The sequence below is a fragment of the Corynebacterium provencense genome, assembly GCA_900049755.1.
Lineage (GTDB): Bacteria > Actinomycetota > Actinomycetes > Mycobacteriales > Mycobacteriaceae > Corynebacterium > Corynebacterium neomassiliense.
In genome coordinates this window covers 479,707-537,377 of the sequence record LT160592.1, presented here as the reverse complement: position 1 = coordinate 537,377, position 57,671 = coordinate 479,707, and the positions used below count along the sequence as shown (strand labels likewise).

Sequence of the window (57,671 nt, the reverse complement as noted above, 5' to 3'; positions counted from 1 at the left end):
AGCCGGCGCGGGCAAGACCGAGACCATGGCGGCCAGGGTCGTCTGGCTCGTGGCCAACGGGCTGGTACTGCCGGAACAGGTGCTCGGCCTGACCTTCACCCGCAAGGCCGCCCGGGAACTCGGGGTCCGGATCCGCTCCAGACTGCAGTCCCTGGCGTCATCAGGACTCGCGGACGCGCTCGACGTCGACGACCCGCGGCGCCGCGCACTGCAGACCGTCACTCCGACCGTGTCCACCTACGACTCCTACGCCGGTGACATCGTCCGGGAGTACGGACTGCTGCTGCCCACCGAACCGGGAGGCAGGATCATCTCGGACACCGAACGGTGGATGATCGCCCGGGACGTCGTCATGGAACGTCCGACCGGCTTCACCACGCACCGTTCCGTCCCCACCATCATCGACGACATGCTGGAGCTCAACGACGGCATGGACAATCACCTGGTGACCCGTGAGGAGGTCATCGAGGAGTGCCGGGCGACCGCCGCGGAGATCGACGGGCTGCCCCACCGTGACGGCAAAGTGCTCAAAGGGGTCGAGTCCACCCTGCAGTCCGTCGGTGACGCCCTGGCCTACCGGCTGGAACTCCTCGACGTCGTCGCCGACTACCGGGCCCGGCTCTCGGACCGTGACCTGATGACCTTCGGGCAGCAGATGTCCGTCGCCGCCGAGGTCGTCGCCGCCCACCCCGAGGTCGGTGCCGCCCAACGGCGACGGTTCCGCGTCATCATGCTCGACGAATACCAGGACACAGGCCACGCCCAGCGGATACTGCTGCGCGGACTGTTCGGAGGCGGGGTGGACCCGGAGCTCACCGTCACGGCCGTCGGAGACCCCATGCAGTCGATCTACGGGTTCAGGGGAGCGACGGCGGCGAACCTCACACACTTCCAGACGGACTTCCCGGCCAGACCCGCGGACCCGGAGACGGGGGCAGGGCCGGTACCGGCACCGCGACTGGAACTGACCACCTCGTGGCGTAACCCCGCCCGGGTCCTGGACCTGGCCAACACCGTGTCACGGTGGTCCCTGTCGGCGGCAGGCCCGGCCGGAGCACGAACCGTCTCACCGCTGGAGTCCCGGCCCGGCGCCGGGACCGGTGACGTCGCGGCGGCATGGTTCGACACCCGCGAAGAGGAACTGGAGTGGCTCGCCGACCAACTGGCGGAGCGTTACCACCACCGGGATGCCGGGGAACCGTTCTCCGCAGCGGTACTGCTGCGCAAGAACGCCGAGGCACGACCGATCCACGACCTCCTCGTAGAACGTGGTGTGCCGGTGGACATGACCGCCGGACCGGGCCTGCTGGAGGTGCCCGAGGTCGCCGACGTGTACGCCACCCTCAGAGTGCTCGTCGACCCGTCCGACGACATCGCACTGCTCCGGCTTCTCACCGGGGTCCGGTGGAACATCGGTGCGGCCGACCTGCAGGCGCTGGCACGTCGGGTCGACCAACTGTCGCGTCGCGACCGGACGGCAGACGTGGACACCGGTTCCACCACCGGTGACGGTGACCTCACCGGGCTCAGCGCACTGGTCGCCGCCCGGCCGGACGATTCTGCGGCGGCAGCGGGTGTCCGCCGCAGACTCGCGGACATCGACCGGGACTCCGCCCGGGTCCCTGTGGGGCTTGCGGAGGCACTCGCGGACCTCCGCGGCCTCGAGAACTTCGGCATGTCCGCCGAGGGGATACGTCGACTCGGCGAGCTGGGCAGGGAACTGCGGTTCCTCCGCCTGCAGTCCCTCGGGAAACCGTTGACGGACCTGGTCGCGGACATCGAGCAGATGACCGGGGTCCGGACCGAGGTACTCACCCGTTACCACCGGGACCGGAGCAGCTCCATCGGGACCAGTCACCTCGACCGCTTCGCCGAGGTGGTCCGTTCCTTCTCTGAGCTCAGCGCGGCGTCCCCGGGTGCCCTGGTCGACTACCTCCGGTCGGCGGAGGAGAGGGAGAAAGGACTTGAGGCCGGTGAAGTGGAGAAGCGCAGCGACTGCGTACAACTCCTCACCGTCCACAAAGCGAAAGGACTTGAATGGGACATCGTGGCTGTCCCCCACGCCACCAGAGCCACCTACGCGGACGCGGTGAAGAGACCGACTGTCCACCTGTGGACCCGCAACGCCGAAATCCTGCCGTCCGGGCTGCGAGGTGACGCCACCGATGACCCGGACGACCTGACAGGGATGCCGGTCCTGGACCTGTCCGACGTGGTCGACCGCAGAGGTGTGGTAGAAGCCGAGGACAGGTTCAGGACAGCTCTCGGGACACATGCCGCAAGGGAGGACGACCGCCTCTTCTACGTGGCGGTGACCCGGGCCCAGAAGTGTCTGCTGGTCTCCGGCGCAGCCTTCAACAATGACGCGAAGAAACCGGTGGACCCGTCGGTGGCCCTCACCCTCATCCGTGACCGCCTGGCGGCCACCGCACCACAGTGCATCGTCACCTGGTCGCAGCTGGGGATGGTGTACTCGAAGACCGAGCTGAAGAGGCTTGCGAAGGCGGAGGAGGACGGCGCCCTGCGCCGTCGTGAGGACGCCGTGATGGTTCCGGCGGAACCTGCGGCCCGCAACGACCTGGTCGAGGCCTACACGCGGAGCATGCCGGAGCACCTTCCGACACCGTGGCCGCGCCCCACCCTCACCGAAAGGCTGCCCGGGGTGGCCGACGGCGCAGCCATGGTCCGCGACGCGCTGTCCCTCCTCCCGGGAAGAGGCGACAGTGACGCACGCGGAGCCGGTGCCGGAGGTGGTGACGGGGCCGGGGACCCCGCCACCGGCGTCCTCCGGGACACTGACCTGCAGGCGGCTCAGTGGGCCAGGGAGACCACAGCACTCGTCCAGGAGTACCGGGCGACCACAGTCCCTGAAGTGGTGGTGCCGCTCGGGGCGAGGCTGACCGCCACTGAGGCGGTGGCCCTGGCCCGCGACCCCGGGGAGTTCGCCCGGCGTCGTCGTCGCCCGGTCCCGCTTGAACCACGGCCGTACACCAAGCGTGGAACCGCATTCCACAACTGGGTGGAGAACTACTACGGCGGGGCCGGACTGTTCGACGAGGACGAACTGCCGGGTGCGGCGGACGCCACACTGACAGACCCGGTACTGACGACGCTGAGGGAGAAGTTCCTCGACAGCATCTGGGCGGCCCGAACCCCGGTGACCGTGGAGGGTTCCTACTCCGTCACCCTCGCCGGCCACCTCTTCGAAGGCCGTATCGACGCGGTCTTCCACGACGGTGACGACCCTCTGACAGGCTGGACAGTGGTGGACTGGAAGACCGGTCGTAAGCCGGCCGGCAGAGATCTCCGGGACGCCTCACTGCAGCTTGCCGTGTACCGGCTCGCCTGGGCGAAACTGCTCAGCGTCCGCTACGGCCGTCACGTCGACCCGGCCGATGTCAGGGCGGCGTTCCACTACGTCCTTCCGAACGAGACCTGGGAACCGGGTACACTGCCGACTGCAGAAGATCTGGCACGATGGCTGGCCGGACCGGACGGAGGGCATGAGGATGCGTGACAGCCTGCACGACCGGCTGGACCGGAACGAGGAGGTGGACTCCCTCCCTCCCCACGCCCTGCTGAAGATCATCAGCATCCCGGAGGCGGAGCAGGCGAGTCCCTGGTGGCTGATCATCCGGCGTATGACCTACGCCCTCATCCTCATCGTCGTGTCCTCCGTGGTGGTCTACCTCGACCGTGACGGGTACAAGGGGGTCGAGACCTTCCTGGACTCCGTCTACTATTCCGCGGTGTCCCTGTCGACCACCGGTTACGGGGACATCACCCCGGTCACCCAGGAGGCCCGCCTCCTCAACGTCCTGCTCATCACCCCGATGCGCGTCATCTTCCTGGTCCTCCTCGTCGGTACGACACTGTCCGTGCTCACCGAGGAGTCCCGGAAGGCACTGCAGATCCGCCGCTGGAGGAAACGAATGCGTAACCACACCGTCGTCATCGGATACGGCACCAAAGGCCGCGCGGCGACGACCGCGCTGCTGGCCGACGGCGTGCCCGCGGACCGTATCGTCGTCGTCGACTCCGACCCCGACGCCCTGGCACACGCCTCCTCCCGGGGCCTGGTCACCGTGCGTGGTTCCGCGACGAAGTCGGACGTGCTCAAGCTCGCCGGGGTGACCCGGGCCAGGGCCGTCGTCGTTGCACCGAACATGGACGACACCGCCGTCCTGATCACCTTGTCCGTCAGGGAGATCGCCCCGTCGGCGACGATCGTGGCCAGCGTCCGGGAATCGGAGAACTCCCACCTGGTCAGGCAGTCCGGTGCGGACTCCGTCGTCATCTCCTCGGAGACCGCCGGCCGGATGCTGGGCCTGGCCACCGTCAGCCCCTCGGTCACCGGGATGATGGAGGACCTCCTCAGCCCGGACGAGGGTTTCTCCATTGCCGAGCGACTGGTGGGGGAGGACGAGGTCGGCGGAAATCCGCGGAACCTGGAGGACATCGTCCTCGGCGTCGTTCGGTCCGGTGAGCTCTACCGCATCGACTCCGTCGAGGCGGAGACCGTGGAACCGGGTGACAGGATCCTCTACATCCGGCGCATCACAGACGCCGACGGGAAGTGAGTGCGTGACCACGAGCAGACTCAACCAGCTCAGGCTCGATGCGCTGGACCCGGAGCAGTTGCGTGCCGCCACCGCCCCACGGGGCCCGGTCGCTATCATCGCCGGCGCCGGCACAGGAAAGACCCGTACCATCACCCACCGCATCGCCCACCTGGTGTCCGGAGGCTTCGTCAACCCGGATCATGTCCTCGCTGTCACGTTCACGACCAGGGCGGCAGCGGAGCTGCGTGAGAGACTGACCATGATGGGGGTGGCGAGAGTACAGGCGAAGACCTTCCACGCCGCCGCCCGTGGACAACTGAGGTACTTCTGGCCCCGGATCGTCGGTGACACCCCGTGGCAGCTGCTGGACTCGAAGTTTCCCCTCGTCGCCCGCGCCTGCAGGGCCGTAGGCGTCGCCACGGACAAGACGACTCTTTCCGACCTGCTCGGAGAGATCGAGTGGGCGAAGTCCTCTCTCATCGCCCCGGAGGACTACCCGGCGCACATCGTCCCGGACCGGCGTGACTGCCCGGTTGATCCGGAGCAGTTCGTCCGGATCTTCGAGGGCTACGAGAACTCGAAGGTCACCTCCGACGGGGTGTACCTCGACTTCGACGACCTGCTGCAGTCGATGGCGGGGGCCCTGGAGGCGGAGGCGGGGGTCGCCGACGAGTTCCGTTCCCGGTACCGGACCTTCGTCGTCGACGAGTACCAGGACGTCACCCCCCTGCAGCAGAGACTGCTGGACGCCTGGCTGGGGGACAGGGACGACATCACGGTCGTCGGGGACGCCAACCAGACGATCTACTCCTTCAACGGGGCGACCCCGGATCACCTGCTGGGATTCTCGACCCGCTACCCGGAGGCGACCACTGTCCGGCTGTTCCGTGACTACCGGTCCACACCCCAGGTCGTCGACCTGGCGAACAAGGTCATCGGGCGGGCGACGGGCCGGGCCGCGGGGTCGCGTCTGCAGCTCGAAGGTCAGCGTCCGGCCGGCCCCGCACCGGAATTCACCGAGTACACCGACGAGACAGCGGAAGCCACGGGAGTGGCGGAGAAGATTGCCTCCCTGGTCGCCGGGGGGACTCCACCGTCGGAGATCGCGGTTCTCTACCGGATCAACGCCCAGTCGGCGGTGATCGAGTACGCCCTGGATGCCGCAGGCATCAGCTACCAGGTCAAGGGCGGGGAGGGGTTCTTCCAGCGACCGGAGATCCGCCAGGGTGTCAACGCCCTGGCACAGGCGGCACGGCGGTTGCGGGGACGCGCCAGGGCCGACGGCACGGGTGCCGCTGACGAATCTGACGGTGGTGCCTGGTCCGGTGGAACAGCTGCCGGACGCCCCACTCCGGAGCAGCTCGTCAACCAGGTGCGTGCCGCCCTGGTCCCGGTGGGTCTGACCCCGACAGAGCCGGCGGGAGCACAGGAACGGGCACGTTGGCAGTCACTGGGGGCGCTCGTGGACCTGGCCGAGGAGCTTTCGACGGCCACCCCCGGCCTCGACATGACCGACCTGCTCGGACTGCTGAGGGAACGGGCCCAGTCGAAGAATCCTCCGAAGGTGGAGGGCGTTACCCTGGCCAGCATCCACGCCGCGAAAGGCCTGGAGTGGGACGCCGTGTTCCTCGTCGGCCTCGTCGACGGGACAGTCCCGATACGGCACGCTCTGAAAGGGTCACATGCCGGTGACGCGGTCGAGGAAGAGCGACGCCTGCTGTACGTGGGTCTGACCCGTGCCCGTGAGGTTCTGGAACTGTCCTGGTCGCAGGCCCGGCAGCCCGGTGGCAAAGCGACGCGCCGGCGGACCAGGTTCCTGGACGGGCTGGTGCCCTGGGAGGGGTCGGAGACCGACGCCGGTGGTTCCGGTGCGGGGAAGAAGGTCCGGGGTGCGCCGAAGAACGCCTGTGCGGTGTGTGGCGCCCGGTTGACGACCCCTGAGCAGCGCATTCTCGGCCGGTGTGACGCCCACGCCGATGACGGGGACCAGGTGCTGGTCACCGAGCTGCGGTCGTGGCGGACCGCCCTGGCCAGGGAGCGTGACGTGCCGGCCTATGTGGTGATGAGCGACGCCACGTTGAAGGCGGTGGCGCTGAAGGCACCGACCTCGGCACATGAACTGCTCCGGGTTCCGGGCATCGGGCCGGCGAAGGTCGAGCAGTTCGGCGAGGACATCCTCGGGATCGTGAAGAACTACAGCTGAACGGGCTGGTCAAACATCTCGTCGACTCTCTCCATCATCCAGGGCTTTCCGAGCGCACCAGAATTGTTGAATGCTGTGGCGAGGTAGTTTCCTTCATTATCATACATCCAGTACGCCTTTTCTAGTATATGATCGCGATATGCGTCATTTTGTTTTCTGGATTCGATTGCAGAATCATCTCTGGTCCCGTAATCGAGAACGAAATCTGCATCAATTTTCCCAAAAAGCTCTGCCGATAGCTTTGTTTCCGTGCTATTTCCCTCTGATTTCTGTCTTTCTATTTCGTCTTGAGGCGATCCGGGTAGTAAGCCCAATTCTCTGAGGTCAACTGACATGGCGGTAGTCAGCTGGAAACTGCCATCATCAGTCAAGCCGCCCGTAATGTATCTTTCACCGTGAAGGGCGGAAAGGGTCTTTTTCTGTTCTTCTACAGTATGGTTGTAGTTGTCTATCAGAGAACTTGCTTTATCTGATCTGTTGAGCGCCTTAGCAACTTGTGAGAATCCGTCGGTCCACCTACTGCCGGCACTTTGGACATCGTAAACGATGGTAGGAGCAATTGTCTCGAGTTTCTTGATCGTCTCTTTGTCCTGGTAAGTTGACCAGCTCGGTGCAATGATCAGATCAGGATTTGTAGCTGCTACTTTCTCAAAATTCGAATCCTTGTCGCGACTCGAATCTACGTAGGCCTTTTCCCAGTAATTATCAATGTAGGGCTGCGAGTCTCGTGTGCCGTCCACTTTCGCATAAACGGGCTCTGTATCCAGTGCAACTAGGTTCTCAAGAGAGACCGTGCCGAGAGCGGCGATACGTGATGGTTTCGAAGTGAGAGTTGTCTCGGTGGTTGCCGTCTTCACCGTCAGTGGATAGGCTCCGTTGTCCGTGTTCGGAGAAGATGTACTGTCGTCGTTGCTACCGCAGGCTGCCATGGCAGCCACGGCAACCGTGCCCACGATAGCAGCGGTGATGCGCCTCAGAGATCGTTTCATCAGGTGATCCTTATATAATTAACTGGGGGAAACGTGACGGGCCGGAGGGCGAGCCCTGCGGTCCGATGTGTACCACGATGGAGTGTAGGTGGTGCTAACCTTATCCAGTTGTCATGAACCGAGGCGTATTTATCATTCTGATGGGTGAGTTGCACATGAGGAGCGGTGATGTTCACGCTAGAAAGCCTTGAACCGTGCTGGCACGGACGGATCACGATCCATGGCGCTGACCACATCCTATGGGTCAGTGTCGGGGTGGCTCGGATTTCCATCGGGTCTAATGTTCTGAGATTGTTGACAGATCAAGCTATACGCATTGAGTCTGGAACCACTGTGGACTACGTCGCCTCGAGTCAAGGAAGTGTCGCTACTTCTGTTCTGGTGAACTCTGATAGCCCTGTATGTGCATCTTTCTCTCCGGGCGTCGTTGTATCGGTAGATGAACCTTTGAGACGGTCCCTGCTGAGGTCGTACAGTAATTGGGTTATGCCACACATTGACACTTGCTTTCTAGGATGCGAAATCAATTCGGATGAAGATGGTTGCAATCTATATTGTGATCTCGTAATTCCTAGGAACCGTACTCTGAGGAAATGGGCTGAAGATGTACTGAATTATCCGGACTCGAAGAGGACACTGGCCGATTGGTCGTCGATATTAGGGTTGAGTAGTCGTTCGATGTCTAGGATATGTGTCGAAGAGACGGGATTGACCTGCCGGGCCTGGCAAGCAAAAGCGCGGATACGTAGGTCGATGAGTTTTCTCGCTGAAGGGTATTCTGTTCGCGAAGCGGCGAAATCGGTCGGTTACGAAGACTATGCATCATTCAGCCATGCTTTTTCCAAGGAGGTGGGGCTTGCTCCTCGTAGTTGGTTAAAAGGTCAAAACACAGGGAGCGTGGCCATTAACACTAACTCTGAAGAACTTTTGCCTCTGCTATCTTATTCTATACCTTCCAGGGTTAACGACTTTCATCTTCTACTATGGCAGTCATGCGGTGTGTCGCGTGTCGACTTGGGGGACAGAATTGTCAAACTCGAGCGCGGGCAAACTTTATGGATACCATCTGGAGTATGGCACGCAATACATGTAGAGTCGGGGGGGATCATTATACCCGTCGGGCAATTGAGTGGCCATCTATTTCTAAGACGTCACCATATGAAGGTTGGCGCTGTTTCCGATCTGGAGGCTTTGAAATTTCTTTACCTGTCGACTGTAAACTACACGATTCTCAGGCCTTATCCTTTTGTGAAAAATGATATATCACGCCTGTTGCCGGTCAGTGTCGTAAGCTCAATAAACTGTTCACCAGTGAAAAAGATGATGGATGCAGAATGTGGAGATATTCGAAGTCTTGCAGATTGGAGCTTAGAGCTTGGTATCGAGAGGGGAAAGCTTGCGAACATGTTCGAAAGAGAATCGGGATGCTCTTGGGGGTATTGGAAGAGGGAAAAAAGAATGACTGCAGCCAGGCATTTTCTCAGTGATACCGACAGAAGTGTATCTAGTATTTCGAGGCGTCTTGGGTACTCGAATGTGTCAGGATTCAGCAGATCCTTTACTGAAGTTCATGGAGTCACTCCAACTGAATTTAGAGAGAAAAATTACCTACCCCTCCTCGTTGATCTTCCTCCGGATCTTCATGATTGAAGAATTGCGAACGAAGCTTATTGCCTGAAGTCGACTGACTGTATGGTTTGATACTGTTTATTCCGGAACGGTGAACAGCGCGAAGCTTTTGTGCTGGATATGTTGGTCACTCTCGAGATAGTCTGGGTCCGGTGATGGGGTTAGTTCAGTGATGGGGATCATAATTGCTGACTACTCATCCCGTGTGACAGTTACTGCTGTAGGACCTGACGTCAGGCTCTCGGAGGCACAGCTGACGAAGAGATGCAGCGGGTGTCCACCTCAACGCGGCAGTGTTCGTGCCGGTACCACTTCTGCGTTCCGGTTCTCCGTGAAAGACCTCGTGGTGAACATGGAAGTTCTCCGGGGGCCGGCTGCTGGTCTGTTCGCCCTGCCCGGTCCACTGTTCATCTGACCGTCCGAAGAGAACTCATGGCGAAACGGCGCATGCCGCACACCCCGGATGCCGGGACAGTGCCGTCATGCCGACCTGAAGGGTGAGGGGATCGAAGTAGCTGCGACCGGTCAACGGTCCCGGCACGGTCCATTCGGTCTGCTGCGCACTGTTCTGACGGCGTGCGACGAGGACTTCGCGGACGAGTCCGGCGACCATGCCGGCGGTGAACTCGACGAGACGGTCGGCGGTGGGCGTCCTGCCGTCGATACACTGGTCACGCACGGTCCGCCACCGGCCGTCCTCTGTCAGTGCCGCGGCGTCCAGGCAGGCGAGGCACCCGGTCACCCCGGGCAGGACCAGTGGCCCCACGGACACCCGGGCGTCCACGACACCGCAGGTCAGATGGGGAACCCCGAGGTCCATGAGGCGGTAGCTGATGTCGGCCGGGGGAAAGAGCATTCCCGCCATCACCACCAGATCTGAGGGTGAGAGGCGGCCGAATGCGGGATCCGTCGGTGAAATCGGCGAAGACGGGATGTCGAGGGCGCGGAGATGCCGGAGCACCGCCCGGGCGTGGATCGCGGGTCCCAGTACATGGACGGTGGAGTGGAACCGGGCCGGCCGCCTGTGAAGGATTCCCGCGACAAGGAGTTCCTCCACGATCCCGCGGGCGTGCACGGCCGGGATACCGCAGTACCCGAGGAGACGGTGCACCGTCTCCTCGGACATTGGACGTCGCAGTTCACGCATGACCTGGTGAACCTGGTCGACACTGACCTCCTCCGGCAGTCCGAGGACGAGGGAATGTGCGGGCACGGTTCCGAACTGGAGATGACTCCGTGTCCTGAGTATCAGGTCGGTTCCCTCCCTGAGCTGAAGCAGCAGATGTGGCTGCCGCTGTTTACCCGGTCTCTGGCACCCGGTCATGTAGAGTCCCCCTCAGAACGCCCCCAGTACGTGCGCCCAGTGTAGAGGACGTGATGAGCACCCGACAGCCCCGGAACCGTCCCACGGCCGCACAGGAGGCCGTGATAGCGGAGTTCGCCCCGGACGTGGAGATACGGCTCTCCGCGCGGAGACGTCGGACCATTGCCGCGCGGATGGAGGCGGGGCATGTCGTGGTGCTGGCCCCGATGTCGATGGGCGCAGGGGAACTGCGCGCCAGCACACGGGAGCTCGTGGACAAGGTCAGGAGGAGACACACCGGGGCATCCCAGTCCGGTGACGACGAGTCCCTGATGCGGCGGGCGCGGACCCTCAACCAGAAGTTTCTCGAGGGCAGGGCGTCCTTCACCAGCGTGAAGTGGGTGACGAACATGAACCGACGGTGGGGGAGCTGTTCGGTGGATTCGGGACGGATCCGGATCTCGTCCCGGCTGAGGGACGTTCCCGAGTACGTCCTGGATTCGGTGCTCATCCACGAGCTGGTGCACACCTGGGTCCCGGACCACGGTCCGGAGTTCAGGAAGTGGGCGGCGAAAGCCCCTCTCGCGGACCGGGCCGCAGGATATCTCGAGGCCTACAGCAGGTGGGCCCCCACCGGAAAGTGACTACCGTCCGTCTCCTTTGTCACCGTCGCTGTCGTCCTTGCCGCGCTCGCGTTCCAGCTTCTCGATCTCGCTGATCGGGTCGAAGTCACGGCCCTCGTTCTCCGCCAGGATCGAGTCGATGAACTCCGCCGGAGCGTCGAGGTCGGAGTCCACCGGAAGGAAGTCCGGGTGGTTCCACACCTGGTCCCTGCGCTCCTTGCCGACGGCGAAGGTCAGGCGGGACCACAGGTCCGCGGCCTGGGTCGCCTTGGGGGCAGCAAGGTTGATTCCCACAGTCCTGGACAGCATCGCCATGCCCGGCTGCGTCGTGTCACGGAACACCGACCATGCGGCCTGGATCCCCGCCGTGGCGGGAAGCCTGGTGCCCAGGGCGTCACCGACGACAACGTCGACCCATCCTTCGACCAGGGAGAGGCTGGTCTCCAGGCGGATCCGGGCATGGTCGGTGGAGGAGACGATTTTGGGGGCGAGATCCTGGTTCTGCAGCCGCTCCATCATCTCCTGCATCTTGGCGGGGTCGCCCATCATCTCGGGGTTGAACTCGCGGGTGGCCTCCTCCAACGCGGAGTTGTCGAGGGAGAGCCCCGTGGCGAACTCCTCCACATCGAGGATCAGCCTCTCCACCAGCCACGGGACGTGCCGGAACAGACGCAGGTGGGCGGCCTCGCGGGCGGCGAGGTAGATGAGGGTCTCCCGGCGCTCTGCACCGAGTTTCTTCGACAGGTCGTCGAGGCGTCCCGTGGCGACGGCGGCGACGGTGCCTTCGGCCAGCGGGATTCCCCACTGGGTCGACATCGACACCTCCTTCGCGAGTTCACCGAGTGCGTGACCGAGCTGCATCCCGAAGTTCATGCCGTTGATCTGGCTGAGCATGCCTGCCATGGGGCCGAGCTGCGCGCGGGCCTCCTCCGGCAGGCCGGAGAGTGTGGCGTCCCCGAGCTGGGACGCCAGCGGGTCGATGATCCGCCGCCACCGTGGCATGGTCTCTTCCAGCCACTTCTCGGCGGAGAAGGCTGTGGATCCGGTCGCCCCGGCAGGCAGGACCGTGGCTTCGTCGAGCCACAGTTCGACCAGTCGGACGGACTCGGCGACGGCCTGGGAATCGTGGACGGAGGGATTGCGGGCCGCGGGCCCGGTGATCTGCTGGCGGGCGATCCTGCCGGCCAGGGCGTAGTTCACCGGTCCCTGCGCGTCCGGTGAGTTCATGTCCCTGCCGAAACCGCTGAGCATCGCCCCGAACTGGCCGAGGATGTCGCCGATTCCGGGCCCCTGCTGACCGGGGCCGCCCTGGCCGCCCTGGCCGCCGAAGAGGAATCCGAAAGGGTTGGCGCCGAAACCGAAGGGGTCGTCGTTCCCTCCGTTGTCACGGCCGTTACCGCCGTTGCCGCCACCGTTCCTGCCGTTGCTGTTGTTCCGGTCGGCCCCGTCGTCGTTGCCGTCGTTGTCGTCACTGGAGCCGTGGAAGCCGAATCCGAAATTGCTCATGTCCCGAGCCTACCTGCGCCGCGGACGGCGATGGTGCCGGCGGACGGCCAGGGGCGTGCGCTGACAGCGAACAGGTGGGGCCGGGACAGGTGACCCGCACACAGGCCTGCGCCCCACCCCGCACGCGACCCGGGTGCGGCACGGTCACGGTCGGTACGGACCGCCACGGGAGGCACCCGTGGACCACGGTAGGATGGTACGGGTGAAGTTCCGAAGTACTGCGAGCACTGCACCGGTCCCCGGCTCCCGGCGTCGAACCAGGACCATCGTCGTCGGTGCACTGCCGGTGGTGGTCCTGTTCGCTCTGACAGGGATGACGAGGATCCCCGGGACCGATGTCGACCTCACCGTCCCGTTCGCGGCGGAGGGGGAGGGGCCCACCTTCAACACGCTGGGGGAGGTCGACGGTGTGCCGGTCGTCGACATCACCGGGGTGGACGGGGACGAGCTCGACCAGACCTCGGGCAACCTCAACATGACCACCGTCGCGGTTCGGACGAAGATGACCCTGCCGCAGATGATGGGCAGGTGGCTCGCCAGCGATGACACCGTCGTCCCCCTGGAGACCGTCATTCCGGCGAACTCCTCGGCCGATGAGGTTGCGCGTCAGAATGCGGCGGCGTTCGCCTCGTCGGAGTCGAATGCCACGGTCGCGGCGATGAACCATCTCGGTCGCCCGCTTGAGACCGTGATCTACGACGTCAGTGACGGTGCCCCCGCCGACGGAACGGTGAAGACCAATGACGTGGTCACTTCGGTGGACGGCGACAGGGTGACACTTCCCTCCGACATCTCCGACGCCATCGGGGGTAAGAAGCCCGGGGACGAGGTCACGCTGGGCATCCGCAGGGACGGTCGTGACGTCACCGAGCAGGTCACCCTCGGGGAGATGCCCGAGGAACTGCAGGGGGACGCCGACGTCGAGGCCGCCAGCGGCGGCAACGGCAGGGCCTACCTGGGGGTGACGATGGTCGCACAGCCCGCCGACGGCATCCGCGTCAGCTACAACCTCCGGGACATCGGGGGGCCCTCGGCCGGCCTGATGTTCTCGCTGGCGGTGGTGGACAAGCTGTCACCCGGGGAATTGTCCGGCGGTGAGTTCGTGGCAGGGACGGGCACGATCGACGCGGACGGGACAGTGGGGCCGATCGGAGGAATCACCCACAAGATCGCCGCCGCAGAGCACGCCGGAGCCACAGTTTTCCTGGTGCCCCGGGGCAACTGTGACGAGGCCACGTCGAAGAGCTACGACGGTGACATCACCCTGCTCGCCGTCGACTCGCTCGACGGTGCGGTGAAGGCGCTGGACGCCCGTAACGCAGGTCAGGACGCCGAGACCTGCAGCTGACCCGGTGCGCTGGGGTCGGTCACGGTTCGCTCAGAGCAGGTGACCGGGACCGCCGTCGGAGTCTCCGGCGTCCTCGAAAGAGGTGCGGAGCGCGGCGATGACGCCGGGGGCGAGGTTCTCGCCGCCGAGCAGCTGCACCCGGTCCTGGGCGAAGGGGTCGGACTCGAGCTCCTCCGGGGTGGGCCGCAGCTGGACCAGTGTGCGCTCCGGGCCTCCGTCGATGATTCCGGAGAACAACCGGGCAGGGAGGGGTGAGGGGTCCGCGCCGGGAGCGGCATTGCTGAACATGATCTCCTGGGCGAGCACCGCCCCGACTACAGGGGAGGGCCAGCGCGCCGAGGCGATGTAGTCACCGAGTTCCTCGGATCCGGGGAGAAGGTGGTCGGGCAGTTCGTCCTGGACCACGAGGGTGAGGGGGTGGTGGTCGGTGTCGAGGTCCTGTCCGCCTGCGGCGAGCGTGTCCTGGACGAGATGGGCCGGGACCAGTGCAAACAGTGTCGGTGGACGGTCCCATCCCTCGGCGTGGACGAAATCGACGGCCTCTCTCAGGGCGGCGTTGAGCGGGCGGATGTCGCTGCGGTAGTCGATTCCTGAGTGACTGTTGTTCATCTGATGTCCCTGCCTCGTTCGCCGCTGTCCGGTCGGTAGGTATTCTAGGCAATGACCCCCGGACGTCCACCGTCGCCCGACCGTCGCCCTGCGTTCTGCAGCGACCGCCGGTCGACGCCAGGAGAAGAGCGCACCCTTGTCATTACCGTCAGTCCCGTCCCTCCAAGACCTCCCCGCACCCGGCCGTAGAGCCAGGATCCTGGGGATCATCGCGGTCGTCCTCGCGGCGCTCGTGTTCCTCGTCCCCGTCTTCGTCTCGAACTACACGGAACTCCGGTGGTTCCAGTCGGTCGACATGCCCAAGGTGTTCTGGGGGGTGATCCTCACCCGGGTGGCACTGTTCGCGGTGTTCGCTGTCCTGTCCGGCCTCATCGTCTGGGGCGCGGCCTTCGCGGCCTACCGGAGCTCGGACCGTAGTCCGGAGTCCCTTGCCGGACTGGAGGCGTCCTCCCCCCTCGCCGAGCACCGGCCCGCCATCAGAAGGTCCCTGCGACCGTTCCTGGTGATCATCCCCGTCATCGTCGCGGTGGTCGCGGGCATGGTCGCACAGGGCAACTGGAGGACGGTGCGGCTGTTCTTCTCCGGCGGAGACTTCGGAGTCAAGGACCCCCAGTTCAACAAGGACCTGGGCTTCTACGCATTTTCCCTGCCCCTGTACCAGTACGTGCTGTCGACACTGACGGTGCTCGTCATCGTCGCCTTCCTGGTCAACCTTGTGGCCCACTACCTCCTGGGGACCATCACCACAGGAAACCCCCGCACCGGGGAGAAGGCGAAGATCGGGGCCCCCGCTCTCCGGCAGCTGGCCGTGATCGCGGGCATCTTCATGCTGGTGAAGGCGGCCGACTACTGGTTCGACCGTTACGGGCTGCTGAACAAGGACCACTCCACGTTCACGGGTGGTTCCTACACGGACATCAACGCTGTCCTGCCGGCGAAGATTCTTCTGCTCATCGTGTCGATCTTCGTCGCCGTGATGTTCTTCGGCACCCTGGTCCTGAGGGATCTCCGGCTCCCGGCACTCGCCGTGGTGCTGATGGTGGTCTCCTCCCTGGCCATCGGAGTCGGCTGGCCTGCGGTGATGGAGCAGTTCTCGGTGACACCCAACCGTGCCGAGAAGGAACGCGAGTACATCGCCCGCAACATCGAGTCCACCCGCTACTCCTACGGTATCGGTGACGACAACGTGACCTATGAGCAGAACTGGGGTGGAGAGACCACCGGCTCTGCCAGTGAGCGTCGTTCCATCGCCGATGACGCCGCGACACTGTCGAACATCAGGTTGCTTGACCCGGAGATCCTGTCGCCCACGTTCACCCAGCAGCAGCAGCTGCGCAACTTCTACGGATTCCCGACGGAGCTGGCGGTCGACCGCTACAACGTCGACGGTGAGATGAGGGACTTCGTTGTCGCCGCCCGTGAGATCGACCCGAACTCACTGTCCGGCAACCAGACGGACTGGATCAACAGGCACACCGTCTACACCCACGGGAACGGGTTCATCGCGGCTCCGGCGAACAAGGTTGACGAGGTTGCCCGTGACGTCGGGTCCGCCCGCGGCGGCTACCCCGTGTACACCGTTGCCGACCTCCAGCACATGGAGGGGGACCAGGGCGGGGAACTCGACCTGGACCTCGAGCAGCCGAGAATCTACTTCGGTCCGGTGATCTCGGGTTCGGTGAATCCGAGTGAGGACTACGCCGTCGTCGGCGACGACGGTTCCGGCAACGACCGTGAGTATGACACTGACACCAGCAACTACACGTACTCGGGTTCCGGCGGCGTGGACGTGTCAAATATCTTCAACCGGGCGATGTACGCCGCGAAGTTCCAGTCGATGAACCTGATGCTCTCCGACGTCATCGGCTCAGACTCCAAGATCCTCTACGACCGCGACCCCCGCGAGCGTGTCCACAAGGTCGCCCCGTGGCTGACCACGGACTCGAAGACCTACCCGGTGGTCATCGACGGCAGGATCAAGTGGATCGTCGACGGGTACACGACGCTGAAGGATCTGCCGTACGCCGAACGGACGCAGCTGGACTCCGCGACGGAGGACGCCGTGAACAATGATCCGGCGGCACAGCAGAACGCGGTGTCCAATTCCGTGAGTTACATCCGGAACTCGGTGAAGGCCGTGGTGGACGCCTACGACGGATCCGTCGACCTCTACGAGTTCGACGAGTCCGACCCGGTCCTCAAGGCGTGGGAAGGGGTCTTCCCCGGTGTAGTCAAGGACAAGAGCGAGATCAGCGACGAGCTCAACGCCCACCTGCGGTACCCGGAAGACATGTTCAAGGTCCAGAGGGAACTCATCGCCCGCTACCATGTCGACGATCCCGGGGTGTTCTTCACCAATGACGCCTTCTGGTCGGTGCCTTCGGACCCGACGGCGCCTGAGGGACGCCAGGAGCTCGCGCAGCCCCCGTACCATGTGGTGGCGACCGACCCTGAGACCAACCGCCCCAGTTTCCAGCTGATCACCCCGTTCCGCGGGCTGCGTCGTGAGTACCTGGCGGCGCAGATGTCGGTGAGTTCCGATCCTGCGACCTACGGCCGGATCCATGTCCGGGTACTGCCGACCAACACCCAGACGCAGGGACCGCGACAGGCGCAGGACACCATGATGTCCTCCGACGAGATCGCCCGGGAGAGGACTCTGCTGCAGGGTTCCAACACGCTCACCAACGGTAATCTCCTGACACTGCCGGTCGGTGACGGCCAGATCCTGTACGTCGAGCCTGTCTACTCCCAGCGTAAGGACCAGGCCTCGGCGTTCCCGAAGCTCCTGCGCGTGCTCGTGAGCTACAACGGCTCGGTCGGATATGCACCGACTGTGGCCGAGGCACTGCAGCAGGTGGGAATCGATCCGGACGCCGTGACCGAGGTCGCCGAGTCGGGTGGAAGCTCCTCGGGATCTGGTTCCGGGGACAGTTCGTCGACCGGGCAGGGTTCCGGTTCCACCGGATCGGGTTCCGGTGCATCCGGTTCCACAGGCTCGGGGTCGACCGGCGGAGGTTCCCAGGCCGGTGGCACGGCCACTCCGACGGCGGACCAGATGAAGCGGATCAACGATGCCATGGCAGCTGTGCAGCAGACCAGGGAGAGCGGAACATTCGAGGAGTTCGGCAAGGCACTCGATGAGCTCGACGCTGCTATTGCGGCAGTGCAGTAGAAGCTGTTGAGGATGACCGGTGAATTCGTCGGGGTCCGTGGGTGATGGCCCGGGTCGTACCGGGCCACCAGGGGCCCGGACTCTCCCGTGTAGCCGGCGTTGTCCGAGATTCTTCCCGCTGACCTGGTGATTTCACATTGATCCCCGGGTTCGCTACACTATGGGAGTCGCTGAGAGAGCGGGACGGAGAGTTCCGGTCATCATCAGTTACCCGTCGCGGGGTGGAGCAGCTCGGTAGCTCGCTGGGCTCATAACCCAGAGGTCGTAGGTTCGAATCCTGCCCCCGCTACAAAGTAAGAAAGTGCAGGTCACCGGCTAAAACCGGTGGCCTGCACTTCTGTATGCGGACCATTCTTCGTGGACCCTTTATCCGGCGGAGAACGGTGGAGATATCCGTCGCAATCTCCGGGCACCGCAAGCGGTGTTCGCATCGCGGCATTCCTCGGGTCGGTACCGCGTGTCTGCCGGCAGAAGACAGCGCCAGGCTACGGTCACCGGCGCCGACAACCGGTGACTGATGCAGTGCCGTGCGTGTCCCAGGAGAGGCCCCTGCCCCGTCACCGGATACTTGTCCGGACTTGCCGAAGTTCTGGTACCGGGGCGGGGCTCTAAGCGGACGGTGTCAGACGCCGGGGTAGGGAAGGCTACGCCGTCTCAGGAGCATTTCCTTAGGAGAAAGCCTGTTCCACGGCGTCAAAAAACGACGGCAGTGAGGATACGGGCGTTGACCCCTCAGCTCCGCGGCCCGGGTTTGCCTGAAGGTACTCTGTCCGGGCAGCCGCGGCGTCCGTCCGGGCCTCGTCGACGTCCAGACCCAGTCCTGCGGCGATGACCGGCCAGGACTCCCACATATCGTCCTGCCAGTACGCCCACTGGTGAGTTCCGGTCTCCCGGATGTTGTACACCAGGTTGTTCGAGGCTTCGGTGATTCCGTGGGCGTCTGTCGCCGACTTGAGCAGATGGGTGCACACATTGCTCCCCGCTTCAATGGCGAAGCCGTCCGTCAACGGTGTGATCATCTCGTACGCTCTTCCGTCAAGGACATCACCTGAGGTCACGTCGTGTTCACCCAGCAGCCCGGTGGCAGAGGACACGTAGATGTTGTGCTGGTCGGCCAGCCTGTCCGCGTTGGCCAGTGCATCGTTCTCCAGTGCGACAGTCCCGTCGGGATCTCCCCACATCTGGTTGAATGTGGCGTCACCTCGGTTCAGGACGATCTGCGTGGCCCGGGAGAACTCACCCGATGTGGCTGCGCACCCCGAATATGCCCCGACCGCGCTGTAGAACCCCGGATACTTCTCGGCGTACACCAGTGAGGTCGACCCGGACATCGACAGTCCGATGATTCCACGCCTGTCACTGGTCGTGCCCAGGTGTTTCTCCACCGGTCCGGGAAGCTCCTGGGTGAGGAAGGTCTCCCACTTCTGTGTCGTGCCGACGCCGTGTGCGTCTGTGTCCAGGCTGGATGTCGGTTCCTGCCAGTCGGTGTAGTAGGAGTAGGCGCCTGCCATCGGTATGACCACGTTCACGTCCCCGATGCGGTCGCCGTAGAAGTCGACGGCACTGGTTCGCTTGAGCCAGTTGGCCTCTCCTTCACCGCCGTCGGCACCGTTGAGCAGGTACAACGTCGGAGCAGACTCCGGGTTGTTCCTGGCTTTGATCGTGACCACAGGGATCTCCCTGCCGCCCATCGCCCGGGAAGTGACCTTCAGCTCCTCCATGCGGGAGTACCGGTCACCTGCCTCCCACGACGAACCCTCCCTGAGGTCGCTGCCGGCCTCAGCGTGGTAGACGAGGTCGCGCCACCCGGCTTTCGCCTCGTCGACATATCCGTCCGCCTCGGCGTCGGCCCGGGTTGCGAAGGGGCCGTCGATCTGCGCGGAACCGCTGAACCGGGAGCCGGGAACAGCTGATTTTGCGCTGTTGACTGTCATGGCGGGCTGCGGCTCACCGGCCACTGCGGATCCGGATCCGGCGCCGGTGACGACGCCGACGGACAGTGGCAGGGCGGTGGCGATGACAGCTGAAGCCACACGGGAGCAGACGTGACGGAGCATTGTTTCCTCAGGAGATATCAGGTGGAGGGCCGTGAACTCCGGGGATTCTCACGACCGTGCTGGGTTCCTCAGGATAATATCAGACACGGAGACTGCGACGGCGTCTGGTGAAGAGCTGTCACCTCGCGGAACTCCGGACAGGTACGTCACCGCACGGTCCCCGTCACGCACAGGTGGTGACGGGGACGGTGCGGTCTGGGTCAGTCGGTCAGGTGGAGCAGGGTGCCGTTGCCAGGTTCCTGGATTCTTACGGAGGCATTGTTACCACCGTTACATGTGACTGCGTTTCCGGCAGATCCGATTCCGCAGGACATGGTGTAGGTGTGTCCGTTGGTCGGGCTTGACGCTGTCACATCGGCGATTCCGGCGTACCCCGTGACATCTGCCGGCGAAACGGTGTCCGGGCCGAACCGGGTCGACAGGGCGGCGCGTGCCACAGCCATGGCGAAGCCGCAGGAGGTGGAGTCTCCTGCCGTGACTGTCGCTCCGTCCGCGTAGCCGCAGGTGCCACCGATCTGCGTGCCGGGGGCGGTCGGATTCAGCGCGACGGCTGATCCGGATGTACCGGTCACTGCGGTCGGCTGCCCGACCGGTGCGGTGGGGCTGTCCGACCAGGTGACGGGCCTCATCATCGCCGCGAGTTCAGCAGGAGCGTTGGCGACCGGGCCGAGTGACGGGTCGGTCATCGTGTACGACCACGACCGGTCGGAGGTACGGAGAGTTCCGTTATCCAGCGTCCACAGCTCTGTGGTGGTCTCCGGATTCATCGACATCCACGAGGTCATCAGCAGTCCGGTGCCGTCTGAGGTGGCGGCGAGCTCATAACGGCCACCCCCGGCAGATGCGGCACCGTCGTAGAACGATCCGGTGTCCAGCTTTCTCCCCTGCGTGTCGAACACTTCGACGAGCGCGACGTCATTGCGGACACCGGTTATGTCCGGGGTCCGGAGCAGCAGTTCCGGCTTCCCGTCACCGCTGACGTCCTCGAGAGCGTAACGGGTCCCTGCCGGCGCACCCTTCAGCACCTCGGAGTACGAGGAGGACAGCGGTTCCCCTCCTGAATCCTGCTCAGGGGCAGGTGTGTGTGCTCCCGTGGTGGGGTGCGGCCCGGGGTCCTCCCGGCCGGGGGAGGAGGTGGTGTCCGACACAACGGATTCGTGGTGGTCGGGAGCTGGGAAGCTGCATGCTGCGAGGCTGACAGTGGTGAGAACGGCCGCGGCGAGAGTGATTGTCTTCAGCATTTTCTTTCCTGGTGGTCGGCGTCAGAAAAACAGAGGTCACGGATGGAGGATGAGTACGACAGATAGATCGTCCGGACAGGTCATCCGCCGAGCCTGACACGCCAGGCGGGCTTCTCCTGTGTGAAGCTCGGGTCGGCCCTGTTCTCCTTGCTCACATGAGGTTCAGTACCTTTTACCGCGAACTCCTGTCCCGGTCCGATGTCACCGAACAATCGGGAGTCGAAACAGGTGGCGACGGGGATGAAGTAGGTGTCCCCTTCCCTGACCGGCCTGGCTTCCTTGATCATTGTTCCGGCCTGATAGAGCTCACCTGCCCGTCTGAGGTCGTCTGCACTGGTCACCGTCAGCCCCAGATAGCCTGGTACGGGGAGGTTCTCGTTGTCGAAAGACTCGATGGCAGGTCTGCCGTCTTCCGTTCTTACCGGCTGCGGTGTTCCGGCCATGATTGACGGTGCGGTGACTGTTCTCCCGACAACGATCATCTTCAGCAGTTCTTCCACACCCCACCGGTCTTTCACCGGTGAGTCTCCGGGGATGAGCCGGGTGTCTGTCCAGGCCTCGTCCGTATCTGAACTGAAGGTGGTGGCATCGAAGTTCTGTACCAGCGGGCCCACCGGTGTCCGGTAGGCGGGAGTGTCAGGACCGCGCCCGTTGGTTCTGTCGCGGTATTCCACGTATCTGGTGACGTCGTACACCATGGAAGAATCGAAGACGAACCTGCCGTTGAAGCATGTGACGGATGACGCCGTGAACTTTTCAGAGAGGTCGATCTCTGTCACGGTTTCGTCAACGCTGGTGTACACCTCGGGCGCGGGGGACCTTCGGTGGTCTTCGTGGGGTGAATCGGGAACAGCGGCTTCCCCTGCGATCATCTCACCGGGGGCGACGAAGGTCAGTTCAGCGTAGTTCTCCTGGCGTCTGCGCACCTCAGGGCTGCTCGAGTATTCCTCTTCGTCAGCGACTGCCGGTGTCTTCACGGTTGACGGGGAGTTGGTGGCGGGTATTTCGGGGCCGTCAGAGCATGAAGTCAGTGCCAGCGTACTGACGGTGGTGACGGCACATAGTGCGGTGATTCGTCGGATAGGCATGAAAACTCTCCCTGGAGTGATCCCGGAACGTCTTGGCGTGTTCATCTTTGCCTGCCCGGCATCTGACGGGAAGCCCACACGGAGAGTTAACTTGACACGTATGGTAGGTTGGTCTCGTAAATATGGGTCATCCGTACTGGAGAGACCACAGAGAAGTCCCTGTGACAGATGTCACAGGGATAACTGCCTTTTCGGGGGTGCTCTTTCAGCGGGGTTTGGCGGAGGGTAGGGCGGCGAAGGCTCGGGGGATTCACGTTGACCTGGCAGGCCGCTGCATTCACGAGTTCCGGCGTTCCGGGACCCTGTGGCGGGGGTCTCCTTGCGCGTCGGACCGTGTCGCACGGAGGATGGTTGGACACCAGTTTGGCCAGTCCATTGCCTTTCCCGGGAAGCAGCTCGACGCCGTTGCCCCTGAAGAATCTCTGGGGATGCCGGAATGTTGGACGCGTGTTCAGTCGCTGAACTCGATGATGGTTGTCGTCAGGCGGCGGGGAACCCGGAGGGGACCGGCATGTCGGTGACGGGACCCCGCTCCTGGCCCGACCTCCGGTATCGGTTATGTGTTTGTCCTGTGGTAATCATAAAATGAAGAGAACTTTGGAATGATGTCCGCCTGGACGGCTTTCGTCGGCGGATTCGTGCGTCATGCGGAACAACCTGCCATAGGTGGTGTGGGAAATGTTCTGTACCTGATCTTTCTGAGAGGATTCACTGACATGGGGAGAACTGCCGGGCGGCTCATAGTCGGCGGGTTAGCTGCACTGACTGCACTGGGTCTCGTCAGCTGCGACGGTGACGATGATGCTGCAGGTGTCTCACTTGTCACGGACACCATGACTGCTTCGACGGAAGAGTCCGCTACTAACACCGGATCGACCGGCACGGAGGCACCCGTTACGGACGACGATATACAGGTAGGTGGGCCGCGGCCGACGCTGTACCCGGAACCCGGCTACCAGACCCCGGATCCGGTCTACGTTGATCCGGCACCTGCTTATGAGGCTCCCGCACCGGAGCCTGTACCGGGATGCGCCGATCCGATGCCGATCAACGGCGGACCCGGTGACGGATGCGGTGGTGTCCGGCCCGGGCTCGTCAACCCGAACCACTGATGAACTCCTGCAGCGCCCGGCGCGGGTCACAGAACTTACAGAACGAGTTCACCCCGGGTGACCATGCCCTGCAGCGCCTCCTGTGCCTCAGGCGAGTAGATCAGGTTCACGTAGGGTTCGCCGTCCTGTGACGTGCCCTCGTAGACAGCGATCCCCAGGGCAGTCCCGGATGCGGTGGGAACCCGGTGACCGTCAGGACGGTTAATGTACCCAGCCTTCTCCAGCGCGGCATTGAGCGTCTTCGCCGAGGGTTTACCCGTGGAACCGGGTGGGAGAACCAGGGACGAGACCAGCTCGTGGGCGATGGCGTATCCGGGCTCAGAACGTGCGACGGTGCGGTAGGTCGGGACCGCTGTACCGGCTGGGGCGGTGGAGACGGACCCTACTGTGGGGATGTCCGGAGTCGGTGCCTCCGGCGCAGGGGACTGTCCTGCTGTTCCTGTCCCTGCGAAATCGCAGTCGTTCTTTGTTGCGTACCGGTGGATGAGACTGAAAACCTCTCCCTGATCGGACCAGCGGGTCCTTCCGCCGAAGACGATGAAGAGGTCCTTCGCCCGGGAGACCGCCACATTCATCAGTTCCAGGGTGTTGTCGATGAACGAGGCCCGGGGATCCCGGTCCCCGTACACCGAGGAGAACAGCACCACCGGACGCTCCGCCCCCTGCAACCGGTGTGCAGTTCCCACCGTGATCTTCTCTGCCATGCCGGTGCCGCCGAGGTCACGGATTTTCTGGGAGATCAGCCGTGCCTGGGCGGCGAACGGGGTGACGACACCGATGACCTCGTCGGGAGACTGGCCGGCGGGATCGTAGATATCTGCGAAGTAGTTGAAATTGTCGATGATCCAGCGGGCGACGGCGTCCGCCTCCCTGTCATTCACTCTGCTGGATCCGGACCTCCGGCTCTCTGACCCCGCCACCTCGTGGAAGAGGAAGGGGCTGACCGTTCTGTCCTTCAACTTGTACCCCTCCACCCCACGGGTGGGGATCAACATGCCCTTGTAGAGGAGGTCGTTGCAGTAGTTGATGATGCCCGGGTGGCACCGGAAATGCTCGGACAGGAAAAGCCCTGGGTCCGCGTCCGCACCGTAGGACCAGTTACTGGCGGATGCGGCGGCAGCCATCACGGAGGAGTGGTCGGAAGAGGTGAGCCCGCGGGTTGTCATGGCCTCCCATTCCGGCTCCGACAGACCCAGCACGGGGGCGATCTGCCGGTCCGAGTCCGGGTCGATGCTCCAGACCGGGGCGAGCTGTCTCACGTCCCCGACGACGAGGGCGCGTTTCGCCACCGCGAAGGCGGCGGCACCGACGGAGGTGTCCACCTGACCGGACTCGTCCATGATGAGCAGGTCCGCCCGCCCCAGATCGTAATCCGTCTCGTCCTCGTTGCGGGTCCAGAGCTTGAAGTACTTGGGCAGCTGGTAGGCGGTCATGACGAAACAAGGGGTGAGGGCTGTGACCTGCCCCCAGTACTGCTCCATGTACCGCCGCGTCGTCCGGTTCCGCTCCGCGACCGGGATGACCGCACTGTGGGCGTCCTCCCCGGCGGCGAACAGGAGCCACTGTGCCTCGTAGAGGTGGACAGCGACCCAGAACTCCGCGTACCGCACGGTAGTGTCCAGGCTTCTGTCGAGGTCGATCAGGTTGACGGACTCCCTGATCTTCTCTTCGCCGTCCGTTGTGACGGCGCCGAGTCTGCGAAGCCAACCCAGCGCCCGCTCCGCAGCAGGAGTCATCGCCATGGCGGCGGCCTCCTCCGTATCTTTCTGCTCACGTACAACGTCGAGATCACTGATCCTCCGGGTCAGTTCGGCGTCCTTCTCACCGTAGAACGCGACGAAGTCGTCGATCGTGTCGAAGCGGGGAGCCGGTTCGTCGTCGTCGTAGTTCTGCTCTACGACGTAGTGGTCATCAGAGCGGTCCCGGTTCGGCTGTGCAGCCTCTGCCTCATCACGCCTGGCCTCCCAGAACCTGCCCCGTGCACGGAATGGTTTCCGCTGGTCTTTCGTGTCCAGAATCTCTGCAGCGAGCCGCCTGCTCATTCTGGGACCGGCGGCGACCTCGGCGTCGGCTTTCTCGGTGAGCAGGATGCGCCTGTTGTCCTCGATGCGGTGGAGTGCTTTGCCGAGGATGTCTCTGGCCTCAGACAACGTGCGTGCCCCTGCGATGACGCCACCGGTGCTCGACGCATGGGCCTGCATCCGTTCGAGGAACCGGGCGGTGGCCGCGGAAACATAGTCCGGGGCGGAGTACCGGGAATAGATGCCTGACTTCCGGGTGTCCTCGACAAGGTATTTTCCCCCGATCTCCTGCGCCTTGCTCCTGGAGGGGCAGTAGGTCGCCAGTGCCGACAGGGGCTTCGAGGTGACACCGGTGTCACTGTCATCGTTCGCTTCGGGCAACCAACGGAGATCGAGGGTTCCGGGGTCTTTCTTCACCACCGAACTAAAGGAATCGATGACATTCGTCACCGCCTGATTGTTGGTGGATGTGCAGACGATCAGGGGAGCCGGGCGGCCGTCGAGTGCACGGCGGACCAGCATACCGGCGACCACCGACTGCAACATGGTGGTCTTACCGGTCCCGGGAGGGCCGCTGACGGCGGTGACATCGCCGTCAGCGTCCGAGAGGAAGGCGTGGACCGCACGACGCTGGGAATCCGTCAGCGGATGCTCGTCATCCATGCTGCCGCAGGAAGCCAGAGCGGCGCGGAGAAGCCGAGGCGTTTCATCATCGATGATGTCAGAGTTGCAGCGGGGACGGTCAGTGAGCGAAAGCAGTCTTTCGTATGTCGGTACCGCCGTCTTCTCATCCAGCGAAAGCAGGTGTGCGTAGAGATCGAGGACCGCACCGTTGGCGGTAATCACCGTCTCCGCGGAGAGGAAACAGTCCCCGAACAGGACGTCGGCACTGTTGGCACCGGCGGTGACCTCGAGAGAGTCGTCCGCGACCTTGCTGAACATCGTCAGGCATGCGTCGACGGCATCGGACCAGGACTCGATCCGGGTGACCGCTTCTGTCCACTCATTGAGCCGGTACTGCCAGAATGTCCTCAGCGATCCGACAGTGACACCACTGGCTGGGATCCCGGGAGTTGTGAGCCGGCTGGCCGGGATCCACGGTTCCGAGGAACTGAGGTCCACCGACAGTGACCCGTTTTCGTCGAGGGTGGCGGGGAGGAGCAGCAGTCCCTCCTTTTTCCCCCTGATCTGCAGGGTGACCAGTGATATCACCACATCGACCGGCTTCCTCTTCCTTTCGGTCCCGGATCTCCGGATGAAAAGGGAGGTGACATCGGGTGGCAGCGTCCCTGAACGCAAAGTCTCCAGCGGGACACTCGCGAACTTGTCGTCTGAGGTGAACCTGTAGTCCTGCAGATTTGACCGGGTCTGGATATCTCGGAAGTAGTTGGTGATGCGGTGGTGGAGGGGATCCATCGGGAGCTTTCCTGTGATCTGTGACGGCGCATGACGGGACCGCCGTCGGCGGGGGACCGACTGATGTCGGACAGTACTGTCCCCGGGGGCGGTGAGGTTGACGACACAGGAACTGCTCCTCACATCCGGGGTTGTTCGAAAGATTCGGCCGCGGCGTCATCTCAGAGGCACCCAGAGAAGATTGAAACCGAGACTTACCCCGATGCGGACGCCCCACCGCACCCGCGGGTAGGTCAGGCAGTGCGGGGCAGACCCGGGGGATTCACATTGACCTCGCTGACCGCTTCATTCGCGAGTCCCCAACGGTCCAGGATTTTCCGGTAGGGGTTCCCGTTCGCGTCGGACTGTGCTGCCCGGAGGACGGTGGCCACCGGCTCGATCAGGCCGTTGCCTTTCTTCGTCGCGGCTCCGATGTCGGCCGATCTGGGCCAACCTCCCGGCACGATGCCTGCCAGGACCGTCTCGCCGGTGTTGCTGGAGGAGTACGCACCCTGGGCATTGGGGCCGAAGGTGGCGTCGATGCGTCCTGACGCCAATGCCAGCTGAGCAGCCGCGGTGTCGTCGTAGTACACCAGATGAGCCTCTGGTCTGCCGTCGGACTTCAGTTCCTCGTTCCAGCGGAGCAGTACCTCCTCCTGGTTGGTCCCTGAACCGACCGCTATGGTCAGGCCACTGATTCCTCCGGAGTCGGTGATCTGCCGGCCGTCGTCGAGCTCCGAGCCGGATTTCACGTAGAAGCCGAGGAGATCCTGCCGGTAGGTCGCGATGTCGAAGATGTCGAGTCGCTCCTCGGTGACGGTCACGTTGGAGGTGACCAGGTCGTACTTTCCCGAGGAAACCCCCAGAGGCCAGTCTGCCCAGCTGACCGGCACGAGATTGAGTTCCAGTCCGAGCCCGTCGGCGATGAGTTGGGCGAAGTCGACTTCACTGCCCAGGGGAGTGGTGTTGTCGTCCTCGGCGAGGATGCCCAGCGGGGCGGCGCCGAGGTTGGAGGCGACAGTGAGTTTGCCGGGGTTGACCGGGGTGAATCCGCTGGCGCGGAGCTGTTCGACGGCGTCGGGAACCTCATCCGTCCTGGGTCGCTCGGCGGCGTTACGGGAGCTGATGTCGAAGCCTGATGACCCGGCTGCCCCTGTGGAGCCGGAGGCGAGGGTCGGTTCGGCAGCGGTGGAGTCAGCCCCACCGGAGTTGACGGCGACGGTGACTGCGCCGGCGACCAGGGCCGCGACGATGACGCCACCGCCTGCGAGTACTGCCCTCTGCCTTCCGCTGAACCTGCTCCTGCGCGTCCGGGGCGCCGGGTTCCCGGGCGGTGACTCCCGCCGGGAGTTCTGTGGGGACGCCGGGGACGCGGGAGGTGTGGCAGAAGAGCCCGTGGCTCCGGTGCGCGGGTCGGACGGATCAGGGGAGTTGTGTGGAGTGGTCATGGTGTCTCTTTTCACAGGATGCTGTCGATGAAGCGTCGGGTCCGCTGGTGGGTCGGGTGGGTGAGAACCTGCTCCGGGGGGCCGTCCTCGATGATCTCCCCGTCGCTGAGGAAGACGATCCGGTCGGACACCTCCCTGGCGAAGCCGATCTCATGGGTGACGATGATCAGTGTCGTGCCCGAGTCGGCGAGGCCACGGATCACGGCCAGTACGTCGCCGACGAGTTCCGGGTCGAGGGCACTGGTGGGCTCGTCGAACAACAGGACGTCGGGGTCAAGTGCGAGGGCGCGGGCGATGGCGACCCTCTGCTGCTGACCGCCTGAGAGCTGGCGGGGGTAGTGGTGTGCCTTGTCCGCCAGACCGACATCGGCGAGGAGCTCGGCCGCCCGGGCCAGTGCGGCGTCCTTCGGGAGACGGTGGAGTGCCACGGGAGCCTCTGCGATGTTTTCTGCCGCAGTGAGGTGGGGAAAGAGGTTGAAGTTCTGGAAGACGATGCCTACACGTGTCCTCCGTCGAAGGACTTCGCGGGCGGGCAGCTCGTGGAGCCGGTCGCCGTGGCGCCGGTAGCCGATGTACTCTCCGTCGATCGTGACGGAGCCGGAGTCCACCGTCTCCAGGTGGTTGATGGTGCGCAGCAGGGTCGACTTCCCGGACCCGGAGGGCCCGATGAGCGTGACGACCTCGCCTGGTTCGACGGTGAGGGAGACGTCGGTGAGCACCCGGTGTCCCGCGAAGCTCCGGGAGACCTTGTCGATCACTATCCTCCCGGATTGAACCGGAGTTGTGGTGGTCATGGTCTCACCGTGCTTTCGGTGTGCTCGGTGTGCTCGGTGTTGCCGGTGCCCGCGTCCCGGTCGCTCCTGCCGTCCCTGTCGTCGAGCGAACGCCACCATGCGGTGACGGCCCTGCGGGTCCGTTGCCAGGGAGTAGGGGGAAGTGTTCTCTGCGTTCCGCGGGAGTAGCGGCGCTCGACGTAGAACTGGATGACGGACAGCACCGTGGTGAACACCGCGTACCAGGCCACGGCGACCATGAGCAGCGGTATCGGGGTTGAACTGCGGTTGTAGATGACCTGGACGGTGTAGAACAGCTCCGGCAGTGCCACGATGAAGACGACAGAAGTGCCCTTGATCTGTCCGATGATCTCGTTGAACGCATTGGGGACGATCGCCCGCGCGGCCTGCGGCAGGATGATGCGGAAGAAGCGGCGTCCTGCCGGGATGCCCAGTGCGGCCGCAGCCTCCCACTGGCCCTGGTCGACAGAGAGGATTCCGCCCCGGATGATCTCGCAGGAGTAGGCGGCCTGGTGGAGGGTGAGTCCCAGGGCGGCGGCGAACCAGGCGGAGATCAGCGAGGTGGTCTGGAACTCGACGAGCCAGTGGTCGCCGGTGAACGGTGTTCCGAGTCCGAGGGTGGGGTAGAGGTAGCCGAGGTTGTACCAGATGAGGATCTGCACCAGGATCGGTACCGACCGGAAGAACCAGATGTAGCCCGCGGCCGCGGCATTGAGCACCGCCGAATCCGAGAGCCGGAAGACCGCGAGGACGCCACCGAGTACGAATCCGCCGAGGATGGACACCGCAGTGAGTTCGAGCGTGAGGCGCAGTCCGGCGAGGATGGCGGGGTCGAAGATGTAGCGGGCGAAGACGTCCCACCGGTAGTTGGGGGTCGTCACGAGCGACCAGATGAACTGCGCCAGGAGGAACAGTACAAGGACTGAGACACCCCACCGCCACCAGTGCCGTTGCCGGACGACGGTGAGCGCCTGTGCGTGGTCAGCGGGGGCGGGTGGTGTGCCCGGTCTTGACTCCGTGCCGACTTCTGGGCCGATTTCTGGGCTGGCTTCTGGATTAGGTCCTGGGTTCCCGGGTGGGGCGGTTCCGGTGAGTGTCATGGGCGCTCACACTAAGGACAGGCCGTGCACAGGGGCAAGGAATCCACAGGTTATGAATCGTTCGGAGTGAAACTACGGAGTGGAACCGGGGACATGCCGGACCCCTCCGGGGTTAGGCTGTGCGCCATGACTGACACGATCATTGTCGCCGGGACAGATTCCCCCGAGGCCGCCCCGCTGGTCGCAGAGCTGGATCTCGAGTACGCCTCCCGGTACGAGGACTACGAGGGCTTCGCCCGCGACGAGGACGCCCCCGAAGAACTGGACCTGTTCCCGCCCCTGGTGTTCGAGCAACCCCTCGGTACCCTCCTGCTGGTCCGACGCGACGGCCAGACTGTCGCCGGTGGTGCCTTCATGTACCTCGACGAGGAGACTGCCGAGGTCAAGAGAGTGTGGACATCGTCGTCCCACCGGAGGGAAGGACTGTCGCGCCGGGTGATGGCCGCGTTGGAGGCGGCTGCGGCAGACCGGGGCTACCGGCGCATCTACCTCACCACCGGGCCACGGCAGCCGGAGGCGGTGGGCCTGTACCGGTCTCTGGGGTACACCCCGTTGTTCGACCTCGACGCGAACTGGGAGGACATCGCCCACCTGGCGTTCGAGAAGGAGCTGCAGGGCCGATCCCCGGGCCCCGGAGTGTCTGAGAGGGTGGGCCCGGAACTGGCGGACCGCGCCGCCCGCCAACGTGCCGCGGTAGCGGCGACCTACCGATGGCGTGAACGACCGGCCGTGCGGTTGGGTGGGGTGGACAGGCCGGAGCACCGTTCCCGGGGTACCGCGGTGCCGGCGGAGTGAGGCGTCCTCCGGGGACTGTGTGACCTTCCCGCGGGGAGCCGGGGTGCCCCGGGCACAGGGTGGTACCGACAGTCCCAGGACAGGCGGGCGTCCGCCGACACACACTGGACCTGGACCTGCCGGCATCGTGACCGGTCGGAACTGACACTGCGGGAAGAACGCCGCAGTACGACGACCACAGGAAGAAGGACGCCATGGACGCTGCAGCCCAGACTTACCTCATCACCGGAGCGGGGAGCGGATTCGGTGCCGAGATCGCTCTCCGTCTCGCGGCGGAAGGGCATGACGTGATCGCGGGAGTTGAGATTGCCCCGCAGGTCACGGCCCTGAGAGCGGAGGCCCGGCGCCGGGGTGTGACACTGCGGGCGGAGAAACTCGACATGACCGACAGTGCGGACCGCGAGAAGGCGCTCGGGTGGGATGTCGACGTCCTGTTCAACAACGCGGGCATCGCCGAGGGTGGCTCCACCGTCGACATCCCCGCCCATGTCCTCCGCCGTCAGTTCGAGGTGAACGTCTTCGGCCCGGTGCTGCTCACCCAGGGCATCGCCCGGCAGATGGTCGAGAAAGGAGCAGGCAGGATCGTGTTCATGTCCTCGGTCGCGGGACTGACGGTGGACCCGTTCACCGGCGCGTACGCCGGGTCGAAGCACGCCGTCGAGGCTTTCGCCGACGCACTCGACCAGGAGCTCGCCGAGTTCGGCGTCACAGTTGCGACGGTGAACCCGGGCCCGTACCTCACCGGATTCAACGACATGATGTTCGAGGGCTGGAAGTCCTGGGGGAGCGGCACGGCCCCGGAAAAGGCCCCGGAAAATGCCCCGGAAAAGGCCCCGTCACTGTACGACTACACCAGACTCGCCTTCCCCCACGAACAGTACGATCCCGCCGAGGTGGTCGACGTCAGTGTCGAGGTCCTGACCGGCAGAGACACGATGTACCGGCACGTGCTTCCTGCGGACACGGTCGACAGTGTCCGCGACCAGGTCGATGCACAGTGGTCGCGGACCCTGAATGACGGGACCCGTCCGGAGCTGGTGGACACCGCCTTCGACATCGAGCCGTACACCCCGGTGCAGAACCACGGCTGACCGGGTACACAGGAAGGTGGACCGCCGGAAACCGGACCGCCGGGATCCGGGCCAGCAGAATCCGGGCTGCCGGGATCCGGGCCACCGAACCGAACGTCACAGCAGAGGAGCTGAACATGACCGGAGTACTCATCATCTCCACCAACTACGGCACCGAAACCGACGAGATCCGACGTCCGATCGAAGCATTCAAGGAGGCGGACGTGCCTGTCACGGTAGCTTCCGTCGACGGCGGTGAGATCCGTACCGTGGTCGGCGACAGGGCTGAGGGACCCGTGGTCGACAGTGACACCACCCTGGCCGAGGTCGCGGCGTCCGACTACGACCTGGTGGTCATTCCCGGCGGTACCGTCAACGCAGACACCCTGCGCACCGACCCGGACGCCCAGAGGATCGTCCGGGGGGCGGCGTCCGCGGGAATCCCCGTGGCAGCCATCTGTCACGGACCGTGGCTCCTGGTCAGCACCGACCTTGTCGTCGGTAAGACCCTGACCTCCTATCCCAGCCTCGCCGTCGACGTGACCAACGCGGGAGGAACCTGGGTCGACGAAGAGGTGTCGGTGGACCCCACAAACGGGTTCACCCTCGTGACCTCCCGTACCCCGGACGATCTGCCGGCGTTCATTCGGGCGGCCTCCGAGGCCAGGGACGCACGGGTGAAGGATGAATGACCGTCCCTGACCCGGGGAACTACCGGAAGGACGCCGTCTCCGGTTTCCTCCGCGACCGCAGGGCTCGGTGTGACCCCGATCCTGCTTCGCCGGTCTTCGATCCGGTGAGTGACCGCAGGGTCGCCGGTATGCGTCGGGAAGAGGTCGCGTGGGCCGCCGGGATCAGCATGGACTACTACGTCAAACTGGAGCAGGGCAGGATGCTGAACCCGTCACCGGCGGTCCTGGAGAACATCATGGACGCCCTCCGGCTCAGTGACCTGGACCGACGCTACCTCGGACTGTTGTTCGGTGATGCTGTTGCGCCGGTCACCCGCACCACTGCGCAGGAGAGCGGGCGGGCAAGATCAACCCTCGACGAGGTCGCGGCACAGTTTCCGGACGCGACCATGCGGCATCTGCTCGACCGTGACCTCGGACTCGTGCTCGCCGACGCGCGCACCCGGGAGATCATGTTTCCCGGCTCGGGGGAGGCTCCGTCGCAGGTGTCACTGGTCGACTACATGTTCTCCCCGGCCTACCGGGGCTTCAGCCGCAGGGTGTACGTCGACTGGAGGGACAAGGCGGCGGAGGTGACCGGACTGGTCCACATGAAGATGGCCACGGGTGTTGCGACGGAGAATCTGGTGTCCACTGTCGCGAGGCTGCTCGGGGACCCTGCATTCCGTCGGCTGTGGACCTGTTACGAACCGTACGAGAACACGTCGGGCAGCTGGCGGGTGAGCATCGACGGCAGGGTGCGGACGTGCCGCTACATCACTGTCACCGCCCCGGATGACCCGGAGCAGTCACTGGTGATCTATCGGTGACCTGCCGACTCTCCCACCGTCCGTCCGGTGTGCGTCCACGCCGGGGTGGTGGGGGTTCAGGCGGGCACCGGGGACGTCGCGTCACCGGATTTCGTGGCGTCCTTCCTGGCCGTGACCTGTTTGACGACGAGCACCGTCACCGCGGAGACGAGAGTGCCCGCGATCACGGCGATGACGAAGCCCCAGGCGTTGTCCATCAGCGGTGCGACCCAGAATCCGCCGTGCGGGGCACGGCTCATTGCCCCGAACTGCATGCTGAGTGCACCGGTGACGGCTCCACCGACCATCATCGACGGGATGATGCGCAACGGGTCCGCCGCGGCGAAGGGGATTGCCCCCTCAGAGATGAAGGACGCCCCGAGCAGCCAGGAAGCTTTGCCGTTCTCGCGTTCCTCACGGGTCCACATGTGGGGCCGGACTGCAGTGGCCAGGGCCAGGGCGAGCGGAGGAACCATGCCGGCGGCGATGACGGCGGCCATGATCTTCAGTGCGGCGTCATCGCCGGTGGACAGCCCCGCCGTGGCGAAGAGGTATGCGGCCTTGTTCACCGGGCCCCCGAGGTCGAAGCACATCATCAGTCCGAGGACGATCCCGAGCAGCCACGGGGTGCCGTCGGACATGGAGGTCAGCCAGTTCTGGAGACCCTCCATCACCGCGGCGAGCGGCCGGCCGAGGACGAGGAACATCGACGCCGCAGTGATCAGTGTGGCGACCAGCGGGATGATCACCACGGGCATCATCGAGGCGAGCCAACGCGGTGCCTTGTACGACTGGATCCACAGTGCCGCCAGCCCGGCGATGACGCCGGTGATCAGGCCTCCGATGAAGCCGGCCCCGACGGTCACCGAGATTGCTCCGCCGACGAACCCGGGGACGATTCCGGGGCGGCCCGTCAGGGCGTACGCGGTGTAGCCGGACAGTGCGGGGACGAGGAATCCCATGGCGGTGGTGCCCCCGCCGAAGAGTACCGCCCCGAGATACAGGAGCATTCCGGAGCGGTCGGACGTGAAAGCCTCGGTGCTGCCGTCCATCTCGTAGCCGAGGTGGCCGGGCAGGTTCCACAGGGAGTAGTCCTTGACGGCCGTCTCCCAGACATTGGAGACGTTGTAACCGCCCAGGAGGAACCCGAGAGCCATGAGCAGGCCGCCGGCGGCGACGAACGGGACCATGTAGGACACCCCGGTCATCACGGCCTGCTGGATACGGGTGCCCCAGCCGACCGGGCTCTGCTCTGTGTCATCGCCGGCCTCTTCGTCCCCGGACGCGGTGACCCGACTCGGGTTCTCGGCCGTGGAGGCGGCGACGGCCCTGTCGAGCAGCTCATCGGGGTCGGAGATCCCTTTCTTGACGGGCACGTCGACGACGGGTTTCCCGGCGAACCGGGCGATGTCGCGGACAGCGACCCCGTGGGCGAAGATGACCGCGTCTGCCTCGGCGATCTGTCGGGCGGTGAGTTTCTCGTTGCCGGAGGAGCCCTGGGTCTCGATGACGAGGTCGACGTCGTCCCGTTTGGCGGCGGCGTTGGTGAGTGCGTCGGCCGCCATGTAGGTGTGGGCGATCCCGGTCGGACAGGAGGTCACCCCGACGATCTTCGTGACCTTCTTCGTCGGGGCCTCTCCGGCGTCTGCGGCGTCTGCGTCGTCCCCGGTTCTCCCGGTGCTGCCAGCGGCGGTGCCGGTGGAGGACGCCGCGGCCGACGGCCCGGCCTTCTTCTTCCTCGCGTTGAGCTTCTCGGTGACCAGCGCGACGATCTCATCCTCGGAGGAGGCCGAGCGCAGTGCCTCGACGTAGTCCTTCTTCACCAGGGACCTGGCCAGGGTGGACAGGATCTTCAGGTGCTCTCTGCCTGCCCCGGCCGGTGCCAGGATCATGAACACCAGGTCGGCGGGCCCGTCATCCGCCCCGAAGTCGGTGGGGTTGGACAGTCGGGCGACTCCGAGTGACGGCGCGTCCACCGCGGTGGTGCGGCAGTGGGGGATTGCGATGCCGCCGGGAAGGCCCGTGGCGGCCTGTGCCTCGCGGGCGTGGATGTCGCCGAGCAGGACGGTGGCGTCCGATGCACGGCCGGCGGAGACCTGCAGGTCTGCCAGCGTGGTGAGGACGACGTCCTTGTCCGCCGGCAGTCCGGCGTCCAGGGAGACGAGTTCGGGGATGAGGAGGGGACGCCCGGCGTCCGGTCCACCGGTGTCGGGGGTGTTCGTCGGTGTGGTCATGATGTGCTCCTGGTGTGAAGTGTGGCGGGGGTGTGGTGGCTCAGCGGATCTGGCGGGGTTCCGGCAGAAACGTCGGCAGGTCCGTGGGGGAGGGGAGGGTGGTGCCGGGCAGGGTGACGGCGGCGGATCCGTGGGCGACGGCGAGCGCCAGGCGTTCCGACGGTTCCAGTCCACGGACTGTCCCGAGGAGATAGCCGGCGAGGGTGGAGTCCCCGGCACCGACAGTGGACACGGCGTCCACCGCAGGGCTCGGGCAGTACCAGGCGTGCCCGTCGGCCGCGAGGACCGCTCCGGCGGCTCCGAGACTCACCACGACCGTGGTGAAACCCCGTCCGGTGAGGCGGCAGGCTGCGTCAGCGACGACGGTGAGGTCACCGGCCTCGGCCGCTGCCTCCATGGCGTCGCCGTCGGAGGACTCTCCGCCGAGGATCTGGGCTAGTTCGTGGGAGTTGGGTTTGATCAGGTCAGGTGTTGCAGCAGGGTCTGTGCCGGCGACTCTGACGAGTTCGGTCAGGGGAATGTCGGAGGTGTCCACGGCGACCTGCAGGCCGTGGGCGTGGGCCGTCGAGGTCACTGTCGCGTACCAGTCACCGGGGAATCCGGGGGGCAGTGAGCCTGCGAGGACCAGCCAGTCACCGGGCGCCGCCTCTTCTCCGAGACGTCCCAGTTCAGCCTGCAGCTGTGTTGCGGGGTCCGGCAGCCCGTCGCCGCCTGTGCCGCCGGGTTCGTTGATCTTGGTGGTGGTGCCGTCGGTGTCGACGACGGTGAGGTTGACCCTGGCGTCCGCACCCCCGGTGAACCGTGTGGGGACGCCCAGCGCGGCGACGAGCCCGGCGAACCGGCCGCTGGCCGGTGCGGGGACGACGGAGAGCACTGCTTCACCTGCCCGGTGCAGGACGGTGGCGACATTGACCCCCTTTCCTCCGGCCTGGTCGGTACCGGAGACAACCCGGTTGACACCTCCGACGGTCAGGGGGCCGGCGAGGACCCTGGTGCGGTCGATACTGGGGTTGGGGGTGACGGTGACGATCATGCGTGGATCACGTCCATTCCGAGACTGGTGAGGGACCGGATGACAGGGTGCTCGGCGGGAGCGTCGGTGACGAGGATGTCAACCTCCGCCGGCCGGGCGAAGGAGTACAGCAGTTCCTCGCCGAGTTTCGTGGCGTCCACCAGTGCGACCCTCGTGCGTGCGGAGTGCACCATGGCCGCCTTGGTCTGCCCCTCCGAGGGGTCGGGTGTGGAGAGTCCGAACTCCACGGTGAGACCGTTGGCACCGAGGAAGGCGACGTCGGCGCGCAACCGGCTGAGGTCGGAGACGGCGTCCGCCCCGACGACGGCCTGGGTGACACCCCGGACCCGGCCTCCGACCGTGCGCAGGAGACGGTGGTCGGCGCTGGACAGGTTGTGTGCGAGGACCAGGGAGTTGGTGACCACGGCGAGTTCGGGGAGGGCGAGGATCGGTTCGGCCAGCAGTGCGGTGGTCGTCCCGGAGTCCACGATGACCGATCCTGTGGAGGGCAGAAGCTCGGCGGCGGCGGCGGCGATCCGGGACTTCGCCCCGCGGGAGTGCTGTTCACGCTCGGTGACGGAGTTCTCCGTGTCGCTCCTGCCCCCGGACCTGCGGTAGGGGACCGCCCCGCCGTGCACCCTGGAGATCCGGCAGGCGTTCTCCAGGGCGACCAGGTCCCGGCGCACGGTTTCGACGGAGACGCCGTGGTGTGCGGCGAGGTCGGTGACGGACATACCGCCGCTGGAGAGGATCTCCTCGGCGATGGCGTCCTGCCTCAGCTCGGCGTACATCCGTGGTCACTTCCTTGCCTCGTGAAAAGCTCTCAGAAGTGATTATCTGTGGAAATGCGTGGATAGTCAAGGAAAATTTGGGACACTGCGGCCGAAAATGGTCATGGACAGTCACGACCGGTCAAGAACAGTCACGGTGAGGGTGTGTGGGGACCGGCTGTGGCCGGCTGTGGCCGGCTGGGAACCGGCCGGGACTATCTGCCGAGGTGACCCCGACCCAGCTGCAGCAGTGCATTGGCGATCGGCACACCCTCGGGCCCCAGCTCGTCACGGAACTGGTTGAGGATCGCCGTCTCGCGCGCGTAGACGAGTCTGGTCCCGCCGGAGGCTTTCCTGGTCTGTCCGATGCGCCGGGAGATCTCGGAACGCCGCTTCACCGCGTCTATGATCGACCGGTCGAGCCGGTTGATCTCCCGGCGGTACTCCTGGATCTCGGCGTCCGACAGCGGGTCATCGGTGCCGCTGCTCAGGGTCTCGTTGACGGAGGCGTTCGCCGCCTCGTTCCGGGGGTCCACGTTCCGGGGGTCGCTCATGACCGGTAATTCTAGCGTTGCCGCGACGTTGTCACTGACAGGGTGCTGACGATGCACTGATATTCACGAAAGGCCCCGTGCCTGCTGGCGTTCCTCACCCGGCTTCTGACCGGCCCCCCCACCCGACCCCGTGACCAGCACGGGGAAATGACGTCCGGGCGGGTTGTAGGGTGGACAGAGCCTATGCACAGACCACTGTCGACAGACAGTCCCACAGAAGATCCCACAGACACTTTCGAGGAGCACCCCACCGTGAATCCGGGCACGTCCGACCACTCCGCTGACGGGCAGATCCCCGTGCCAGACGTACCGGAGGACCTCTTCGGCGGGGACGCCGGTTACGACGCCCCCCCACCGGAGGAGGACCTGCCTCCGGAGGACGCCGGAGCCCTGCTGGACAGCTTCGCGGAGGATTTCGTGGACTCGGTCGCGCATCTCGCCCCGCTGCCCGAGGCCCCGGCGACAGACTTCCGGGCGTCTCCCTTCCACGTTTCGCCGTCGTCCCCGGACGTCGGTGCCGGCCCCCGGGACGCCGGCCACCGCACCCCGGAAAGTGCACCGGCAGGACGCCCCGGTGCGGCACGGGAGGAGCTGCTGCTCCGGGGCCTCAATCCCGCTCAGCGGTCGGCGGTCGTACACACCGGCTCTCCTCTGCTCATCGTCGCCGGGGCCGGTTCAGGGAAGACGAGTGTGCTGACCCGGCGCATCGCCTGGCTGCTGGCACACGGTGTCGCTCCGTGGCAGATCCTGGCGATCACCTTCACCAACAAGGCCGCCGCCGAGATGCGTGAGCGGGTCACAGACCTGGTGGGTCCGGTCGCCGAGCGCATGTGGATCTCCACCTTCCACTCCCTGTGCGTCCGGATTCTGCGGGCGAACGCCCAGCTGGTCGAGGGGCTCAACTCGAACTTCACCATCTACGACTCCGACGACCAGAAGAGGCTCATCACGGTCGTGCTCAAGGAGCATGACTGTGACCTCAAGGAGTTCGCGCCCCGGGGCGTTCTGACCGTGATCTCCAACTGGAAGAACGAACTCCAGGGCCCGGCCGAGGCCCTGCGGGAGGCGCAGGAGGACAGCAACCGCCATCGGGAGCAGATAGCGCTGGTGTACCGCGACTACCAGTCGCGGCTGCGCGAATCGAATGCGGTGGACTTCGACGATCTCATCGGCGAGGTCGTCACCATACTGAGGACCCGTCCCGCCGTCGCCGAACACTACCGGCGGCGGTTCCGCCACATCCTCGTCGACGAGTACCAGGACACCAACCACGCCCAGTACGTGCTGGTGTCCACGCTCGTCGGTGACGGACAGGACGCCGGGGAACTGTGTGTCGTCGGTGACGCCGACCAGTCGATCTACGCCTTCCGGGGTGCGACGATCCGCAACATCGAGGAGTTCGAGCGTGACTACCCGCACGCCGAGACGGTCATGCTCGAGCAGAACTACCGCTCCACGCAGAACATCCTCTCGGCGGCGAATGCGGTCATCGCGCGCAACCAGGGACGCCGGGAGAAGAAACTGTGGACCGATGCCGGCGACGGGCCGCTCATCGGCGGCTACGTCGCCGACAACGAACATGATGAGGCACGGTTCATCGCCAGGACCGTCGACCAGCTCGTCGACGACGGTGACGCCACCTACCGTGACATCGCGGTGATGTACCGGACGAACAGCGCCTCCCGCGTCATCGAGGACATGCTCATCCGGTCAGGAATTCCTTACCGGGTGGTGGGGGGTACCCGGTTCTACGAACGCCGGGAGATCCGGGATGTCGTCGCCTACCTGAAGGCCCTCGACAATCCGGAGGACGCCATGGCCCTCCGCCGAATCATCAACACACCGCGCAGGGGTATCGGAGACCGTGCGCTGTCCCGTGTCAGCGTCCACGCCGAGAACACGGGCGTCAGTTTCGCCGACGGTCTGCGTGCCGCCGCTGCCGGCGAGGTGCCCGGTCTCAGCGGCAGGGGGCGTAACGCGATCGCGGGATTCCTCGAACTCATGGACGGGCTGCGTGACGCCCTCCCCGGTCACCTCATGGAGGCCTCCGACGGGACGTCACTGGGAATACCGGATCTCGGAGCGGTGATCAGGGACGTGCTCAACCGGACGGGTTACACGGAGGAGCTTGAGAAGTCGAACGATCCGCAGGACGGTTCGCGGCTGGACAACCTCCATGAACTGGTCTCCGTGGGACATGAGTTCTCCCAGGAAGCGGCGAACCTCGCCGCATACGAGGCCATGCCCGACAGTGCCGGGGGCACCGCCGCAGGTGTCCCCGACGCCGGCGACCGAACTGACGGTGACGGGGCTGCCGGTACCGCCGGCTCGGTGGACGCCGTGCTCGCCGAAGGAGAGGCGGAACCGGGCAGTCTGCAGGCCTTCCTCGAGAGGGTGAGCCTGGTGGCGGATGCGGACCAGATCCCGGGAGAGGAACAGGACCTGGTCACCCTGATGACACTCCACACCGCGAAGGGACTGGAGTTCCCCGTCGTCTTCCTCACCGGGTGGGAGGACGGCCAGTTCCCCCACCAGCGTGCCCTCGGCGACCCGGAAGAACTGTCCGAGGAACGCAGACTCGCCTACGTGGGGATCACACGGGCCCGCAGACGTCTGTACCTGTCCAGGGCGATGACCAGGTCCGCCTGGGGGACACCCACGACCAATCCTCCCTCACGTTTCCTCTCCGAGATCCCAGGTGAGCTCATCGACTGGATCCGTGAGGAGCCGGTCCCCTCCTGGGGGTCGGATTTCTCCGGAGGAACAGGTTTGCGCGTCGGAGCGGCCTCTGCCGGAAACTGGGGAAGGGACGGCACCGGTCAGGGTTTCCGTGGTACCCCCTCATCACGGGGAACCGGTACGGAAAAAACGCGTCGGCGTCAGGGGACCTCACCGCTGGGTGGCGGCACTCCGCTGGAACTGGCTGTCGGCGACCGTGTCAACCACGACAAGTACGGTCTGGGGACCGTGAAGACCGTCGACGGCTCAGGGGTCCGTGCCACTGCCACGATCGACTTCGGGGCCAGCGGAACGGTCAGGCTGATGCTCATCGGCGGAGTACCGATGGAGAAGATCTGAGCGGGTCCGCACCGTGCCGGGGCACTCCCGGACGACGTCAGCGCCGCACCCCGCGAGAACGGGGTGCGGCGCTGAAACTCTGCGACACAACGTCCGTCGGTCACAGACGGCAACGGGGCTGACTGCAGAGGACGACCGCGGGTCCGGTGGTCAGACCCGTCCGGGTGGGGGTCAGACCTCCACGCCGCGCTCGGCCAGCCAGGTCTTCGGGTCCACAGCGTTGACACCGTCGGGGTAGACCTCGAAGTGGCAGTGGGGGCCGGTGGAGAAGCCGAGGTTCCCGACTCCGGCGATCTTCTGGCCGGCGACGACCTGCTGACCCACTGTCACATCGATGGTCTGCATGTGACCGTAGACGGTGATGGTGCCGTCGTCGTGACGGATGCGGACCCAGTTACCGAATCCGGATGCCGGGCCGGCGCTGATGACCTCACCGGCCTGGGCGGCGACGATCGGGGTACCCAGAGGGGCAGCGAGATCGATGCCCTTGTGCATCGTCCCCCACCGCACCTCGAAACCGGAGGTGAAGGTACCGTCGGTCGGCTTCACGGTCTGCGGGGTTCGGGAGAGAAGGTCGGAGGCGATTCTGGCGGCGTTGAAGTCGAGGGTGCTCGACAGCTGGGCGCTGAGATCCTGGATCTTCTGCACCGGGGGCACGGCCAGGATCTGGGCTGCGGACTCGCGGGAAGGCGTCGTGGAGGAACCCTGGGCCAGAACGCGGGAATCCGCGGCGAGGGTGACGGTGGCGTCCCCCTGCTCCGCGGACTGGACGGTGGCGGCGCCGGCTCCGGCAGCGCCGGCGGTGGCGACTCCGGTGACGGCGACAGCTGCGAAAGCCATCCGACGCTTGGCCGAGGTATCCATCTTCCGGTGGCCTGCGGGCCGTTGCGCTTCAGTCATCGTCTGCACTGTCTCCGTAACTGTTGATCCAGGGCCGTCCACCCTGCGTCCTGTGACATTCCGACCACCATTTCGTGACCGGATCGTTATCTGACGAAGATGAACTGTAACCGGACGGGGGCCCGGAGGCAACCCGTCCCCGGAAAAAAGTCACGTTTCGGTATCGGACCGGGGGTGCAGGCAACGGTACCCGTAAGGGGACACGCGGTACCCGCTGCAGACGTCCCGGACCGGTCAGCATGCACAATAGGACAGGTGAACAGTGAGTTGTCTCCTATACACATCTAGATGCGTATACGAGACAGTCCTTGCCTCGCGAAACGCTCTTAGAAGATGTGAAAAGGCCGGAGGACCGGCGCCGACGGGCCGGGTCATCCGGCTCCGGCACACCGGCCACGCCCGCCGGTTTCCGGAGACTGGAGCGTCACCAACCTCCGGAGCACAACAGTGGTGACAGCGGCAGGGGCAACGGCGGGGACCGTGCCATGGACCGTGCCAGGGACAGTGCGGCGGCCTTTGTCGACGGCGCACACGGCAGCGAACTGCGCGGCCGTGTCGGTTCGGCACAGGCGTCCCGTCCCGCCGCGTCACGCACCGGCAGGTGGAACACCTTCACCGAGGTCTGGGGTCCCCACATCCGTCGGTTCGCCCCCGGACTTCTCGCCAACCACGGCGTGACTGTCGCCCTGGCTGTCGCGGTGGCCGTCATCCTGGCCGTGGGCACGACGTTCAGGGCGGTCCCGGCGTACATCGGTTCACTGTGGCTGGTGGCCAACCTGGCGCCGTTGACGGTCAGCGGAGCTGATCTGGGGGTGGTGCCGCTGCTGCCCGCCGTGGTGGTCCTCTACGCCCACTCCCGTCGGATACGGTCCGCCTGCGGGTCGACGGTGACGGTGCGGGGCATACGGACGCTGGCAGCCCTGGGCGTGGGGATCCCCGCCGTGCTCACCGTCATCGCGTGGCTGATGGTCTGGGACGCTTCCCATGTATTCGATGTTGCCCCGCCCAACCTCTTCCACGCGCTGGTCACGACGGTGCTGGTCAATGCAGGAGCTGTCGGTGCAGGGCTGGGGCCGAAGATCTGGCGTGCACTTCTGCTGCGGCGCGGGCTGCCGACGTGGCCGGTCGAGTCCGCGATGCTGGCGGGTCGATTTGTCACGGTCATGGTCGCCGCCGGCGCCGTGGCTGTGGGCGTCGGGCTCCTCGTCAACCATACGGCGGTGGGGAGGGCCTACGACATCGCCGGCGGGTTCGGTGGCGTCCTCGGCCTCACCGTCCTGAGCATCCTCTACTTCCCTAACCTTGCAGTGGGGGGCGCGTCGGTGCTCATGGGCGGGGAAATGCACATCGGGGAGGGGAGTACCTCGCTGTTCGCGGTGACGAACACGACTCTGCCGCCGCTGCCGGTCCTCGCGGCGGTGCCCAACGACCCTGTCCCGCTGGGCCCGGTGCTTCTGATCGTGCCCGCTGTCCTCTCCGCCGTCACCGTCTACCGGTGGTTCGCCGGCCGCCGGTTCATCGAGTCTCCGCTGTTCACCGCCGTCGGTGCGGGGATCTGCGCTTCGGTCGCCGGAACTGTGCTGTCCTGGGTCGCGGGCGGCGACCTGGGGTACTACGGTTCGACCGGACCCCTGCTGTGGCTGGCACCTCTGCTGTTCCTGCTGTGGCTGCTGCTGCCGTCCCTGGTGGTGTTCGGATGGGTGACCCTGAAAGGGAGGAAGGTCACGGAGTCTGCCGGGGACGAGGTGCCGGAGTCCGGCGGATCGGCCGACGGCCGGGCCGGAGGCACCGACGCACCCGGGAAGGCAGGCGACACCGGGGACGTCTCGGACGGTGACGGGGGTGCCGGTGAGGCCGGGGAATCCGGCGAGGACGGCGAGGACGGTGGGGCCGGCGGGGCCGCGACGGGCCGGTGAACCTGCTGTCAGTGTGCCCTGACGGTCCGGTGTACTGCTGCACGCCGTAGAGTAGGGGAACGTGAGTGAGTCCACACCCCCGGAGACGACGGAAGAGTCACAGACACACGTGCCGCCCGCCTCGGGCAGGCCCCTGCGGCTGGTCGTCCTGACCTCCGGTGAGGGCACACTGCTCCAGTCGATGATCGACCGTCTCGACGACTCCGTCGAGATCGTCGCGGTCGGCGCAGACCGCCCCTGCCGGGCCCTCCGGCGGGCGGAACAGGCCGGTCTCGACACATTCCTGGTGGCTTTCGACCCGTCCGGACAGTCCGGACTGCGTGGCCGGAGCGGCCGGGCGGGTACCGCCACGGTCGACCGTGACGCCTGGAACCGGCGTCTCGCCGGGGAGACTGCGTCCCGCCGGCCTGACATCATCGTCAGCGCCGGTTTCATGCGCATTCTCGGGTCAGAGTTCATCGACCGGTTCCGGGGGAGGATCATCAACACCCACCCCGCACTGCTTCCGGCGTTCCCGGGGGCCCATGCCGTGGAAGAGGCACTCGCCTACGGGGTCACACTCACCGGATCCACCGTGCACCTCGTCGACGACGGGGTGGACACCGGACCGATCATCGCGCAGCAGCCCGTACCTGTGCTGCGTACCGACACTCGGGCGACCCTCCACGAACGGATCAAGACGGTGGAACGGCAGCTGATCGTTGACGTCCTGCACCGTACGGCCCGACACGGCTACACCATCGACGGACGAAAGGTCTGGATCAATGACTGACAACACCACCGACCCCGGGCAGGACGCCGGACGCCGACCGATCAGAAGGGCCCTGGTCAGCGTCTACGACAAGACAGGCCTGGAGGATCTCGCCAGAGGACTTCACGCAGCGGGGGTGCAGATCGTCTCCACCGGATCCACGGCCGCGCGCATCGCGGACGCCGGTGTGCCGGTGACCCCGGTCGAGGAGCTCACCGGATTCCCCGAGTGTCTGGAAGGCAGGGTCAAGACCCTCCACCCGCGCGTCCACGCGGGAATCCTCGCTGACACCCGCAAGCCCGAGCACCTCGCGCAGCTGAAGGAACTGGGTGTGGAGCCGTTCGACCTTGTCGTCGTCAACCTCTACCCGTTCACGGAGACGGTCGCCTCCGGTGCGGACTTCGACGCCTGTGTCGAGCAGATCGACATCGGAGGACCGTCGATGGTCCGTGCCGCGGCGAAGAACCACCCCTCGGTCGCGGTCGTGACCGACCCTGCGGAGTACGCCAACGTCCTTGCCGCGGCCGGGGCCGGCGGGTACACGCGTCGTGAGCGCACCCTGCTGGCCACCCAGGCGTTCCGGCACACGGCGTCCTACGATGTCGCCGTGGCCACCTGGCTGACCTCTCAGACCGCTGAGGGCGAGTTCGGGAAGTTCCCGGAGTGGATCGGTGAGGTCCATGAGCGGGCCCACACCCTGCGCTACGGCGAGAATCCCCACCAGGCCGCGGCGGTGTACACCACCCCGGGTGAGACCGGCGGGCTCGCGAACGCCGAGCAGTTCCACGGCAAGGCGATGAGCTACAACAACTACACGGACGCGGACGCCGCCTGGCGTGCCGCCTGGGACCACCGGGACCCCTGTGTGGCGATCATCAAGCACGCGAACCCCTGCGGGATCGCCGTCGCCGCGGATGTCGCCGCCGCCCACCGGGCAGCCCACGCCTGTGACCCCGTGTCCGCGTACGGCGGAGTCATCGCCGTCAACCGTCCGGTCTCCGTGGAGATGGCGGAGCAGGTCGCGGGAATCTTCACCGAGGTCATCGTGGCACCGGACTACGAGGACGGGGCTGTGGAGGTGCTGAGCAGGAAGAAGAACATCAGGATCCTGCGCACCGACGCCCCGGTGCGCGAAGGGTCTCTGGACCACAGGCAGGTGTCCGGAGGCCTGCTCGTCCAGGAGACCGACCTGGTCGACGCTGCCGGCGACGATCCGTCGAACTGGACCCTCGCCGCCGGTGAGGCCGCCGACGAGGCGACGTTGGCGGACCTGGAGTTCGCCTGGCGTACCGTGCGTGCGGTGAAGTCGAATGCGATCCTGCTCGCGAAGGACGGGGCCACTGTCGGGGTGGGCATGGGTCAGGTCAACCGGGTGGATTCCGCGAAGATCGCCGTCGAGCGGGCCAACACCCTGGCCGGGGACGAGAAGCGCTCCGAGGGCGCGGTCGCGGCGTCCGACGCCTTCTTCCCCTTCGCGGACGGTTTCGAGGCGCTCGCGCAGGCGGGTGTGAAGGCTGTCGTCCAGCCCGGCGGGTCGGTGCGTGACCAGGAGGTCATCGACGCCGCGGTCAAGGCCGGCGTCACCATGTACCTCACCGGTGAGCGGCACTTCGCCCACTGACGGGGCCGCGCAGTGCGCGTTCCGCGGCGTTCATGCCGCACATGAAGTGCACCCCACCGCCGGGGGCGGTCGAGGACGAGCAGAGGTACACCCCCGGCACGCCGGTGTCGTAGGGGTGCAGCAGCCGGGGGCGGGCGACCAGCTGAGGCAGGTGGGAGGCTCCGCCGGCGATGTCGCCGTCGGCGTTGTTGGGGTTGTGGGACGCGACCGCCGACGGGGGAGAGGCGGTCCAGGCGGTGACACGGTCACGGAATCCCGGCGCCGCCCGTTCGATCTGTTCGGTCACCAGGTCGAAAGTCTGCCGGGGAGTACCCTCCCACCCTGCGGGGACGTGGGAGTAGGCCCACACCGGGTGGAGCGCACGACCGTCGCGGACCACGCTTCGGGACGGGTCGGCCAGCCACGGCTGTCCGACGAGGGTGAACGGGTGTTCCGGCAGTCGACCTGACCAGCACTCGCGTTCGGCGACGGCGACCTGTTCCGCGGTCCCCCCGAGGTGGACGGTGACGGCCTGTCCGGCGGTTTCGGCCGGGTGGCCGCTCCACGGCACACCACCCTCGACGACACAGTTGACGACGGCGACGGCCGGGCCGCGCCGGAACCTCCGCCAGGTGCGGGCGACATGGCCGGGCAGCCGGTCGCCGAGGATCTTCGCCGCCGCCTCCGGGGAAGTGTCCAGCATGACAATGTCGGCGTCGGCCACCTGGCCGAGGTCGGTGACCGGGGTGTCCGTGACCACGGTTCCGCCCAGTGCCCGCAGCTGACGGACGAGGGCGTCTGCGACGGTCTGTGACCCTCCGACGGCGACCGGCCAGCCGGCCGAGTGTCCGGCGACGGTGAGCATCATGCCTGCGGCCGAGGACGCCGGCATGTCCAGCGGGGTGAAGGCGTGCGCGGCGACGCCGGTGAACAGGGCGCGGGCCTCGGGGGAGCGGAACCGGCGGGCGGACAGGGTCGCAGGGAGACCTGCCTGCACACCGAAGCCGACGAAGACCGGGGGATGACGGGGCAGATGGACCACCGGTCGGAGGAACTCCCCGGTGACCGTGCCCGCTCTCTCCGCGAGCGGGCCGAAGGTGGCCTTCCAGACCGCCCCGTCGCGCCCCGGCAGTCCGGACGCCGTCTGCGCCACCGAGGTGTGCAGGGCGGCACTTCGCCGGTTGTCGAGGACATGGACGGCGTCGAGCGGTGCGGTGGCGAACCGGAGTCCCCGGCCGGTGAGGGAAGGACCGAAGAGCCGGAGGAACGGTGACGGCTGTGCCAGGGGGAATGTGGTGGCACACCGGTCGTGGAGGACGCCGGAACTGTCCGTGGAGCTGCGCAGGCCTCCTCCTGCACCGGAGGCGGCCTCGACGACGGTGACCTCCACTCCTGACCGGGCGAGCACGAGTGCGGCGGCCAGTCCGTTGGGGCCGGAGCCGACGACGGTCGCGGTGCGGGGAGGACGACCGGGTCCACGGCCCGGGCTGCAGGGGTGCACGGTCATCCGTTCCTGGTGATTCCGGCGTCGAGGATCGCCGTCCAGGTGGCGGTGGTGGTCACACGGTGTTCGGTGTTGTCGACCAGTACGGCGCCGAGGCCCAGGCCGCGGGCGAGATCGATGGTGGTGCGCAGCAGTCGCCGGGTGTGGCGGTCGGTGAGGTCGGCGTCGAGGGTGATCGCCAGGAGCTGGTAGACCTCGCGGGCGAAGCGGGTGTCGGCGGCGACGATGAGGTCGCGGAGTTCGCCTTCGGGGCCGGCGGCCGCGGACCAGACGTGGAGGGCGGCGCGGAAGGAGCCGCTGCTGAACGACTCCACGACCAGCGTCACGACGTCGCTGACCGGAGCGCCTCCGGGGCCGGGGGGAAGCTCTGCGACGGCGGTGCGCAGCTGCTGGGTGAGGTCGGCGTAGAACTGGGTGACCGTCGCCTCGATGAGGGCGTCCCGGGTGGGGAAGTGGTGCTGGGCTGCGCCGCGGGAAACCCCGGCTTCGGCTGCGACGGCACTCACACTGGTGCCGCGCAGCCCTTCGCGGGTGAGGATCGTCAGTGCTGCGTCGAGCAGGGAGCGCCGGGTTTCCCGGCTGCGTTGCTGCTGGGGGGTCGGGGTGGGGCTCACGGATTCTCCTCGGGGCGTCAGTCACCGGCAGTTCTGCTTGCTCAGACGAGTATAGAACGAACAGAAGCCACCCCCGAAAGTGGGGTACATCACCGACATCGGCGCAGTGTAATCCATTGAACACTGGTCAACTCAAAAACAATCAGTAGTGATTGCTTTACCGTGTGATCTACGCCATATACAGTCGTTCTCAATCTCAAAACAGTTAGCCCGCAAAAGTACGCGGGCCCGAGGAGAGGACGGCCGCAGTGACCGTGCTGACCACAGCCACGACAGGGCAGGACCGCAGGAAAAGTTTCCGGGAGCTCACCGCGGAACTCCACGCCCGACTCGCCCGGGCCAGGCTCGGCGGTGGAGAGAAGGCCCGCGAACGCCACCTCGCCCGCGGAAAAATGCTTCCCCGCGACCGGGTCAACGCCCTGCTCGACCCCGGCAGCCCCTTCCTCGAGATCGCCCCCCTGGCAGCCGAGGACATGTACGACGGTCGGGTCCCCGGAGCCGGAATCGTCGCAGGGGTCGGGCTGGTCCGGGGCCGTCTCTGCCTCATCGCCGCCAACGACGCCACCGTCTCCGGAGGGACCTACTACCCGATGACGGTGAAGAAGCACCTCCGTGCCCAGGAAATAGCCCTGGCCAACCGACTGCCCTGCATCTACCTGGTGGACTCCGGTGGAGCGATGCTCACCAGACAGGACGAGGTCTTCCCCGACCGGGACCACTTCGGCCGGATCTTCTTCAACCAGGCACGCATGTCCGCCTCCGGAATAGCGCAGATCTCCGCGGTGATGGGCTCCTGCACCGCCGGAGGCGCCTACGTCCCGGCCATCTCGGACGAGACCGTCATCGTCGAAGGTCAGGGAACCATCTTCCTCGCCGGACCGCCCCTGGTGAAGGCGGCGACCGGAGAAGACGTCAGTGCCGAGGAACTCGGGGGCGGGGCCATGCACTCCCGCATATCCGGTGTCACCGACCACCTCGCCGTCGATGACGCCGACGCCGTCGGCATCATCCGTGACATCGTCGGGACCCTGCCGGAGGACACACCCTCGACATCCGCCCACGCGACGGTCGCTCCGGGGCGTCCCCAGACAGACCTCTACGACATCGTCCCCACCGACCTGCGAACCCCCTGTGATCCACGGGAGGTCATCACCGTGGTCACCGACGCCGGTTCCGTCCACGAGTTCAAGGCGGAGTTCGGGACCTCGGTCGTCACCAGCTTCGCCGCCGTCGAAGGTCACCGCATCGGAATCATCGCGAACAACGGTGTGATCTTCGGTGACGGCGCCGTCAAGGCCGCCCACTTCATCGAACTGTGCGAACAACGCGGCGTCCCCCTCCTGTTCCTCCAGAACACCACCGGTTTCATGGTCGGCCGGGACTACGAACGGGCCGGGATCGCCCGGCACGGCGCAAAGATGGTCACCGCCGTAGCCACCGCGACCGTGCCGAAGCTCACCGTCATCACCGGCGGCGGATTCGGGGCCGGCAACTACGCCATGTGCGGCAGGGCGTTCTCCCCCAGGTTCCTGTGGACCTGGCCGAATGCGAAAGTCGCGGTCATGGGAGGACCCCAGGCGGCGATGACCCTGTCCACCGTGCGTGGCGCGAAAGTCACCCGGGAAGGAGGGGAATGGACCCCGACCGACCGGGAGAACTACGAGGCCCCCGTCCGGGAGCTCTTCGAGGAGAAGTCGAGCTGCTGGTACGGCACCGCACGACTGTGGGACGACGGCGTCATCGACCCCGCCGACACACGCCGGGTCCTCGCCATGGCCCTTGAAATCTGTGCCCGCACCCCCCGTGACCCTGACCGGGACGCCGGCTTCGGCGTCTTCCGGATGTGAGAGGAGCAACCATGTTCGACACCGTTCTCGTCGCCAACCGGGGAGAGATCGCCTGCCGGGTCATCCGGACCCTGCGCCACATGGGGCTGCGCTCGGTCGCCGTCTACTCCGACGCCGACCACGACGCCCCGCACGTCACCCTCGCCGATACCGCGGTACACCTCGGCCCGGCCGGGGCAGCCGCCTCCTACCTCGACATCGACCGCGTCATCTCCGCCGCCCGTGCCTCCGGCGCCGGAGCCGTCCACCCCGGCTACGGCTTCCTCTCCGAGAATGCGGACTTCGTCCGCGCCTGCGCCGACGCCGGGATCGTCTTCATCGGACCGCCCGCCACGGCCGTCGAGACCATGGGCGACAAGATCACCGCCCGGGCCACGGTGGAGGCACGCGGAGTGCCCACCGTCCCCGGTATATCCCGCCCGGGCCTGGGTGACGCGGAACTCATCGCAGGGGTCACCGGCACCGACGGAGGGCCGGGGGTGGAATTCCCCGTCCTCATCAAACCCTCCGCCGGAGGAGGGGGCAAGGGGATGCATGTCGTCGAGGACGCGTCGGACCTGCCCGAGGCACTGGCCACCGCACGCCGGGAGGCGGCGTCCGCCTTCGGTGACGACACCCTCTTCATCGAGCACTACGTCGACACCCCCCGCCACATCGAGGTCCAGGTGCTCGCCGACACCCACGGCACCGTGATCCACCTCGGTGAACGCGAATGCTCCCTGCAGCGACGGCACCAGAAGGTCATCGAGGAGGCCCCCTCGCCGTTGCTCGACGAAGCCACCAGGGAGAGGATCGGCCGGGCCGCCTGTGACGCAGCCCGGGCGTGCGGCTACCGTGGCGCCGGCACCGTGGAGTTCATCGTCCCGGCCGACCGACCTGACCACTTCTACTTCATGGAGATGAACACCCGCCTTCAGGTCGAACACCCCGTCACCGAGATGATCACCGGGACCGACCTGGTGGAACTGCAGATCCGGGTCGCCCGCGGCGAACCCCTGCCGCTCGACGCGGAGGACGTCCGTGTCACCGGGCACGCGGTGGAGGCGCGGATCTACGCCGAGGACGCCACCACCGGGTTCCTGCCGACCGGGGGAACCGTCACCGCCCTGAGGTGGCCGACCGGGCCGGGCATACGGGTGGACGCCGGAATCACCGTCGGCCAGGAGATCGGGACAGACTACGACCCGATGCTGGCCAAGATCATCGCCCACGGCACAGACCGCCGCCAGGCCCTCGAACGCCTCGACGCAGCCCTGGCCGCCACACTGCTCACAGGACCCGGGACCGGTGGGACCGGCACCAACATCAACTTCTGCCGCGCCCTGCTGGCCGACCCCCGGGTGCAGGACGGTGACCTGGACACCGGGCTCCTCGACCGCATCGCCGCGGAACTCACCGGCGGTGCCGGTACAGGTGGTGCCACGCACGCCCCGCCGGTGGAGGCGCTCACCGCCGTCGCCCTCGGGTTCCGTGAACTCAGTGCGGACACTGCCAGAGCCTCCGGATACAACCGACGGCTGGCGCGCCGGTGTCGCCGGTGCGACCTACCGGGTGCCCCTCGACGTGCCCGGCACCGGTCCCGCGGACGTCACCCTGACCTGCGTCCCACCGTCGGAGCCCCCGTTCCCGACCCCGGATGCCCCCCGGTTCACCGGCACCGTCACAGTCGAGATCCTGCCCACCGACCCGGACGCCCGGACGCCCGGACCCCGCACCTTCACTGTCCGGGTCTCCCGGTCCGGCGAAGACACGGTGTGGTCACTCGCCGCATCGGACGCCCCGGCGCCGACAGTGCAGGAACGCTGGCTGACCAGGCCTGTCCCCGTGACCCGCGCGGGACCCGGTTCAACGGCGTCCTTCCCCCCTGCCCCTGGGCCGGCAGGAGTCGGCGTGGCGGTCTCCGGTCGCGCCGGGACCTGGGTGGTCCCGCTCGCGGAAAGGAGACGGGGAGCATCCGCCGCGACGCCGGACGACGACGAGGTCACCAGCCCGATGCCGGGAACCGTCGTCTCCGTCAGGGTCGTCGACGGAGAGGCGGTCACCGTCGGTCAGCCGCTCGTGGTCCTGGAGGCCATGAAGATGGAGCACTCCCTGACCGCCGCCCATGACGGTGTCGTCCGGATCCGGTGCGCCACCGGCGACAAAGTGCCGGCGGGACAGGTTCTCGCCTCGGTGACCACCTGAACAGGGCCGGCACAGCAGACCTACCCGTGAACGGCGGACCCGCCGTGCACACCACCAGATGAAAGGACCAGGACCAGTGACCACCTCCACCCGTCCCGCACACCCCACCCCCTCCCGCCGGCAGTGCCCGGCAGACGACGGGCTGAGCCCGGAACTCGTCGAACTCCGACGTACCGTCGAAGAGTTCGCCAACGAGGTCGTCGACCCGAAGACCTCCGACAACTACCGTGACCACGTCTTCGACTACGACATCCAGTCGCAGATGGCGGACCTCGGACTGTTCGGACTGCCCTTCCCCGAAGAGTACGGCGGCATGGGCGGGGACTATCTCGCCCTCGGAGTCGCCCTCGAAGAACTGGCCAGGGTCGACCAGTCGGTCGCCATAACCCTGGAAGCGGGTTGCTCGCTGGGCGCCATGCCGATCCACCGCTTCGGCACGGAGGAGCAGAAAATGCGCTACCTTCCCGACCTGACCACCGGACGCGCCCTGGCAGGGTTCGGGCTCACCGAACCGGAGGCAGGATCGGACGCCGGTGGCACGAAGACCACCGCCAGACTGACCGACGGCCACTGGGTGATCAACGGGTCCAAACAGTTCATCACGAACTCCGGAACCAGAATCACCTCCCTGGTCACCACCACAGCGGTGACCGGTACCAGACCGGACGGACGCCGGGAGATCTCGGCGATCATCGTGCCGACCGACACCCCCGGTTTCACCGCCGAACCCGCCTACGACAAAGTCGGATGGAACTGTTCCGACACCCACCCGCTGAGCTACGACGACGTACGCGTCCCCGAGGACAACCTGCTGGGGGAGCGGGGGAGAGGCTTCGCCCAGTTCCTCTCGATCCTCGCGGAGGGGCGCATCGCCATCGCCGCCCTGGCCACCGGCGCAGCACAGGGCTGTGTCGATGAGGCGGTGACCTATGCGCGGCAACGCAGGTCGTTCGGACGGCCCATCGCCGAGTACCAGGCGGTGTCGTTCACGATCGCGCGCATGGAGGCCCGGGCCTGGACCGCCCGCCAGGCATGGCGGGCGGCGGCGGCGAAGATGCTCACCGGTGCCGACTTCAGCAGGGAGGCGTCGATCGCCAAGATGACGGCGTCCGACGCTGCCATGGACAACGCCCGGGACGCCACCCAGATCTTCGGCGGAGCGGGTTTCATGAACGAGACCCGGGTCGCCAGGCACTACCGGGACTCGAAGATCCTCGAGATCGGGGAGGGGACCACCGAGGTCCAGCTCATGCTCATCGCCCGCTCCCTCGGACTGCCGGGGTGAGCACCGTGCCGACAGTGGAGCAGCGCGGCCTGTGGTTCGAGGAGTTCGAGGAAGGGACGACCTACCTTCACCGGCCCGGACGTACCGTCACCGAAGCGGACAACACGATGTTCACCACCCAGACGATGAACACCCAGCCGCTGCACCTCGACGCGGCCTGGGCGGCTGAGCAGCCCGGATTCCGGGGCGAACGACTGGTCAACTCCATGTTCACCCTCTCAACCGTCGTCGGACTGTCCGTGTCCCAGCTCACCCTCGGAACCATCGTCGCCAACCTCGGGTTCACCTCCGTCACCTTCCCCGCACCCATGTTCCACGGAGACACCCTCTACGCCGAAACCCTGTGCGTGTCGACACGTCTCTCCTCGTCCCGGCCGGGCCAGGGCATCGTCGAGCTCAGGCACACCGGCCGTAACCAGGACGGCACAGTCGTCTGTACCGCCGTGCGCTCCACGCTGGTGCAGTGCCGTCCCACCGGAGGTGGATCATGACCGCACCGCACTGGACCCCGCCGGGGCCCGCCATCCTGTTCACCCCCGCCGACCGTCCGGACCGCTTCGGCAAAGCCGCCGGCCGCGCGGACGCAGTCATCCTCGACCTCGAGGACGGCTGCAGGGCAGAGAACCGTGCCACGGCGCGGCGCAACATCATCGCGGCCGCAGACACACTCGACCCGCGACGCACCGTCGTCCGGGTCAACGCGCCGGGATCCCCCGACTTCCCCGACGACGTCCGTGCCCTCGCCGACTCCGGTTTCACCACCGTGATGCTGCCGAAGACCGGGGACGCCGCATGCGTCGACGCCCTGGCGGCGACACTCCCGGAGGCCTCCGGGTGGCGGGTCATCGCCCTGGTGGAGACCCCCCGTGGCGTCCTCAACCTAGCGACGGTCGCGGCCCACCGTCAGGTGGACGCCCTGTTCTGGGGGGCTGAGGACCTCACCGCAGCCCTCGGCGGAACGTCGTCACGTTACGGGGCGACGGAGTCGCCCACCCCGGGCGGGGGAATCTCCGGCCACCCGGGCGGCTACCGGGAGGTCCCCCGTCTGACCCGCTCACTGGTCCTGCTTCACGCCGCGGCGGCGGGGATACCTGCACTGGACTCGATCCACGCCGACACCGCGGACGTCGGGGGCGCGTCGGCGGAGGCTGTCGACGCCGCAGCCTCAGGCTTCGCGGCCACCGTGGCCGTGCACCCGGGCCTCGTCCCGTGCATCCGTGACGCCTACCGTCCCCGGCCGGAGCAGGTCGACTGGGCCCGGCGGGTCGTCGCCGCAGCAGCCGACAACTCCGGTGCCCTCAGCGTCGACGGACAGATGGTCGACGCCCCCCTCCGCCTCCAGGCCGAACTGATTCTCTCAAGGAGCTGATCCACCGTGACTTCCACCCTGCGGCACGCCCGCGACATCACCCTCACCGACCCCTCCGACACCGACCCCGCACTGTCCCACCTGGTCGGGCCGAGCGATGTACCGCTTCTCGAGGAGACCGTCGGTCAGGCCCTCGCCCGCACCGTCGCCGCCTACCCCGACCACGACGCCCTCGTCGACTTCTACGGTGACATCCACATGAGCTACCAGGAGTTCCACCGGAAGGTCCTGCGGCTCGCCTCCGGACTGCACAACGCGGGCTACCGCAGAGGTGACCGGATCGGGGTGTGGTCCCCGAACCGTTGGGAGTGGACGGTCCTCCAGTTCGCGACCGCGGAGATCGGGGCGATCCTCGTGTGCATCAACCCCACCTACCGGACCCGGGAACTCACCTATGTCATGAACCAGGCGGGTGTGCGTGCCCTGTTCTCGGCCGGACGCTTCAAGGACTCGAACTACCGGGCGATGATCGGCACCGTCGAGCACACCTTCGACCAGACCTACCGGGAGACGGTCTTCTTCGGCTCCGAACGGTGGGAGGAACTGTCGAATCACGCCATCGTCGACCTCGGCCCGGTCCGGGAGTCCCTCAGCCCCCACGATCCGATCAACATCCAGTACACCTCCGGCACCACAGGCATGGCGAAGGGGGCGACCCTGACCCACCACAACATCCTCAACAACGGCTTCCTCATCGGGGAACGGCTCAACTACACGGACTCCGACAGGGTCGTCATCCCCGTCCCCTTCTTCCACTGCTTCGGCATGGTCATCGGCGTCCTCGCCGCAGTCACCCACGGTGCAGCCTGCATCATCGCAGGCCCGGTGTTCACACCGGCGTCCACCCTGGAGGCCGTGCACCACGGCCAGGCCACCAGTCTGCTCGGAGTGCCGACAATGTTCATGGCGGAACTGCAGCTGCTCGAGCAGATGGAAAGCTCCGGACGCCGGCTCGACCTCTCCACCCTGCGGACCGGGGTGATGGCGGGGACCTCCTGCCCGACGAAGACCATGCGGGAGGTCATCGACATTCTCGGGATCACCGAGATCGGCATCTGTTACGGGATGACGGAGACTTCACCGGTCAACCACCAGACCCTGCCGGACGACCCGGTGGAGAAGAGGGTGGAGACCGTCGGCCGTGTGGGACCGCACCTCGAGGTGAAGATCGTCGACGCCTCAGGCGGTACCGTGCCCCGGGGAACCCAGGGGGAGCTGCTGGTCCGAGGCTACTCGGTGATGCAGGGATACTGGGACATGCCGGAGAAGACCGCCGAGGCCGTGGACTCCCGGGGGTGGATGCACACCGGGGACCTCGGGATGATGGACGAGGACGGGTATGTGCGGATCACCGGCAGAATCAAGGACATGGTGATCAGGGGAGGGGAGAACATCTACCCCCGGGAGATCGAGGAGTACCTCCACGAGCATCCGGCCGTCGCTGATGTCCAGGTCATCGGCGTCCCCGACGAGAAGTACGGGGAGGAGCTCATGGCGTGGATCATCATGGCGGAGGACGCCGAGGGCAACCCTGCCGCACCGCTGACCGCCCGGGACATCCGTGAGTTCTGCGAGGGCACACTGGCCCGCTACAAGATCCCGAAGTACGTCCACGTCACCGACGAGTTCCCGATGACCATCTCCGGCAAGGTCCGTAAGGTCGAGATGAGGGAGAAGGCCATCGGTATCCTCGGTCTCTACGCGGACGGGGAGGGACGGTAGACGGTCCGGTCGGGGCGATTTCAGGTGCCGACGGTCACTGACGGGGCCTTCCGGCGCCCGGCTTTCGGGCACGTCCGCACCGATTCTGCGATCCGGCTGACCGGACAGGGGATCCGCATCATAATGAGGGGGTTGCACAGACGTGCCGGGGAAGGAAGACCCCGACCCCTGTCCGAACAGAGCGGCATACAGCTCTGCGACCCACACAGATTTCTACCACGTTCTCCTGCGAAAGTACACGAAAGTCCACGAAAGTACGAGGAACCGACATGAGCTCCAACCCCGCCCAGAACCGCGTACCCACCCCGGCGCCGGATGACATCGTCATAGTCGGGGCAGCCCGGACCGCGCAGGGGAAGATCCTCGGTGCACTGGCGACGAAGTCCGCCGTCGATCTCGGAGCCGCCGCCATCGTCGGGGCGCTTCACAGGGCAGGTCTCGACGGCGGTGACATCGACTACGTGTTCATGGGCCAGGTCGTCCAGGCAGGTGCGGGCCAGAACCCAGCCAGACAGGCGGCCGTTGCCGCCGGACTGCCGATGCAGACCCCTGCCGTCACAGTCAACAAGGTGTGCCTGTCGGGACTGGACGCCGTGATCTCCGCCTCCCGCATGCTGCGGGTCGGGGACGCCCGCATTGTCGTGGCTGGTGGACAGGAGTCCATGTCGGGTGCGCCCCACGTCGCCGCCGGTGTCCGCGCCGGGGTGAAGTTCGGCTCCCTTGCACTCCAGGACGCCCTGGAGCGGGACGGACTGACCGATCCGGTGCACGGTACAGCCATGG

The 57,671-nt window shown here is 66.0% G+C and carries 40 protein-coding genes, 1 tRNA gene and 2 pseudogenes (2 of these 43 only partly in view); 25 read left to right on the top strand and 18 right to left on the bottom strand.

The features are described from left to right. The 3 genes in view from BN3906_RS02385 to BN3906_RS02375 are tightly spaced (at most 4 nt apart) and all read left to right on the top strand, a layout consistent with a single transcriptional unit that may run on beyond the window. Positions 1-3,517, top strand: the 3' portion of a protein-coding gene (locus BN3906_RS02385; RefSeq protein ID WP_066583634.1) for an ATP-dependent helicase. It extends 119 nt beyond the left edge of the window; 3,517 of the gene's 3,636 nt are visible here — the last part of the coding sequence; its start codon lies off the left edge, out of view; it ends in the stop codon at positions 3,515-3,517. Beyond that, entirely contained in the window at positions 3,510-4,580 is a 1,071-nt protein-coding gene (locus BN3906_RS02380; RefSeq protein ID WP_066583632.1) for a potassium channel family protein, read from the top strand. The genes BN3906_RS02385 and BN3906_RS02380 overlap by 8 nt, the downstream gene beginning before the upstream one ends. Positions 4,581-4,584: 4 nt before the next feature. After that, the gene (locus BN3906_RS02375; protein WP_066583629.1) at positions 4,585-6,765 is read left to right on the top strand and encodes an ATP-dependent DNA helicase UvrD2; all 2,181 of its coding nucleotides are present in this window, start codon (positions 4,585-4,587) and stop codon (positions 6,763-6,765) included. Here BN3906_RS02375 and BN3906_RS13970 read toward each other — a convergent pair. Further along, positions 6,756-7,754, bottom strand: a complete 999-nt coding sequence (locus tag BN3906_RS13970) for an ABC transporter substrate-binding protein (RefSeq protein ID WP_078057050.1) — start codon at positions 7,752-7,754, stop codon at positions 6,756-6,758. The two genes, BN3906_RS02375 and BN3906_RS13970, sit on opposite strands and share 10 nt — an antisense overlap. 168 nt (positions 7,755-7,922) lie before the next feature. Here BN3906_RS13970 and BN3906_RS15325 point away from each other — a divergent pair. Further along, a pseudogene (locus BN3906_RS15325) lies at positions 7,923-8,621 on the top strand (helix-turn-helix domain-containing protein); the annotation flags it as partial. Positions 8,622-9,074: 453 nt separating this feature from the next. After that, positions 9,075-9,404, top strand: a complete 330-nt coding sequence (locus tag BN3906_RS14945; RefSeq protein ID WP_261796872.1) for a helix-turn-helix domain-containing protein — start codon at positions 9,075-9,077, stop codon at positions 9,402-9,404. Between the two features lie 409 nt (positions 9,405-9,813). Here BN3906_RS14945 and BN3906_RS02370 read toward each other — a convergent pair whose 3' ends face one another. Beyond that, positions 9,814-10,596 carry a hypothetical protein gene (locus BN3906_RS02370; protein WP_261796807.1) on the bottom strand — a complete coding sequence of 261 codons (783 nt, stop codon included), beginning with the start codon at positions 10,594-10,596 and terminating at the stop codon, positions 9,814-9,816. A gap of 164 nt (positions 10,597-10,760) precedes the next feature. On the opposite strand from BN3906_RS02370, the gene BN3906_RS02365 reads away from it, so the two are divergent. Further along, positions 10,761-11,330, top strand: coding sequence for a M48 metallopeptidase family protein (locus tag BN3906_RS02365; RefSeq protein ID WP_066583623.1), 570 nt, complete (start codon positions 10,761-10,763; stop codon positions 11,328-11,330). Here the strand turns inward: BN3906_RS02365 and BN3906_RS02360 are convergent, their stop codons facing one another. After that, positions 11,331-12,815, bottom strand: coding sequence for a zinc-dependent metalloprotease (locus BN3906_RS02360; RefSeq protein WP_066583620.1), 1,485 nt, complete (start codon positions 12,813-12,815; stop codon positions 11,331-11,333). Between the two features lie 193 nt (positions 12,816-13,008). Here BN3906_RS02360 and BN3906_RS02355 point away from each other — a divergent pair, with 193 nt between their 5' ends. Beyond that, positions 13,009-14,163 (top strand): YlbL family protein, encoded by a 1,155-nt coding sequence (locus BN3906_RS02355; protein ID WP_066583615.1) that lies wholly within the window; start codon positions 13,009-13,011, stop codon positions 14,161-14,163. A 30-nt stretch (positions 14,164-14,193) separates the two neighbouring features. Here BN3906_RS02355 and BN3906_RS02350 read toward each other — a convergent pair whose 3' ends face one another. Beyond that, positions 14,194-14,772: a PPA1309 family protein gene (locus BN3906_RS02350; protein WP_066583612.1), complete on the bottom strand. Its 579-nt coding sequence runs from the start codon at positions 14,770-14,772 to the stop codon at positions 14,194-14,196. Positions 14,773-14,908: 136 nt separating this feature from the next. Here BN3906_RS02350 and BN3906_RS02345 point away from each other — a divergent pair, with 136 nt between their 5' ends. Both BN3906_RS02345 and BN3906_RS02340 read left to right on the top strand, forming a co-directional pair. After that, positions 14,909-17,947 (top strand): UPF0182 family protein, encoded by a 3,039-nt coding sequence (locus tag BN3906_RS02345; RefSeq protein ID WP_066583610.1) that lies wholly within the window; start codon positions 14,909-14,911, stop codon positions 17,945-17,947. A gap of 215 nt (positions 17,948-18,162) precedes the next feature. Beyond that, positions 18,163-18,236 (top strand) — tRNA-Met (locus BN3906_RS02340). Between the two features lie 379 nt (positions 18,237-18,615). Here BN3906_RS02340 and BN3906_RS02335 read toward each other — a convergent pair. The 7 genes from BN3906_RS02335 to BN3906_RS02300 all read right to left on the bottom strand — a co-directional run bounded on the left by BN3906_RS02335 (position 18,616) and on the right by BN3906_RS02300 (position 29,984). Then, a complete protein-coding gene (locus BN3906_RS02335; protein ID WP_066583608.1) occupies positions 18,616-20,004 on the bottom strand; it encodes an alpha/beta hydrolase in 1,389 nt (462 codons plus the stop codon). 200 nt (positions 20,005-20,204) lie between these two features. Further along, positions 20,205-21,245 (bottom strand): hypothetical protein, encoded by a 1,041-nt coding sequence (locus BN3906_RS02330; protein WP_066583606.1) that lies wholly within the window; start codon positions 21,243-21,245, stop codon positions 20,205-20,207. 80 nt (positions 21,246-21,325) lie between these two features. Next, positions 21,326-22,333: a hypothetical protein gene (locus BN3906_RS02325; RefSeq protein WP_147592697.1), complete on the bottom strand. Its 1,008-nt coding sequence runs from the start codon at positions 22,331-22,333 to the stop codon at positions 21,326-21,328. A gap of 1,147 nt (positions 22,334-23,480) precedes the next feature. Then, positions 23,481-26,882, bottom strand: coding sequence for a DEAD/DEAH box helicase (locus tag BN3906_RS02315; RefSeq protein WP_066583597.1), 3,402 nt, complete (start codon positions 26,880-26,882; stop codon positions 23,481-23,483). Positions 26,883-27,115: 233 nt separating this feature from the next. Next, positions 27,116-28,309, bottom strand: a complete 1,194-nt coding sequence (locus BN3906_RS02310; protein ID WP_078057048.1) for an ABC transporter substrate-binding protein — start codon at positions 28,307-28,309, stop codon at positions 27,116-27,118. An 11-nt stretch (positions 28,310-28,320) separates the two neighbouring features. Continuing rightward, positions 28,321-29,103 carry an amino acid ABC transporter ATP-binding protein gene (locus tag BN3906_RS02305; RefSeq protein ID WP_066583594.1) on the bottom strand — a complete coding sequence of 261 codons (783 nt, stop codon included), beginning with the start codon at positions 29,101-29,103 and terminating at the stop codon, positions 28,321-28,323. Next, a complete protein-coding gene (locus BN3906_RS02300; RefSeq protein ID WP_066583592.1) occupies positions 29,100-29,984 on the bottom strand; it encodes an amino acid ABC transporter permease in 885 nt (294 codons plus the stop codon). Before BN3906_RS02300 ends, BN3906_RS02305 begins: the two co-directional genes overlap by 4 nt. 345 nt (positions 29,985-30,329) lie before the next feature. Here BN3906_RS02300 and BN3906_RS02295 point away from each other — a divergent pair, with 345 nt between their 5' ends. From BN3906_RS02295 to BN3906_RS02280, 4 genes are all read left to right on the top strand, one after another. Then, positions 30,330-30,998, top strand: a complete 669-nt coding sequence (locus BN3906_RS02295; protein WP_066583589.1) for a GNAT family N-acetyltransferase — start codon at positions 30,330-30,332, stop codon at positions 30,996-30,998. Between the two features lie 194 nt (positions 30,999-31,192). Continuing rightward, entirely contained in the window at positions 31,193-32,089 is an 897-nt protein-coding gene (locus BN3906_RS02290) for an SDR family oxidoreductase (RefSeq protein WP_066583585.1), read from the top strand. Between the two features lie 116 nt (positions 32,090-32,205). After that, entirely contained in the window at positions 32,206-32,760 is a 555-nt protein-coding gene (locus BN3906_RS02285; protein ID WP_066583578.1) for a type 1 glutamine amidotransferase domain-containing protein, read from the top strand. Then, positions 32,757-33,569 carry a helix-turn-helix domain-containing protein gene (locus BN3906_RS02280; protein WP_066583575.1) on the top strand — a complete coding sequence of 271 codons (813 nt, stop codon included), beginning with the start codon at positions 32,757-32,759 and terminating at the stop codon, positions 33,567-33,569. Before BN3906_RS02285 ends, BN3906_RS02280 begins: the two co-directional genes overlap by 4 nt. Before the next feature lie 56 nt (positions 33,570-33,625). On the opposite strand, the gene BN3906_RS02275 is transcribed toward BN3906_RS02280, so the two are convergent. The 4 genes from BN3906_RS02275 to BN3906_RS02260 all read right to left on the bottom strand — a co-directional run bounded on the left by BN3906_RS02275 (position 33,626) and on the right by BN3906_RS02260 (position 38,118). Beyond that, entirely contained in the window at positions 33,626-35,782 is a 2,157-nt protein-coding gene (locus tag BN3906_RS02275; RefSeq protein WP_066583573.1) for a PTS fructose transporter subunit IIABC, read from the bottom strand. Between the two features lie 40 nt (positions 35,783-35,822). Continuing rightward, a complete protein-coding gene (locus tag BN3906_RS02270; RefSeq protein WP_066583563.1) occupies positions 35,823-36,815 on the bottom strand; it encodes a 1-phosphofructokinase family hexose kinase in 993 nt (330 codons plus the stop codon). Next, positions 36,812-37,585 (bottom strand): DeoR/GlpR family DNA-binding transcription regulator, encoded by a 774-nt coding sequence (locus BN3906_RS02265; protein ID WP_066583561.1) that lies wholly within the window; start codon positions 37,583-37,585, stop codon positions 36,812-36,814. Before BN3906_RS02265 ends, BN3906_RS02270 begins: the two co-directional genes overlap by 4 nt. Positions 37,586-37,779: 194 nt before the next feature. Next, positions 37,780-38,118, bottom strand: a complete 339-nt coding sequence (locus BN3906_RS02260; RefSeq protein ID WP_078057046.1) for a chorismate mutase — start codon at positions 38,116-38,118, stop codon at positions 37,780-37,782. Positions 38,119-38,301: 183 nt separating this feature from the next. Here BN3906_RS02260 and BN3906_RS02255 point away from each other — a divergent pair, with 183 nt between their 5' ends. Next, entirely contained in the window at positions 38,302-41,196 is a 2,895-nt protein-coding gene (locus tag BN3906_RS02255; protein WP_078057045.1) for a UvrD-helicase domain-containing protein, read from the top strand. A gap of 171 nt (positions 41,197-41,367) precedes the next feature. Here the strand turns inward: BN3906_RS02255 and BN3906_RS02250 are convergent, their stop codons facing one another. Then, entirely contained in the window at positions 41,368-42,096 is a 729-nt protein-coding gene (locus BN3906_RS02250) for a M23 family metallopeptidase (protein WP_110481144.1), read from the bottom strand. A gap of 485 nt (positions 42,097-42,581) precedes the next feature. On the opposite strand from BN3906_RS02250, the gene BN3906_RS02245 reads away from it, so the two are divergent. From BN3906_RS02245 to purH, 3 genes are all read left to right on the top strand, one after another. Then, positions 42,582-44,012 (top strand): cell division protein PerM, encoded by a 1,431-nt coding sequence (locus BN3906_RS02245; protein WP_066583558.1) that lies wholly within the window; start codon positions 42,582-42,584, stop codon positions 44,010-44,012. 181 nt (positions 44,013-44,193) lie between these two features. Further along, a complete protein-coding gene (gene purN / locus BN3906_RS02240; RefSeq protein ID WP_390620327.1) occupies positions 44,194-44,784 on the top strand; it encodes a phosphoribosylglycinamide formyltransferase in 591 nt (196 codons plus the stop codon). Continuing rightward, positions 44,777-46,384, top strand: a complete 1,608-nt coding sequence (purH, locus tag BN3906_RS02235) for a bifunctional phosphoribosylaminoimidazolecarboxamide formyltransferase/IMP cyclohydrolase (protein ID WP_066583556.1) — start codon at positions 44,777-44,779, stop codon at positions 46,382-46,384. Before purN ends, purH begins: the two co-directional genes overlap by 8 nt. Here purH and BN3906_RS02230 read toward each other — a convergent pair. Together BN3906_RS02230 and BN3906_RS02225 are read right to left on the bottom strand one after the other, a co-directional pair. After that, entirely contained in the window at positions 46,356-47,870 is a 1,515-nt protein-coding gene (locus tag BN3906_RS02230; RefSeq protein WP_066583554.1) for a phytoene desaturase family protein, read from the bottom strand. The two genes, purH and BN3906_RS02230, sit on opposite strands and share 29 nt — an antisense overlap. Further along, entirely contained in the window at positions 47,867-48,481 is a 615-nt protein-coding gene (locus BN3906_RS02225; protein WP_066583551.1) for a TetR/AcrR family transcriptional regulator, read from the bottom strand. The genes BN3906_RS02230 and BN3906_RS02225 overlap by 4 nt, the downstream gene beginning before the upstream one ends. Before the next feature lie 248 nt (positions 48,482-48,729). On the opposite strand from BN3906_RS02225, the gene BN3906_RS02220 reads away from it, so the two are divergent. The 8 genes and pseudogenes from BN3906_RS02220 to BN3906_RS02190 all read left to right on the top strand — a co-directional run. Next, entirely contained in the window at positions 48,730-50,328 is a 1,599-nt protein-coding gene (locus tag BN3906_RS02220) for a carboxyl transferase domain-containing protein (protein WP_390620313.1), read from the top strand. 11 nt (positions 50,329-50,339) lie between these two features. Further along, positions 50,340-52,436, top strand: a complete 2,097-nt coding sequence (locus BN3906_RS15390) for an acetyl-CoA carboxylase biotin carboxylase subunit (RefSeq protein ID WP_078057044.1) — start codon at positions 50,340-50,342, stop codon at positions 52,434-52,436. Then, a pseudogene (locus BN3906_RS14940) lies at positions 52,366-52,512 on the top strand (acyl-CoA carboxylase biotin carboxyl carrier protein subunit); the annotation flags it as partial. The gene BN3906_RS15390 and the pseudogene BN3906_RS14940, both read left to right, overlap by 71 nt. 142 nt (positions 52,513-52,654) lie before the next feature. Continuing rightward, complete coding sequence (locus BN3906_RS02210; RefSeq protein ID WP_066585859.1) at positions 52,655-53,797, top strand: acyl-CoA dehydrogenase family protein; 1,143 nt, start codon at positions 52,655-52,657, stop codon at positions 53,795-53,797. Next, a complete protein-coding gene (locus tag BN3906_RS02205) occupies positions 53,794-54,288 on the top strand; it encodes a MaoC family dehydratase (RefSeq protein WP_066583550.1) in 495 nt (164 codons plus the stop codon). Before BN3906_RS02210 ends, BN3906_RS02205 begins: the two co-directional genes overlap by 4 nt. Next, positions 54,285-55,166, top strand: coding sequence for an HpcH/HpaI aldolase/citrate lyase family protein (locus tag BN3906_RS02200; protein WP_066583549.1), 882 nt, complete (start codon positions 54,285-54,287; stop codon positions 55,164-55,166). The genes BN3906_RS02205 and BN3906_RS02200 overlap by 4 nt, the downstream gene beginning before the upstream one ends. A 6-nt stretch (positions 55,167-55,172) precedes the next feature. Beyond that, on the top strand, positions 55,173-56,888 hold the full coding sequence (locus tag BN3906_RS02195; protein ID WP_066583546.1) for an AMP-binding protein: 1,716 nt from the start codon (positions 55,173-55,175) through the stop codon (positions 56,886-56,888). Between the two features lie 269 nt (positions 56,889-57,157). After that, positions 57,158-57,671 carry the start of an acetyl-CoA C-acetyltransferase gene (locus BN3906_RS02190; protein ID WP_066583543.1) on the top strand. It continues 704 nt past the right edge of the window, so only the first 514 of its 1,218 coding nucleotides appear in the window; the start codon lies at positions 57,158-57,160; its stop codon lies beyond the right edge, outside the window.

Excerpts from the sequence above, each read along its gene's own strand:
- BN3906_RS02335 (WP_066583608.1), bottom strand. The coding sequence starts at position 20,004 with ATGCTCCGTCACGTCTGCTCCCGTGTGGCTTCAGCTGTCATCGCCACC.
- BN3906_RS02365 (WP_066583623.1), top strand. The coding sequence starts at position 10,761 with ATGAGCACCCGACAGCCCCGGAACCGTCCCACGGCCGCACAGGAGGCC.
- BN3906_RS02270 (WP_066583563.1), bottom strand. The coding sequence starts at position 36,815 with ATGATCGTCACCGTCACCCCCAACCCCAGTATCGACCGCACCAGGGTC.
- BN3906_RS02285 (WP_066583578.1), top strand. The coding sequence starts at position 32,206 with ATGACCGGAGTACTCATCATCTCCACCAACTACGGCACCGAAACCGAC.
- BN3906_RS02315 (WP_066583597.1), bottom strand. The coding sequence starts at position 26,882 with ATGGATCCCCTCCACCACCGCATCACCAACTACTTCCGAGATATCCAG.
- BN3906_RS14945 (WP_261796872.1), top strand. The coding sequence starts at position 9,075 with ATGATGGATGCAGAATGTGGAGATATTCGAAGTCTTGCAGATTGGAGC.
- BN3906_RS02305 (WP_066583594.1), bottom strand. The coding sequence starts at position 29,103 with ATGACCACCACAACTCCGGTTCAATCCGGGAGGATAGTGATCGACAAG.
- purH (WP_066583556.1), top strand. The coding sequence starts at position 44,777 with ATGACTGACAACACCACCGACCCCGGGCAGGACGCCGGACGCCGACCG.
- BN3906_RS02255 (WP_078057045.1), top strand. The coding sequence starts at position 38,302 with ATGCACAGACCACTGTCGACAGACAGTCCCACAGAAGATCCCACAGAC.
- BN3906_RS15390 (WP_078057044.1), top strand. The coding sequence starts at position 50,340 with ATGTTCGACACCGTTCTCGTCGCCAACCGGGGAGAGATCGCCTGCCGG.
- BN3906_RS02230 (WP_066583554.1), bottom strand. The coding sequence starts at position 47,870 with ATGACCGTGCACCCCTGCAGCCCGGGCCGTGGACCCGGTCGTCCTCCC.
- BN3906_RS02325 (WP_147592697.1), bottom strand. The coding sequence starts at position 22,333 with ATGCCTATCCGACGAATCACCGCACTATGTGCCGTCACCACCGTCAGT.
- BN3906_RS02245 (WP_066583558.1), top strand. The coding sequence starts at position 42,582 with ATGGACCGTGCCAGGGACAGTGCGGCGGCCTTTGTCGACGGCGCACAC.
- BN3906_RS02200 (WP_066583549.1), top strand. The coding sequence starts at position 54,285 with ATGACCGCACCGCACTGGACCCCGCCGGGGCCCGCCATCCTGTTCACC.
- BN3906_RS02330 (WP_066583606.1), bottom strand. The coding sequence starts at position 21,245 with ATGCTGAAGACAATCACTCTCGCCGCGGCCGTTCTCACCACTGTCAGC.
- BN3906_RS02265 (WP_066583561.1), bottom strand. The coding sequence starts at position 37,585 with ATGTACGCCGAGCTGAGGCAGGACGCCATCGCCGAGGAGATCCTCTCC.
- BN3906_RS02350 (WP_066583612.1), bottom strand. The coding sequence starts at position 14,772 with ATGAACAACAGTCACTCAGGAATCGACTACCGCAGCGACATCCGCCCG.
- BN3906_RS02355 (WP_066583615.1), top strand. The coding sequence starts at position 13,009 with ATGGTACGGGTGAAGTTCCGAAGTACTGCGAGCACTGCACCGGTCCCC.
- BN3906_RS02380 (WP_066583632.1), top strand. The coding sequence starts at position 3,510 with ATGCGTGACAGCCTGCACGACCGGCTGGACCGGAACGAGGAGGTGGAC.
- BN3906_RS02290 (WP_066583585.1), top strand. The coding sequence starts at position 31,193 with ATGGACGCTGCAGCCCAGACTTACCTCATCACCGGAGCGGGGAGCGGA.
- BN3906_RS02295 (WP_066583589.1), top strand. The coding sequence starts at position 30,330 with ATGACTGACACGATCATTGTCGCCGGGACAGATTCCCCCGAGGCCGCC.
- BN3906_RS02250 (WP_110481144.1), bottom strand. The coding sequence starts at position 42,096 with ATGACTGAAGCGCAACGGCCCGCAGGCCACCGGAAGATGGATACCTCG.
- BN3906_RS02360 (WP_066583620.1), bottom strand. The coding sequence starts at position 12,815 with ATGAGCAATTTCGGATTCGGCTTCCACGGCTCCAGTGACGACAACGAC.
- BN3906_RS02310 (WP_078057048.1), bottom strand. The coding sequence starts at position 28,309 with ATGACCACTCCACACAACTCCCCTGATCCGTCCGACCCGCGCACCGGA.
- BN3906_RS02275 (WP_066583573.1), bottom strand. The coding sequence starts at position 35,782 with ATGACCACACCGACGAACACCCCCGACACCGGTGGACCGGACGCCGGG.
- BN3906_RS02260 (WP_078057046.1), bottom strand. The coding sequence starts at position 38,118 with ATGAGCGACCCCCGGAACGTGGACCCCCGGAACGAGGCGGCGAACGCC.
- purN (WP_390620327.1), top strand. The coding sequence starts at position 44,194 with ATGATCGACCGTCTCGACGACTCCGTCGAGATCGTCGCGGTCGGCGCA.
- BN3906_RS02280 (WP_066583575.1), top strand. The coding sequence starts at position 32,757 with ATGACCGTCCCTGACCCGGGGAACTACCGGAAGGACGCCGTCTCCGGT.
- BN3906_RS13970 (WP_078057050.1), bottom strand. The coding sequence starts at position 7,754 with ATGAAACGATCTCTGAGGCGCATCACCGCTGCTATCGTGGGCACGGTT.